This window comes from Nocardia vinacea NBRC 16497, assembly GCF_000308835.1.
GTDB lineage: Bacteria > Actinomycetota > Actinomycetes > Mycobacteriales > Mycobacteriaceae > Nocardia > Nocardia vinacea.
The window spans coordinates 1-45,744 of record NZ_BAGN01000112.1 but is presented as its reverse complement, the minus strand read 5'-3'; the positions used below and the strand labels follow the sequence as shown (position 1 = coordinate 45,744).

General features: G+C 65.8%; 44 protein-coding genes. 24 read left to right on the top strand and 20 right to left on the bottom strand.

The window, feature by feature from the left end; all coding sequences use genetic code 11:
* The first annotated feature begins 476 nt into the window (after positions 1-476).
* From ON44_RS15235 to ON44_RS15225, 3 genes are read left to right on the top strand one after another with little or no spacing between them, the layout of a single operon-like run.
* Positions 477-695 carry a ferredoxin gene (locus tag ON44_RS15235; RefSeq protein ID WP_040690458.1) on the top strand — a complete coding sequence of 73 codons (219 nt, stop codon included), beginning with the start codon at positions 477-479 and terminating at the stop codon, positions 693-695.
* A complete protein-coding gene (locus tag ON44_RS15230; RefSeq protein WP_040690457.1) occupies positions 692-2,083 on the top strand; it encodes an NAD(P)/FAD-dependent oxidoreductase in 1,392 nt (463 codons plus the stop codon). The genes ON44_RS15235 and ON44_RS15230 overlap by 4 nt, the downstream gene beginning before the upstream one ends.
* 14 nt (positions 2,084-2,097) lie before the next feature.
* Positions 2,098-3,369 carry a cytochrome P450 gene (locus tag ON44_RS15225; RefSeq protein ID WP_040690456.1) on the top strand — a complete coding sequence of 424 codons (1,272 nt, stop codon included), beginning with the start codon at positions 2,098-2,100 and terminating at the stop codon, positions 3,367-3,369.
* 83 nt (positions 3,370-3,452) lie between these two features.
* On the opposite strand, the gene ON44_RS46795 is transcribed toward ON44_RS15225, so the two are convergent.
* The 3 genes from ON44_RS46795 to ON44_RS53425 all read right to left on the bottom strand — a co-directional run bounded on the left by ON44_RS46795 (position 3,453) and on the right by ON44_RS53425 (position 4,744).
* Positions 3,453-4,157 (bottom strand): integrase core domain-containing protein, encoded by a 705-nt coding sequence (locus tag ON44_RS46795; protein ID WP_157187164.1) that lies wholly within the window; start codon positions 4,155-4,157, stop codon positions 3,453-3,455.
* A 243-nt stretch (positions 4,158-4,400) separates the two neighbouring features.
* Complete coding sequence (locus tag ON44_RS15210; protein WP_051182051.1) at positions 4,401-4,613, bottom strand: hypothetical protein; 213 nt, start codon at positions 4,611-4,613, stop codon at positions 4,401-4,403.
* Positions 4,610-4,744, bottom strand: a complete 135-nt coding sequence (locus ON44_RS53425; RefSeq protein WP_281005166.1) for a hypothetical protein — start codon at positions 4,742-4,744, stop codon at positions 4,610-4,612. Before ON44_RS53425 ends, ON44_RS15210 begins: the two co-directional genes overlap by 4 nt.
* Before the next feature lie 95 nt (positions 4,745-4,839).
* On the opposite strand from ON44_RS53425, the gene dinB reads away from it, so the two are divergent.
* Together dinB and ON44_RS15200 are read left to right on the top strand one after the other, a co-directional pair.
* On the top strand, positions 4,840-6,090 hold the full coding sequence (gene dinB, locus ON44_RS15205) for a DNA polymerase IV (RefSeq protein ID WP_040690454.1): 1,251 nt from the start codon (positions 4,840-4,842) through the stop codon (positions 6,088-6,090).
* A gap of 120 nt (positions 6,091-6,210) precedes the next feature.
* Positions 6,211-6,588, top strand: coding sequence for a PLD nuclease N-terminal domain-containing protein (locus tag ON44_RS15200; protein WP_040690451.1), 378 nt, complete (start codon positions 6,211-6,213; stop codon positions 6,586-6,588).
* Positions 6,589-6,624: 36 nt separating this feature from the next.
* Here the strand turns inward: ON44_RS15200 and ON44_RS15195 are convergent, their stop codons facing one another.
* The 6 genes from ON44_RS15195 to ON44_RS15170 form a co-directional block, all read right to left on the bottom strand.
* Positions 6,625-7,791, bottom strand: a complete 1,167-nt coding sequence (locus ON44_RS15195; RefSeq protein WP_040690478.1) for a thiolase family protein — start codon at positions 7,789-7,791, stop codon at positions 6,625-6,627.
* 110 nt (positions 7,792-7,901) lie between these two features.
* Positions 7,902-8,780 carry a phosphoribulokinase gene (locus tag ON44_RS15190; RefSeq protein WP_040690450.1) on the bottom strand — a complete coding sequence of 293 codons (879 nt, stop codon included), beginning with the start codon at positions 8,778-8,780 and terminating at the stop codon, positions 7,902-7,904.
* Positions 8,781-8,798: 18 nt separating this feature from the next.
* A complete protein-coding gene (locus tag ON44_RS15185) occupies positions 8,799-9,863 on the bottom strand; it encodes a class 1 fructose-bisphosphatase (protein WP_040690448.1) in 1,065 nt (354 codons plus the stop codon).
* A gap of 15 nt (positions 9,864-9,878) precedes the next feature.
* Entirely contained in the window at positions 9,879-10,976 is a 1,098-nt protein-coding gene (locus tag ON44_RS15180) for an AAA family ATPase (protein WP_083897892.1), read from the bottom strand.
* Positions 10,966-11,388 (bottom strand): ribulose bisphosphate carboxylase small subunit, encoded by a 423-nt coding sequence (locus tag ON44_RS15175; protein ID WP_040690447.1) that lies wholly within the window; start codon positions 11,386-11,388, stop codon positions 10,966-10,968. The genes ON44_RS15180 and ON44_RS15175 overlap by 11 nt, the downstream gene beginning before the upstream one ends.
* 17 nt (positions 11,389-11,405) lie before the next feature.
* The gene (locus ON44_RS15170; RefSeq protein ID WP_040690475.1) at positions 11,406-12,848 is read right to left on the bottom strand and encodes a form I ribulose bisphosphate carboxylase large subunit; all 1,443 of its coding nucleotides are present in this window, start codon (positions 12,846-12,848) and stop codon (positions 11,406-11,408) included.
* A 236-nt stretch (positions 12,849-13,084) separates the two neighbouring features.
* On the opposite strand from ON44_RS15170, the gene ON44_RS15165 reads away from it, so the two are divergent.
* Both ON44_RS15165 and ON44_RS15160 read left to right on the top strand, forming a co-directional pair.
* Positions 13,085-13,951, top strand: a complete 867-nt coding sequence (locus tag ON44_RS15165) for a LysR family transcriptional regulator (RefSeq protein ID WP_245567164.1) — start codon at positions 13,085-13,087, stop codon at positions 13,949-13,951.
* Between the two features lie 268 nt (positions 13,952-14,219).
* Entirely contained in the window at positions 14,220-15,077 is an 858-nt protein-coding gene (locus ON44_RS15160; protein WP_040690443.1) for a class I SAM-dependent methyltransferase, read from the top strand.
* Between the two features lie 109 nt (positions 15,078-15,186).
* On the opposite strand, the gene ON44_RS15155 is transcribed toward ON44_RS15160, so the two are convergent.
* Genes ON44_RS15155 through ON44_RS15145 form a run of 3 tightly spaced genes read right to left on the bottom strand, consistent with a single transcriptional unit; the run spans position 15,187 to position 18,629 of the window.
* On the bottom strand, positions 15,187-16,644 hold the full coding sequence (locus ON44_RS15155) for an FHA domain-containing protein (protein WP_040690441.1): 1,458 nt from the start codon (positions 16,642-16,644) through the stop codon (positions 15,187-15,189).
* Positions 16,641-17,084, bottom strand: coding sequence for a hypothetical protein (locus tag ON44_RS15150; RefSeq protein WP_040690438.1), 444 nt, complete (start codon positions 17,082-17,084; stop codon positions 16,641-16,643). The genes ON44_RS15155 and ON44_RS15150 overlap by 4 nt, the downstream gene beginning before the upstream one ends.
* A 3-nt stretch (positions 17,085-17,087) precedes the next feature.
* Positions 17,088-18,629, bottom strand: coding sequence for a hypothetical protein (locus tag ON44_RS15145; RefSeq protein WP_040690437.1), 1,542 nt, complete (start codon positions 18,627-18,629; stop codon positions 17,088-17,090).
* A 154-nt stretch (positions 18,630-18,783) separates the two neighbouring features.
* Here ON44_RS15145 and ON44_RS15140 point away from each other — a divergent pair, with 154 nt between their 5' ends.
* The 14 genes from ON44_RS15140 to nuoN all read left to right on the top strand — a co-directional run bounded on the left by ON44_RS15140 (position 18,784) and on the right by nuoN (position 35,295).
* A complete protein-coding gene (locus tag ON44_RS15140; protein ID WP_040690473.1) occupies positions 18,784-19,194 on the top strand; it encodes an Rv3143 family two-component system response regulator in 411 nt (136 codons plus the stop codon).
* A 416-nt stretch (positions 19,195-19,610) separates the two neighbouring features.
* Complete coding sequence (locus tag ON44_RS15135) at positions 19,611-19,979, top strand: NADH-quinone oxidoreductase subunit A (protein ID WP_373283164.1); 369 nt, start codon at positions 19,611-19,613, stop codon at positions 19,977-19,979.
* 77 nt (positions 19,980-20,056) lie between these two features.
* Positions 20,057-20,611: a NuoB/complex I 20 kDa subunit family protein gene (locus tag ON44_RS15130; RefSeq protein WP_040690435.1), complete on the top strand. Its 555-nt coding sequence runs from the start codon at positions 20,057-20,059 to the stop codon at positions 20,609-20,611.
* A complete protein-coding gene (locus tag ON44_RS15125) occupies positions 20,608-21,378 on the top strand; it encodes an NADH-quinone oxidoreductase subunit C (protein ID WP_051182050.1) in 771 nt (256 codons plus the stop codon). Before ON44_RS15130 ends, ON44_RS15125 begins: the two co-directional genes overlap by 4 nt.
* Positions 21,378-22,712: an NADH-quinone oxidoreductase subunit D gene (locus tag ON44_RS15120; RefSeq protein WP_040690434.1), complete on the top strand. Its 1,335-nt coding sequence runs from the start codon at positions 21,378-21,380 to the stop codon at positions 22,710-22,712. Before ON44_RS15125 ends, ON44_RS15120 begins: the two co-directional genes overlap by 1 nt.
* Complete coding sequence (gene nuoE / locus ON44_RS15115) at positions 22,709-23,416, top strand: NADH-quinone oxidoreductase subunit NuoE (protein ID WP_040690431.1); 708 nt, start codon at positions 22,709-22,711, stop codon at positions 23,414-23,416. Before ON44_RS15120 ends, nuoE begins: the two co-directional genes overlap by 4 nt.
* Positions 23,416-24,729 (top strand): NADH-quinone oxidoreductase subunit NuoF, encoded by a 1,314-nt coding sequence (gene nuoF / locus ON44_RS15110; protein WP_040690429.1) that lies wholly within the window; start codon positions 23,416-23,418, stop codon positions 24,727-24,729. The genes nuoE and nuoF overlap by 1 nt, the downstream gene beginning before the upstream one ends.
* A complete protein-coding gene (locus ON44_RS15105) occupies positions 24,726-27,194 on the top strand; it encodes an NADH-quinone oxidoreductase subunit G (protein ID WP_051182049.1) in 2,469 nt (822 codons plus the stop codon). The genes nuoF and ON44_RS15105 overlap by 4 nt, the downstream gene beginning before the upstream one ends.
* Positions 27,187-28,995 carry an NADH-quinone oxidoreductase subunit NuoH gene (gene nuoH / locus ON44_RS15100; protein ID WP_040690428.1) on the top strand — a complete coding sequence of 603 codons (1,809 nt, stop codon included), beginning with the start codon at positions 27,187-27,189 and terminating at the stop codon, positions 28,993-28,995. The genes ON44_RS15105 and nuoH overlap by 8 nt, the downstream gene beginning before the upstream one ends.
* On the top strand, positions 28,992-29,861 hold the full coding sequence (locus ON44_RS15095) for an NADH-quinone oxidoreductase subunit J (protein WP_051182048.1): 870 nt from the start codon (positions 28,992-28,994) through the stop codon (positions 29,859-29,861). Before nuoH ends, ON44_RS15095 begins: the two co-directional genes overlap by 4 nt.
* Positions 29,858-30,157: an NADH-quinone oxidoreductase subunit NuoK gene (gene nuoK / locus ON44_RS15090; RefSeq protein WP_040690426.1), complete on the top strand. Its 300-nt coding sequence runs from the start codon at positions 29,858-29,860 to the stop codon at positions 30,155-30,157. Before ON44_RS15095 ends, nuoK begins: the two co-directional genes overlap by 4 nt.
* A gap of 1 nt (position 30,158) precedes the next feature.
* Entirely contained in the window at positions 30,159-32,072 is a 1,914-nt protein-coding gene (gene nuoL / locus ON44_RS15085) for an NADH-quinone oxidoreductase subunit L (protein ID WP_040690425.1), read from the top strand.
* Entirely contained in the window at positions 32,069-33,688 is a 1,620-nt protein-coding gene (locus ON44_RS15080; protein ID WP_040690424.1) for an NADH-quinone oxidoreductase subunit M, read from the top strand. Before nuoL ends, ON44_RS15080 begins: the two co-directional genes overlap by 4 nt.
* Positions 33,685-35,295 carry an NADH-quinone oxidoreductase subunit NuoN gene (gene nuoN, locus ON44_RS15075; RefSeq protein ID WP_040690422.1) on the top strand — a complete coding sequence of 537 codons (1,611 nt, stop codon included), beginning with the start codon at positions 33,685-33,687 and terminating at the stop codon, positions 35,293-35,295. The genes ON44_RS15080 and nuoN overlap by 4 nt, the downstream gene beginning before the upstream one ends.
* A gap of 50 nt (positions 35,296-35,345) precedes the next feature.
* Here nuoN and ON44_RS15070 read toward each other — a convergent pair whose 3' ends face one another.
* The 3 genes from ON44_RS15070 to ON44_RS15060 all read right to left on the bottom strand — a co-directional run bounded on the left by ON44_RS15070 (position 35,346) and on the right by ON44_RS15060 (position 37,568).
* Positions 35,346-35,909 carry a GNAT family N-acetyltransferase gene (locus tag ON44_RS15070; RefSeq protein WP_040690420.1) on the bottom strand — a complete coding sequence of 188 codons (564 nt, stop codon included), beginning with the start codon at positions 35,907-35,909 and terminating at the stop codon, positions 35,346-35,348.
* Positions 35,910-35,925: 16 nt separating this feature from the next.
* Entirely contained in the window at positions 35,926-36,663 is a 738-nt protein-coding gene (locus tag ON44_RS15065) for an SDR family NAD(P)-dependent oxidoreductase (protein ID WP_040690418.1), read from the bottom strand.
* A gap of 74 nt (positions 36,664-36,737) precedes the next feature.
* Complete coding sequence (locus ON44_RS15060) at positions 36,738-37,568, bottom strand: alpha/beta fold hydrolase (RefSeq protein ID WP_040690466.1); 831 nt, start codon at positions 37,566-37,568, stop codon at positions 36,738-36,740.
* Positions 37,569-38,144: 576 nt separating this feature from the next.
* On the opposite strand from ON44_RS15060, the gene ON44_RS15055 reads away from it, so the two are divergent.
* Positions 38,145-38,735, top strand: a complete 591-nt coding sequence (locus ON44_RS15055; RefSeq protein ID WP_040690416.1) for a TetR/AcrR family transcriptional regulator — start codon at positions 38,145-38,147, stop codon at positions 38,733-38,735.
* Positions 38,732-39,571 carry an alpha/beta fold hydrolase gene (locus ON44_RS15050; protein WP_040690413.1) on the top strand — a complete coding sequence of 280 codons (840 nt, stop codon included), beginning with the start codon at positions 38,732-38,734 and terminating at the stop codon, positions 39,569-39,571. Before ON44_RS15055 ends, ON44_RS15050 begins: the two co-directional genes overlap by 4 nt.
* Positions 39,572-39,673: 102 nt before the next feature.
* Here the strand turns inward: ON44_RS15050 and ON44_RS15045 are convergent, their stop codons facing one another.
* From ON44_RS15045 to ON44_RS15030, 4 genes are all read right to left on the bottom strand, one after another.
* Complete coding sequence (locus ON44_RS15045) at positions 39,674-39,880, bottom strand: hypothetical protein (protein WP_157187163.1); 207 nt, start codon at positions 39,878-39,880, stop codon at positions 39,674-39,676.
* A gap of 101 nt (positions 39,881-39,981) precedes the next feature.
* Positions 39,982-40,761, bottom strand: coding sequence for a hypothetical protein (locus tag ON44_RS15040; RefSeq protein ID WP_157187162.1), 780 nt, complete (start codon positions 40,759-40,761; stop codon positions 39,982-39,984).
* 289 nt (positions 40,762-41,050) lie between these two features.
* On the bottom strand, positions 41,051-42,439 hold the full coding sequence (locus ON44_RS15035; RefSeq protein WP_245567161.1) for a three-helix bundle dimerization domain-containing protein: 1,389 nt from the start codon (positions 42,437-42,439) through the stop codon (positions 41,051-41,053).
* A 435-nt stretch (positions 42,440-42,874) separates the two neighbouring features.
* Positions 42,875-44,110, bottom strand: coding sequence for an MFS transporter (locus tag ON44_RS15030; protein WP_051182053.1), 1,236 nt, complete (start codon positions 44,108-44,110; stop codon positions 42,875-42,877).
* A gap of 85 nt (positions 44,111-44,195) precedes the next feature.
* On the opposite strand from ON44_RS15030, the gene ON44_RS15025 reads away from it, so the two are divergent.
* On the top strand, positions 44,196-44,675 hold the full coding sequence (locus tag ON44_RS15025) for a winged helix-turn-helix transcriptional regulator (RefSeq protein WP_040690410.1): 480 nt from the start codon (positions 44,196-44,198) through the stop codon (positions 44,673-44,675).
* A 184-nt stretch (positions 44,676-44,859) separates the two neighbouring features.
* Here ON44_RS15025 and ON44_RS15020 read toward each other — a convergent pair.
* On the bottom strand, positions 44,860-45,744 hold an 885-nt coding region (locus ON44_RS15020; RefSeq protein WP_040690408.1), incomplete at its 5' end, for a S8 family serine peptidase.

The following is a 45,744-nucleotide window of genomic DNA, read 5'->3' as shown; positions in this document are numbered from 1 at the left end:
TGGTCAACCGNGACCGCTCGGTAATAGCCGATTTCCGTGTGTCGCCACGGGCGGTATTCGTCCGAAAATCGGTGAATGTAAGTTGTCGGACACAAGCGGCTTCCCACGCGTTTCTCGACACCGCTTGGCACAGCCACTCAACGAGGTCCGCGCGGCCGGTCCCGGGTGTTCGAAAGCCGAAAGCTTGCCGACAACCGCCATCCGGTATCGATTTTCGATTCCGGGTGGGCGGTGGTGGCGGTGCCTTGCCGGGGTCAGACTGAAGATGGTGGCGGTGTCGACCGGCGAATGACTAGATCGTCGATATCGGGTGCTACGAATCCTTTTGTGAGGTGCCCGCTCGGCGCCGGCACTTCGGGGCGTGATCGTCTTCTAGGAGTTCACGTCAACCCTTGCGGGTGTAAGCGCTTTCCGGCCCGCAGCGGTTTCGCGGGGAGACCCACATCGGGACATGGTTCGGGTGAGGAGCTGAGGGTATGCGCATTGTGGTTGATCTGAATCGGTGTCAGGGGTATGCGCAGTGTGTTCCGCTGGCGCCGGATGTGCTCGAAATGCTGGGTGAGGAGGCGCTGGCGTATGACCCCAACCCTGATGACGCGCAGCGTCAGCGGGTGTTGCGGGCGGCGGCGGCGTGTCCGGTCCAGGCGATCGTGGTGGAGACCTATACCCCCGACGGGCCGGAGCCTGTGGCATGAGCACTGCGTCGCTGGCCGCGGACCTGGTCAGGATGTTTCGGGCCGAGGGTCGGATCGTGATCGTGGGGGCGTCGCTGGCTGGGCTTCGCGCCGCGGAGGCCTTGCGGGACAAGGGCTTCTGTGGGCCTCTGACCCTCATCGGTGACGAGTCGCACGAACCGTACGACCGTCCGCCGTTGTCCAAGCAGGTCCTCAAGGGCTGGGTTCGCGCCGATCACACCAAGCTTCCCCGTATGCGGGACATCGACGCGCAGTGGCGGCTGGGTGTGGCCGCGACCGGTTTGGACCGGGTGAACAAACAGGTTTTGCTGGCCACCGGAGACGCGGTGCCCTACGACCGGCTGCTCATCGCCACCGGCGTTCGGGCACGGCCACGGTTCGATCCGGCCGAGGGTGCCCTGCAGGGGGTGTTCACGCTGCGCACCTGTGATGACGCGGCTCGGCTGCATGCGGCGCTGCGGGCAGGCCCGAAGCGGGTCCTCGTCGTCGGCTCGGGGTTTGTCGGCTCCGAGATGGCTTCGGTGTGTTGCGAGCTGGGGTTGCCGGTGACCGTCGCCGAGCGGGGAGGCGGGCCGCTGGTGGGGCCGCTGGGCGGGGTGATCGGCGATATCGCCGCCCGGATGCAGCGCGGCGCCGGCGTTGATCTGCGTACCGGGGTGTCTGTGGAAGCCCTCGACGGCGACGCCGGCGGGCGGGTGCGCCGGGCCCGGCTCTCGGATGGGACCACGCTCGATGTCGATGTGGTGGTGGCGTCGTTGGGATCGATCCGCAACGTCGAGTGGTTGGCAGGTGCTGGGCTGGCCGCCGGTTTCTGGGGAGTCGGTTGCGATGCGGGCTGTCGCGCGTTCGACATCAACGGGGTGGTGACCGACAACATTTTCGTGGCCGGGGATATCGCGCGTCAGCCACACGTGCTGTACGAGTACCAGTTCATCTCGATGGAGCACTGGGACAACGCGGTGTGCGGGGCGCAGGTCGCCGCGAACAACATGATCAACCTCGAGACCGAGCGGCGACCGCACTTGCCGCTGCCCTCGTTCTGGTCGGCCCAATTCGGGGTGAACATCAAGGGGGTGGGGGTGTGCTCGTTCGGCGATGAGATCGTGTTTACCCAGGGGTCTCCCGCGGACTATCGCTTCGCCGCCGCCTACGGCCACCGCGGCCGCATCGTCGGTGCGGTGACGTTCAACCACGGCAAGTGGTTGCCGTACTACGCGGCGATGATCGAGCGCTCGGCGCCGTTCCCGCCACCGCCGCCGGGCTACGACCAAGCGCCCGACCCGGCACCGATGCCGGCCCGCTTCCCCGATCCACGAGTGCCGACCGCGATTCCCGACGTGGTGCTGACCGGTCACGACCCCACCTCACGAGGCGCCGAGTTCCACTGACCAAGGGAGCCAGCATGACTGCAGCGAGCGCCTGGGCGGAGGCGATGAAATACGAACACCGCGCCGACCCGTACCCGTTCTTCGACCAACTGCGCCAGACCCCGGTCGCGCGAGTTGCCGACAACCTGTACGTCGTGACCGGCTATCAGGAACTGCTGACGCTGGCACATGACCCCCGGGTCAGCTCCGATATCAGCCGCAGCCCGCTGGGCGCCACCCTGACGTCAGGTGTCGACTCCGAGCCCGGCGCCGAGGACATGCAGGCCTACGGTCGCCGGCCGAGCATCATCGTCTCCGATCCCCCCGAGCACGATCGGGCGCGCCGGCAGGTGATGCGCCACTTCATCTCACCGCATTCACCCGATGTCATCCCCGGCATGGAGCCCGACATCGTGCGGTTGTGCAACCGGCTGCTCGACGGCATCGAGGCCAGCGGCAAGACCCGGCTGGATGTGGTCGACGATTACGCCTATCCGGTGCCGGTGATGGTGATCTGCAAGGTCCTCGGGGTCCCGCTCGCAGACGAACCCATGTTCCATGCCTGGATCCGCGACATGTTGGCCGGCATAGATCTGGGCCCGGATGCGACCACCGAGCAGGGTAAGGCCCGCGCCGAGAAGTCCCGTTCCAGCCGTGACGCACTCATGCGCTATCTGGCCGGGTTGATCGAGCAGCTCCAGCGCGAGCCCGGGCAGGGCTTGTTGTCCAAACTGATCCATGACGGCGGCCCCGATGGTCCGATGCCTGCCGAGCAGGTGTTGTCCAATGCGGTGCTGCTGCTGGTCGCCGGTCATGACTCGACGGTCAACACCATCGCCAACTGTGTGATGACGCTGCTGCGCAACCCCGGGTCCTACGACCAGGTCCGCAGCCGACCGGAGCTGCTCCCGCGCGCGATCGAAGAGGTCCAGCGGCTGCAGGCGGCGGTGCAGTTCTTCCCCAGCCGCAGCGCTACCGCCGATATCGACATCGCCGGCACCGTTATCCCAAAAGGGGCCGCGGTGCATCTGGTCTACGCTGCCGCCAACCGCGACCCGAACCACTTTGCCAACCCGAACCGCTTCGACCTCCACCGCCCCGACAACGAACACTTCGGCTGGGGCAGCGGCATCCACACCTGCCTGGGCGGCCCGCTCGCACGACTGGAAGTCAACCTGGCGCTGGAAACCTTCCTACGCCGCGTCGCCACACCCAGCCTGGTCGTCGACCCGCCACCGTATCGGCGAAGCCAAATCTTCCGCGGCCCCCAACACCTGCTCATCGACTTCGACCACATCACCGACTGAACAGCACACAACATCGACGCAACTCCGTCCCGCCGCAGCGCCGCGACGGGTATACCACCCAACCATCGTCCGCACATAGCGGCTTATCGAGCGGTTTTCCGGTGGTCACGGTCACGGCTGGTGTAGGCCGCGCTGGGTGTTCGGTCTCCGAGTGTCTGGTGCGGCCTGATCGTGTTGTAGAGGATCCGGAACCGGTGAACCTCCATGTCCAAGGCGTCGCCATCAGCGATCGCGCCACGGAACAGGTGCTCGTACTTCATCGTGCCGAAGAACCGCTCGATCACACCGTTGGTCTGCGGAGACCGGACACGGGTACGAACGTGGCGCAGCAGCCGGTCCGGCCCGTCGAACGCGGTCTTGAACACCTCGCCCCGGAAGCACGGCCCGTTGTCCGACACCACCGCGATCGGCGCGGGCGCCAGACCGAGTACCTCACCAGCTGGTCCTGCGACCTCGACCAGCTCGCGTTCGGTACGCAGGTCGTCCAGTCCGAGCACCCGCTCGGCCTCGGCGACCGCCAGCCTCAGGCAGGCCACCGCGTCGGCACCACGAGCGGTCGGGGTCACAGTGACGGCCAGGCAGTACTTCGTCACGTAATCGATCACCGCGCAGATACGCCAGATGCCACCGCCGGCAGTTTCGAACTCGCTGAAGTCGGTCTGCCACACCCGATTGCGTTGTGTCGGCGGATCGCGGAACACCTTGCGCCGCAGCATCGCCCACGACTTACGGTCGGCCCGATACCCGCGCGGCAACAGCAGTCCACGCCGCCGCAGCGCTCGCTCCACGGTCGAGGTGGGATACCACGTAACCGTCGGCGCGCATCAACGCCGCGATCTTGCGATGCCCCCACGCCGGCCACTCCTCGGCGTACTTCGCTGCGATCGGTTCGAACCGCTCCACTTTGGGTGCAGGCCACGGACCTCGCGGCGGGTCCCCGTCGCGGAGCCGGGCCAGGCGCCGGCGATAGGTACGTTCGGGAATGCCGGCCAATCGAGCGAACCTCGAAACCGGCAGTCCTTCTGCCGCTCTCAGGACTTCGAGGTCAGCGAAGGGACCTGATCCACCAGCGCGGCGCCGTGCTGCCAGACCCGCAGCTGCACGGTGGCTTCCGCCAGCGCCAGCTTCAGCTGCTCGTTCTCCATCCGCAACCGCCGCTGCTCGGGCAGACCCTGCGCCCCGGCCGGGCCGCTGGGCACCGCGTCCAGCGCCTTGGTCCCCGCCTCGAGGAACGTTTGCTTCACTTGGCCATAGAAGCCGTACTCACGCCCCGCCGCCGGGCGGCTTCCGCGACGCTCATCTCACCGGCCAGCACCGACAACACCACCCGCACCTTGTCCTCGACCGGAATCTTCAACCACCGTGACCTGGCCACAGACCGGCTCCTTCCCAGCTTCGACGTGCTCGGAGCGTAAACCGAGCAACCCTGCCAGAAAGTTTGACGCGCTAGAGGGCGATCTATGCGAACATATGTTCGTGTCCAGGTCTGCCGCCCCGACTTCGCCGCGTTCCCGACGGCCGCGGATCGAGCCGCGGGCCGAGGCCTCGATCCTGCACGCCGATCTCGACTCGTTCTATGCCTCGGTGGAACAGCGCGATAATCCGCGGCTGCGGGGGCGGCCGGTGATCGTCGGTGGCGGCGTTGTGCTGGCAGCCAGCTACGAGGCGAAGGCGTTCGGGGTGCGTACGCCGATGAATGGTGGTGCGGCGCTGCGGCTTTGCCCGCATGCAATAGTGGTGCCGCCGCGCATGTCGGCCTATGCCGAGGCGAGCAAGGCCGTCTTCGAGGTCTTCCACAACACGACGCCGGTGGTCGAGGGCATTTCGATCGACGAGGCGTTTCTCGATGTGGGTGGGCTGCGACGGATCGCGGGCGAACCCGTCGAGATCGGGCGGCGGTTGCGTGATGTGGTGCGCGAGCAGGTCGGACTGCCGATTTCGGTCGGTATCGCGCGGACGAAATTCCTGGCGAAGGTGGCCAGCGCGGTTGCCAAACCCGACGGGTTGCGCCTGGTGCCTCCGGAACTCGAACTCGATTTCCTGCATCCGCTGCCGGTCGAACGACTATGGGGCGTCGGCGAAGTCACCTCCCGCACCCTGCACGAACACGGCATCACCCGCATCGGTCAACTCGCCGAACTCGGTGAATCACCGTTGCGCGCCATCCTCGGCCCCGCCGCGGCACGGCACCTGTACGCCCTGTCCTGGGCGCGCGACCCGCGGCGCGTCGAAACCGGCGTCCGCCGCCGCTCCATCGGCGCGCAACGCGCACTCGGTCGTCGGCACCGATCACCCGACGAGATCGAGGCCTACCTGCACGGCCTCACCGACCGCCTCGGCCGCCGACTGCGCGCGGCCGACCGGGTGACCCGAACGGTGGTGCTGCGCATGCGTTTCGACGATTTCACCCGCGCCACCCGCTCGCACACCCTGCCCGAGGCCACCGATCACACCGAAACCATCCTCTACGCCGCGCGCACCTTACTCAGCACCGCGATGCCAATGATCCAAGAGCGCGGCCTCACCCTCATCGGGCTGGCTCTCACCAACCTCGACAACGCCGACGCCGTCCAACTCACCCTGCCGTTGGAACCCCGCGCCACCAATACCCTCGATGCCACGCTCGACGACCTGCGCCGCCGCTTCGGCTCGGCTGCGGTCACCCGCGCCACCCTCATCGGTCGCGGCGAAGGCCTCTCGGTCCCGCTGCTGCCGGACTGATGCGCGCGAACACGCCGTGTATTCTCCATGCGGGCCGGTTCGGCGGGGGGTGACCATCGAACCTACGGAAACCACGGATGAGCAGGCCCTAGCTGTTGCCGTGCGCCCGAGGAGATTTCGATGCCATACGCAGTACTGGGCCTGATCACCATGGCCCTGTGGGTCTACTGCCTGGTCGACATCATCACCTGCCCCGATGCGGGCATCCGGAATCTGCCGAAGCTGGCGTGGCTCATCGTCGTCATCCTGGTGCCGACCGTGGGCGCACTGTTGTGGCTGTTCGCCGGCCGCCCACTGCACGAAGGCGGCCCGCGTTCCACCACCCGCTACGCCGAATACGACCGGCCCGGCCGCCGCGTCCCGCAGAATCCGGACGATGACGAAGCTTTCCTGCGCGGCCTGCGTGAACGCGCCGAGTCACAGCGCCGCGAGGCCCGCCGCCAAGAGGAAGAGCGCCGGCGCGACCTGGACCACCGCCGCGAACAAGGCGAACTGTAAGCGTCCTCGGTTCGCGCGAGCGGTCCAGCGACGCAGTCAAAGGCGTTCGATGATGGTGGCGTTGGCGAGGCCGCCTGCTTCACACATCGTCATCAGGCCGTAGCGTCCTTCGGACTGCTCGAGGTGGTTGACCAGGGTGGCGAGGATGCGGGTGCCGGAGGCGCCGAGGGGGTGACCGAGGGCGATGGCGCCGCCGCGGGGGTTGAGTTTGGCGGGGTCGGCGTCGAGGTCGTGCTGCCAGACCAGTGGTACGGGGGCGAAGGCTTCGTTCACTTCGTAGGCATCGATGTCATCGATGGTCAGCCCGACGCGCGCGAGGGCCTTGCGGGTCGCGGGGATGACGGCGGTGAGCATGAGCAGCGGGTCGTCGCCGGTTACCGCGAAGGAGTGGAAGCGGGCGCGCGGGCGCAGACCGAGGGCGTTCGCCTTTTCCTCGCTCATGATCAGGGCGGCCGATGCGCCGTCGGTGAGTGGGGACGAATTGCCGGGGGTGATGGACCATTCGATTTCCGGGAAGCGCGCCTCGAATTCATCGTCGGCGAAGGCTGGGCGCAGTCCGGCCAGACCTTCGGCGCTGGTGCTCGGGCGGATGGTCTCATCGGCGGTGAGCGTGCCCGCGGGGACGAGTTCGTTGTCGAACCCGCCGGCCGCGGCGGTTTCAGCGGCCAACCGGTGCGAGCGGGCGGCGAAGGCGTCGAGGGTCTCGCGGTCCAGCTTCCAGCGCTGGGTGATGATTTCAGCCGAAATGCCCTGTCCGATAATACCTTCCGGGAAGCGGTCGACCAGCGGACCGCGGTTGGCGTCCGCACCCTGGGCGTTGGAGAACATCGGGACCCGGCTCATCGACTCCACACCGCAGGCGATCGCGATGTCGTAGGCCCGGGCGATCACACCCTGCGCCGCGAAATGCGCGGCCTGCTGGCTGGACCCACATTGCCGATCGACAGTGGTCGCGGGCACGGACTCCGGGAACCCGGCGGCCAGCACGGCGGTGCGCGAAATATTGAGTGCCTGCTCACCACTCTGGGTGACACAACCACCGATCACATCATCGACGAGTGCCGGATCGAGGTCATTGCGTTCGATCAGGGTCCGCAGCACCTCGGCCAGCAGTGTCGCCGGATGTATATCCGAGAGCCCACCACCGGGTTTCCCCTTCCCGGAGGGTGTGCGAACAACGTCGACAATGACCGCGGATGTCATGACGGCTCCCTGCTGTTTCTGCGATCGTTCCATGCGAACGACGATTAACTTATGACACTGTACGCCGCCGCGACTCCCGATGGGCGTGCACCCGCTTACTGCTACACCGATCAGCGAGAACGCTTGGGGCGCTTATCCATCAACCGCAGGATCAGCGGGGTGAAGATGAGTTGCATGGCCAGATCCATTTTCCCGCCGGGGACGACAATGCAGTTGGGGCGGGACATGAAGGAGTCGTGCAGCATGGACAGCAGGTAGGGGAAGTCGATGACCTTGGGGTCGGCGAAGCGGATGACGACGAAACTTTCGTCCGCGGTGGGGATGGTGCGAGCGATGAAGGGGTTCGAGGTGTCCACGGTGGGGACGCGCTGGAAGTTGACGTAGGTGTGGGAGAACTGGGGGCAGATGTATTTCACGTAGTCGGGCATGCGGCGCAGGATCGTATCGATGACGGCCTCACTGGAATAGCCGCGTTCGGTCTTGTCCCGGATCACCTTCTGGATCCATTCGAGGTTGACGATCGGCACCACCCCGACCAGCAGATCCGCGTATTGCGCGACATTCACCGAATCGGTGACGGCGGCGCCGTGCAGACCTTCGTAGAACAGCAGATCGCTGCCCGGCGTCAGATCCTCCCACGGCGTAAAGGTGCCTGCGGGTTGCCCGTGTGGTTTGGCTTCCAACTCGTCGTGCAGGTATTTGCGCACCGAACCGACGCCGGTCTCACCGTAATCGCGGAACAGTGTCTCCAACTCCTTCAGCAGATTCGCCTCCTCACCGAAATGCGAGAAGGTGCGATTATCGCTCTGCTCCGCCTCGGCCATCGCGAGCTTCATCTCGTTGCGGTCGTAGCGATGGAACGAATCCCCCTCCACGATCACCGCATTGATACCTTCGCGGCGAAATATCTCCTGAAAGGTCCGCGTGACACTGGTCGTGCCCGCACCGGATGAGCCGGTAATAGCGACGACGGGATGTTTGACCGACATGACACCTCCTCGGTTGCTTCAGCGCCCGGCCGGACGGAACAGCGACCGCGACCCGAACAGTGAACTGTCGAAACTGGGCCCTTCCTCGGGCTCGCTGTGATAGCGCTCGATCCGCGCGACCTCATTGCGCGAACCGAAGATCAGCGGCACCTGCTGATGCACCTGCTCCGGCGCCACCTCCAGCACTCGATCACCGCCGGTGGTCGCCCAGCCCCCGGCCTGTTCGACGATGTAGGCAATCGGATTCGCGCCGTACAGCAACGACACCCGCCCCGGCCGCCGAGTGTCGTGTGGATAGAGGTAGACCCCGCCGCGGGTGAGGATGTGGAAGGTATCGGCGACCAATGACGCGACCCAGCGCATATTGAAATCCCGCCCCCGTGGCCCGTCCACACCGTCGAGACATTCGTGGACATACCGCCGCACCGGCCGTTCCCAGAACCGCTCATTGGCGGCATTGATCGCGAATCCCGAAGTATCCTCCGGGATTCGCATCCGCGGATGGGTCAAAACGAATGCGCCGATCTCCCGATCCAGGGTGAATCCGTCGACGCCGCTGCCCGTGGTGAGCACCAGCATGGTCGCCGGTCCGTAGAGCGTGAACCCCGCGCAGACCTGCCGCACCCCCGGCTGCAAGAAGTCCACCGTACTCGGCGCACCGTTGTCCGGTGCCCGCAGCACACTGAAAATCGTTCCGACAGGCAGATTTACATCGATATTCGAGGATCCGTCCAACGGATCGAAGGCCAGCAGATATTTGCCGCGCCGGTGCACGTCGGGCACCGGATGGATATCGGTCATCTGCTCCGATAACAGCGCCGACAGATGCCCCGTCCATTGGGTCTCGGCCACCATGATGTCATTGGCGATGGCGTCGAGTTTGCGGTGCACCGTCGGCGGCAGGTTATCGGGTTCGGAGGCGCCCAGTGAGCCGACAATGGCACCCCTGGTCACCTGGTTGGCGATGATTTTCGTCGCGGTCGCGACGACATTCACCAGAGCGGAGAATTCACCGGACGATCCAGGATGCCGGTGCTCCTCCTCGATCGTGTATCGGGTGAGGGTCTTCAGTCCTTCTGGCATGAGTTCTCGATCTCGTCACGCGGGCGCCCGTGCGGTCGGCCCATCCGGCTGCTGTCCTGCGGTGTTCGATTGGCGGCGCTCCCGGGGCACTGCGTGGTCACGCAAGCTACCGCCTCCGGGCCCGTCGCTCGCGCCGCGGAATACACTGCTGCCGTAGACATCTCGGTCGGTCAGCGTGATCAGGTCGGTCTTGGTGAGCGGTCGCCGCAGCTCGACCAGTCGTTTGGCCTGCCGTAACCGGCAGCGGTCAAGGGCATTGCGCACGCTGCGCGCATTGGAGAATCGGGGGCGGCTCATTCGCAGCGTGAGATATTCGCCGAAGGCGGCGTATCCGCTGTCGTCGAACCGGAAATTGTCCCGTGCCACCATGAGTTCGGCGATGCGCACCAACTCGTCGTGGGTGTAGTCGCTGAATTCCAGATGATGGGCCACCCGCGAGGACAATCCCGGATTCGCCGAGAAGAACTTGTCCATCCGATCCGGATAGCCCGCGAAGATCACCACCAGGCTGGTGCGTTCGCTCTCCATCTCCTGCAGCAGGATCTCGATGACTTCCTGTCCGTAGTCACGTTCGTTCTCCGGGCGGAACAGGTAGTAGGCCTCGTCGATGAACAGCACTCCCCCGGCCGCCTTGGCCAGGGCCTCCTTGGTTTTGGGTGCGGTGTGTCCGATGAACTGGCCGACCAGATCGTCGCGAGTTACCGTGTGCACCTTGGGTTTACGGATATAGCCGAGCGCGTGCAGCATCTCGGCCATCCGCAGGGCGACAGTAGTTTTGCCGGTGCCGGGGCCGCCGGTGAAACTCATATGCATGGTCGGCCGAGAGGCTTGCAGGCCGAAGCGCTGTCTGGCCCGATCGATCAGCAGCAGCGCCGCGATCTCACGCACCCGCCGCTTCACATTCGCCAGACCGATGAGTTCGGCATCGAGCCTTGTCAATACGTCCGCGACGTCATTGCCCGCGATATCGCTGGACAGATCCAGCACCGCATCCTCGGCGAGCAGCTCCTCCGGCGGCGCGTCCGCCGGCACCGCACGCACCGGCCTGCCGTCATCCGCACCGGGCCGGTGCAATCGGAAACCGCTTGCCGCGCTCGACCTTTCAGCCGCCATACCGGGTACCCGACCGTTCGTCGGTGGCATACGAGTGCAGACCGTAGGTCTGGCGGCGGTCCGGTCCCTCGGTGCGGGTCAGCAGGAATCCGGGCTCATCGACGGGACGCTGCACCAGAAAGCTCAGTGCGGTGGTCTGCCTGCCATAACGGGCGTCGTAGGCCAGAACCCGGATGTAGTGTCGCGGGAAGGTATTGCGGCATGCGTCGATCTCGGCGAGCACACCGTCGGGCTCGTCGAGATCGAACAGCGGCAGCCCCCACATCTCCCAATAGGCATTGCGGGGGTGCGGATCATCGGTGTATTCGATGGACACCGGCCAGTTGTTGAGCAAGGCGTAACGCACCTGGGCCGCGATCTCGGCGTCGGTGAGTTCGGGCAGATACGAGAAGGTTCCGTGGCGCAGATACATGTGCGGAGTCCTGTCGTTCAGTGGCTGGCCGTCGGCACGGCATCCGGCGCGTCGGTGGAGGTGTAGTCGAAGGTGACATCGCCCCAGGTCGAAAGCGCGACATCGAGCGGGCGGCAGATCTCGGCGGCCTTGCGCAGCACATCCGGACCCTCCTTCAGCAAATCGCGACCCTCGTTGCGGGCCTTCACGACTGCCTCCAGCGCCACCCGATTCGCCTCCGCTCCAGCGGCGATGCCGAGCGGATGTCCGATGGTGCCGCCGCCGAATTGCAAGACCACGTCATCGCCGAAAAGGTCGAGCAACTGGTGCATCTGACCAGCATGAATGCCGCCGGAGGCCACCGGCATGACTCCGCCGAGACTGGCCCAATACTGGTCGAAGAAGATGCCGTTGCCCGGATTGGTGGGAATGTGGTTCTCCCGCAACGTGTCGTAGAAGCCCCTGGTAGTCGCCGGATCACCCTCGAGCTTGCCGACCACGGTGCCCGCGTGCAGGTGATCGACGCCGATCAGCCGGCACCATTTGGCCAATACCCGGAAACTCACGCCGTGCGTCTTCTGACGCGTGTAGGTGGAGTGCCCGGCCCGATGCAGGTGCAGCAATACGCCGTTACGCCGCGCCCAGTGCGACATCGACTGCATGGCGGTGAATCCCACCGTCAGGTCCATCATGATCACGACGCTGCCCAGCTGCTTGGCGAACTCGGCGCGCTCGTACATATCCTCCATGGTCGCCGCGGTGACATTGAGGTAGTGGCCTTTGATCTCACCGGTTTCGGCGGTGGCACGGTTGACGCCCTCCATGGCGAACAGATACCGGTCTCGCCAACGCATGAACGGCTGGGAGTTGATGTTCTCGTCGTCCTTGGTGAAATCCAGGCCACCCTTGCATGCCTCGTAGATCACCCGACCGTAATTCCGCGCGGACAGACCGAGTTTCGGCTTCACCGTCGCACCGAGCAGCGGCCTGCCGTATTTGTTCAGGTACTCGCGCTCCATGACAGTGCCGTGCGGCGGGCCCTGGAAGGTCTTGACGTAGGCCACCGGAATCCGCATATCCTCCAGGCGCAGTGCCAGCAGCGGCTTGAAGCCGAAGACATTGCCGATGACCGAGGAGGTGAGGTTGGTGATCGAACCCTCCTCGAAGAGATCGAGATCGTAGGCGACATAGGCGAAATACTCGCCGGGGCGGCCGGGAACCTCATCGATGCGGTAGCACTTGGCCTGGTAGCGGTCGTGTGCGGTGAGACGGTCGGTCCATACGACAGTCCATGTGGCAGTGGATGATTCACCTGCGACGGCGGCCGCGGCTTCGATCGGATCCACGCCCTTTTGCGGGGTCACTCGGAAGACGGCGAGGACATCGGTATCTTTGGGTACATAATCCGGGGCGTAGTAACCCATCGAGGCGTAGGAGTGGACACCCGGATCCCAGCGGTTGGGTTCGGTTTCGTCGGTCATCATTGCTCCGCTCGGTTTTGCGGGTCATCCGCGCTCGGGAACTGTTGCGCGAGGCACCCGCGCCCGGATATCGAGCAGGACACCTCGGCTCGGGTGTTGTGCGGGATGCTGCGCCTGAGACGTGGGGTGGACGCCTACTGAGTTCAAGGATGACGGCGTTGTCGATGACAAACAATTTGATTGTTCCTCGGAATACTCAACGGATTCATTGAGTTTGATACCGTCGAATTGTGGGCATGGTGAGTGCGGCAAGGATGGAAACATTCCTGGCCGTGGCTCGGCAGGGCAGCATTCGCCGCGCCGCCACCCAGCTGCACATCACCGAGGCCGCCGTCTCCGCGGCGGTCGCGCACATCGAAAAGCAGCTCGGGGCAAAGCTCATCGCGAAGGCCGGGCGGGGTATCGCGCTCACCGAGGCCGGGCGCATCTACTCCGAATACTGCCGCACCATCCTCGGCCTGATGAAGGAGGCCAATGCCGCGGTACGCCGGGCCGAAACCGGCAAGCTGCGGATCGGTGTGGTCGCAACGGCGGGTGAGTACGTGCTGCTGGGGCCGCTGGCGTCATTCCGGAATCGCTATCCGGATATCGAACTGAGCCTGTCGGTGCATCCGCGCGACGTGCTGTTCCTCGAATTGCACCACCACGAAACGGATCTCGTCATCGCGGGCCGCCCACCGCGCGACACCGGGCTGGTCATCCGCGCCCGTCGCCCCAGTCAGCTCGTGGTCGTCGGCGCGCCCGACTGCCCCGATCCGCTGCACAGCACCTGGCTGCTACGCGGTCGCGGCTCCGGAACCCGCGACGCCACACTCAGCCTCATCGACCGCCTCGAAATCTCCCCGCCCACCCTCACCCTCGGCAGCCACGGTGCAGTACTCGCCGCCGCCCGTGAAGGCTTGGGCGTGACCCTCATTCACACCGACGCCCTGTCCCAAGACCTGGAATCAGGTCTGCTGCAAGTACTTCCGGTCGACGGCACCCCCATGGACCGTCCATGGCACGCCGTCACCACTCGCACCCCCACCCCCACAACCCGCCTCTTCCTCGCCCACATCCTCGATCCAGCCGAAGTGGGCACCCACGCTTTCCACCCCGGCTAGAACCCCGGGCGGTGGAGTCCGGGGGGCACGACACCCGGACTCCACCCGACTGGCGATCACAATGATCGCGCAGGTTATCGGCGATGAATTCGCCATTGGGTCGATTGTGGACCGAATACCCGCTCAGCAGCACGTTTCGCTGTTACGAGCCGGTGAATATCGTGTTCCGCGGCCCGACTCCCCGACCGGAATTCTATCGGATGGTACAGCCACGCCACCAAGGCACCCAGCCCCCGACAAGGGGCCACGTTGTGTCAGACTGGCGCGCATGGCTGGTGGGGAAGCGTTGATTTCGAATGTGTCCGATACCGCGCGTTGGGTCGCCGCCTACCGCGCGCTGGAGACCGCGCGCGAAGATGCGCTGTTCCACGATCCGCTCGCCGAACGCCTGGCCGGCGAGCGCGGATATGCCATGGTGGCGGCAGCTACGCGAATCATGCGCAACGGCTGGCCGGTCGTCACCCGAACCAGAATCATCGATGATCTCATCGCGACCGCGATTGCCGAGGGCTGCGACCGCGTGCTCAATCTCGCCGCCGGACTCGATACCCGCCCCTACCGCCTGGGCCTGCCGGTCGATTTCGTCTGGGTGGAGGCCGATCTGCCCGCGCTCACCGCGGAGAAGGAGGCCGCTCTTGCGGACGAGAAGCCGCACTGTGCGCTGATCCGCCGTGGTGTCGACCTGGCCGACCCGGCCGCGCTGGCGGAGTTCCTGGACTGGGCACTCGGCCCGCTCGGTCCCGAAAATTCCCCCGCCACAAAGGCTTTGGTGATCACCGAGGGTCTGCTGATGTACCTGGAGGAGGAGACGGTCCGCGCCATCGCCGCCGCCCTGTCCCGGTCGGAGATCCGCTGGTGGGTCATGGACGTCACGGTGGCAATGAATCGCATGCGGTCGAGTTCGATGTTCGAGAACGCACCCATCGAATTTGAACCCGGCAACGGCATCGCCTACTTCGAAGATCTCGGCTGGCACGCACGCGAAGTGGAACACCTCCTCGTGCACGCCCGCAAATTCCACCGCGCACCCTGGTACCTGCGCCCATTCACCTATCTCCCTCAGCCCGACCCGCGCAAACCGGGCCGCAACCCCTGGTCCGGAATCGTGCGCTTCGAGCGTGACTAATGCAGTCACCCGCCGCAGTCCGGACCCAAACCATCGCCGCCGCCGACAACTACTGGCGAAGCTGACTCGCGGCCGCACCGCGAAAGACACACGGGGGTTCCGCGCGGATTCAGAACTGGCTGTGTTGGGAGTCGAAGGTGAGGATGCGGCCGCCGAGCAGGATCTGGGCACCGGCGGCCAGGGTGGTGAGTTGGTTCGGCATGGCGCGGAGCCACTCCTGGTGGCCGGGCATGCGAATGTAGGTGCCGTTGGCCGAGCCCTGGTCGACCACGGCGACATCCCATTCGACCAACCGAACCTCCATATGCGCCCGCGACATCGCGCCCGAGCTGTCCGGCAACCGGATCGGCCGCGCACCGCGGCGCACCGCCTCGGCATGTTCGGGTTCCCGCCCGAGGACGATGTCGTTATCGAGCACGTACGACGTTCCGTCATCGAGCATCAGCAACCCGAGCGGTGGCCGCACTCCCTCGGTCAACACGCAGGTCAACTGATCCATCCGAATCCCACACACTGCGCAGAACGACACCCGCGGATCGTTCAGATGCTGCCGCGAACACATGAACCCCCGAACGACAGCTCTACCGCTCCCGGGCACCGACGCCACCCCATTTTCCGGCCGGTTCGGCGGTGCGACCGCCCCTGATACGCCGATATCGGCCTTCTGAAGCCCGACTCGCCGCCGCTCCCCGACACCCGACACGGCACCTCTCGGCGGCAGGTTTCCCACGCCCATCGCGGACGCGCGCTCCCACGGTGCCGCCTTCCCCGCCGATCCGCCCCCGATCGGCGGCTGCACTGCACCACGTTCCGGCTCCGGCTCAATCTCGCTTCCCGACCGATTCGCCACCGGATCGACGAGTTCAACTGCCTGCCTCGGGGACTCCCGCCGTTCAGCATCCTCGACCCGGATCCCCGGCACTGCTCCCACATCTTCGGTCGATGACGCGTCCTGCGGCGACCCCACTCCGGCTCCGCCGACGTCCGATCCCGCTCGCAGGGTGCCAGAAGGCCGCCACGCCGCCGCTGCACGAGCCGACGCGGGCGCCCCGAACCACAGCACTGCCCCGGCACCAGGCACCGTTCCCTCGCCGAGTCCGGCGATACCACGGCTCGGTAACGCCGACGCGGTCGTCCCGTCCTCGTCCACGAACAGCCCGATCCCGATAGCCGGTGCCGGGATCACCACGCGGTCGACCGTGAATCCGGCATCCCTGCCGTGCAGTACCTCTGCGCGACCCGAGGTCTCCAGCACCGCGGTGACACCGCCGTGCAGGAATAACGCCGCTCCGGACGTGCTCGGGGTAACTACCCCGAATTCCACTTGGTCCTCGTCGTCCAGGCTCATCAACCACGTGGTGGCAAGCCGTGCGAACATGCGTCCGGTGCGCGGTTGCTCCTGCGCGCCGGCCTCGCGCACCAGCTCGAGCAATGCCGTCATCGTCTGCGCCGCAGCCGATTCGGCATCGGCCGCAATATCCGAACGATGCGCGACGACCAGGACGACGCCGCCACTGTTCGCGATCAGATGCGTACCACCCGGCAGCACCTCGAGCTGCCGACTCACAGGAATCGCCCACCCTGGAACCGCCACCGATGGAACACCACCCGCATCGGCCCGTTCACGATGAGCCAGAACACGATCCACGTCACGATGAACTGGATGAGGAACGCAGTCAGCGACGGATGCAACGCGCGCGGCAGCACAATGGTCGTGTGGTGCACGAGGACCCACATCAGCGCCGCCTCGTTGATCACCGTCCAGAACCCGAACAGCGTGGGCCAGTCCTTCTCCCACCGGAATTGCTGCAGAAAATGGTAGAGCAGTTCCCACAGTACGCCGACGAACACGGTCGCCAGCAGCACCGACAACGTCACCCGATAGGCATTGCCGAGTGACAGCGATCCGGTCGGCAGGACCGGCGTAATGATCACCGCGACCAGCAATCCGATCACGCCGAGCGCGAGCATGCGGGTCTGAATCCGCCCGTTCAAAGTAAGTAGCATCGATCAGATCTTCTTGTTCATCGCCCACAACCACCATTGCCCCGTCGACCGCAGCGGCCCCATCCGCTGGCAGAAACCCAGCGCCGCAAGATCGTCCGCGATCTCCTGCGCCGCGATCTGCAACCCCAGGAAGGTGTCCACTCCCGGAAACGGTCCACCCAGCGTCGCACTACCTGATGCATAGATGCGTCCGCTGCCACTTCGCGTGCCGATCAACTCGAAGGTGGTCGCCACATCCATGCGCCCCACCGGATTGCGACCGGCACCGGCATGATCCAGCAGATCCGCCAGCAACCGATGTTCGCGTACGTCGGCCTCCAACCCGGTGCAGTCGATTATGTAATCGGCCGAAATGTCGAAGGGCTGGGTAGGCGGCGGAAGCGGCAGCGCCGCCGTGGGATCCGGCACGATCGTGGTGATCACCCCGCCCTGCCCCCGCACGGGCCGCAGATCGCGCGCACTGCCCGCCATCACCTGATACCACCCCTCCTTACGCCCGCGCCGCAGCTGCTCCTGCCAATTCGAGCGCACCGGAGTGTTGGTCCCGCCCATCTCCTGATAGGCCTGCGCGCGCTGTTCCCCTTGCAGCGTGCGCATCTTCGCTTTGAGCTGCCCGCCCCATACCGACTTCGGATAGTTGAATCCTTGATATGACCAGCCGTCGCCGCCCTTGCGTCGACTGAAAATATTCGGTCCGTGCGCGGCGGCGACATAGTGCCGAAACAGATGCAGGATCTGGGTATTCAGCCGCAGTTTGTCCCGGTCATCGATGAGCCGTTGCAGCACCCGACTGGCCACGATCCCGCTGCCGCGGATCATCACCTTGCCCGGTCTGCGCTGCAGTGCCTGATACACGTGCTCATGCGGTTCATACGCATTGACCACGCGCGTCGGATCCCGGTACTTCTCCCGATATTCCTGCAGATCCGGCAACAACTTCAGCCCCGGATAGCCCACACCCACATGGACATACGTGCTGCGAAACGCGATCCGCTTGGTCGGGGCAGCACCCACGGGCGGAGTCAGGACGCTGAAATACCCACCGCCGTAGCGTTTGCGCACCATGCGCACATGCCCTTTGTGCAACGAACCCGCATATCCGATCCGATGGAACTCCCGTTCCATCGCGACGAACGCCTGCCCCGCCCTTGGCGTGTAGTAATTGCTGAAGATCGGCTCGGTGAACACATTCCACAGCGGTCGGATCGTTCTCTCCGCCAGCGCCTCGCGCACCGCATAGGACGGAAAGCCCCAGATATTGTCCGGCATCGAGGCCGAGTCGCTGCGCAATCGCTCCCCGCGCGGGATCTGCGATACCCGCGTCAGATACTCATAGGACGACCACGGCACCTCCTGTGGCCCGAGCACCGCCATCGCTGCCGCCGGTACGCCGTAGATCCGCAGGGTGTCGTAGGTGACGAAGGATCCGATCCCGCTGCCGATGGTGACGAACGGAACGTCCACCACCGGAATACCCGCCCGGCCCACCATCTCGTCTGTCCACACGTCGGTTTCGACGAGTTCGCGCGTGATATCTCCCCGCATTTTCGGGATGCTACCGGCCGAAACTTAGCAACCGCTTTCGATTACCTTGCCCGCGCACGCATTCCACACCGCCGACCGGCGCCAGCGCGACGCGCGCGGAGCAATCTGCGCCAACCTGCCACGCCGCACCCCCGCCCCGACGTACCATCCCTGCGTGGCCGACGCGATTCGTTCCACCCCACTGCGGGTCCTGGTCTACAGCAACGACGCCGATACCCGGCGCCAAGTGATGCTGGCACTGGGCAGACACCCGCACCCTGAGCTGCCCGCCTTCGAATACCTCGAGGTGGCGACCGCGCCCGTGGTCATCGAGCAGATGGATGCGGGCGGTATCGATCTGGCCATCCTGGACGGCGAGTCCGCCCCGGCGGGCGGGCTCGGTATTGCCAAACAGCTCAAGGACGAGATCGCCCAGTGCCCACCGGTTCTGGTGCTCACCGGTCGCCCCGACGATGCCTGGCTCGCGAACTGGTCGCGCGCCGAGGCCGCCGTGGCCCATCCGATCGATCCGATCCGGCTCACCGAGGCCGTCGTCACGGTGCTGCGAAACCGCACCGCTGCCTGACCTCGATCTTTCTCATCGTCACATGTGCCCGCGTCCCGAGGACGCAGGCACTCCGATGTCACGTGACGGCGCTATCGCTTAGCGATCCGACGGGTCGGATTACCCCCGATTCAGTCATAAATAGCAGTCCCGTTTTCGATCAAAGACCCCAATCGAATAAATGGTCGACCCGTCGCGACGGTTGTAGGCTGTGCCGTAGCTCACATGAGCGCGGGCCTCGATATGACAGACCCGCGCGGTGCGAGCAGGCCATGAGGCGAGTCTGACCGAGGCGGACAACGACGTCAGCCCGCCTCGGAAGCTGCCGTCATGATTCCGACGCCGACCATCACATCCCCGGGCCGCCGTCGGGGGACATGACGCCCAACCGCCAGCTACAGCTCGCAAGGAGGGGAAGTGCAGTCGTGAATATCGAGATGCCCACTCTGGTCCTCGGCGCGGTCGCCGCCGCGTTCGCGGTGTTCTCCGTGATCCTCTCGGCCCTCGTCGGCCCCAAGCGCTACAACCGGGCCAAACAGGAGGCCTACGAGTGCGGCATCGAACCGACACCGCACGCCGTCGCGGGTGGGCCGGGAAGCGTTACCGGACAACGTTTTCCGGTGAAGTACTACCTCACCGCCATGTTGTTCATCATCTTCGATATCGAGATCGTGTTCCTCTACCCGTGGGCTGTCCACTTCGATGCGCTCGGTCTCTTCGGTCTCGCCGCGATGGCGCTGTTCATCTTCAACGTCTCGGTGGCCTACGCCTACGAATGGCGCCGCGGCGGTCTCAGCTGGGACTGATCGCCCATACGCACTGGCCCGCAAGGCATTACGTCATGTCGGGCCGTACGCACAGTGGAAGTGAGAGTTAGTCGAACATGGGTCTCGAGGAAAAACTGCCCAGCGGCTTTCTGCTGAGCACGGTCGAAGATTTCGCCGGATATCTGCGCAAGGGCTCGCTGTGGCCTGCCACCTTCGGGCTGGCCTGCTGCGCCATCGAGATGATGGCTACCGGCGCAGGACGTTTCGATATCGCCCGCTTCGGCATGGAGGCGTTCCGCGCCTCACCGCGGCAGGCCGATCTGATGATCGTCGCAGGCCGGGTCAGCCAGAAGATGGCACCGGTGCTGCGTCAGGTATACGACCAGATGACCGAACCGAAATGGGTGCTGGCGATGGGCGTTTGCGCGTCCTCGGGCGGCATGTTCAACAACTACGCCATCGTGCAGGGCGTGGACCATGTGGTGCCGGTCGATATCTACCTGCCCGGCTGCCCGCCGCGGCCGGAGATGCTGTTGAACGCGATCCTGACACTGCACGCGAAGATCCAGCAGATGCCACTGGGCGTCAACCGCGAGGAGGCCATCCGTGCCGCCGAAGCGGCGGCGCTGGCGTCCACGCCGACCATCCGGATGGAGGGTCTGCTGCGATGACCTTCGACTCCCCCGAAAATACCGAAATCAGGACGCCGCAGGAGTTCGTCGACGCCGCGGCCACCGCAGGCCCGGAAGGCACACCACCGGAAGCGGATTCGCCGTCGGCCGAGGTGATCGGCGTGCGCCACGGCATGTTCGGTGTCACCGGCTCCGGCGACACCTCCGGTTACGGCCGCCTGGTCCGTCCGGTGACACTGCCCGGCAGCACCCCGGCGCCCTACGGCGGCTACTTCGACGAGGTCGTCACCGAATTGCACACCGCACTCGGCGCGGTCGGCGTCGGCTGGGAGACCGTCATCGAGAAGGTGATCGTCTTCCGCGGCGAACTCACCCTGCACGTGCGGCGCGAACATCTGGTGACGGTCGCCAAGGCGTTACGCGACTACGCCGCACTGCGTTTCGAGCTCTGCCTCGGCGTGAACGGCGTGCACTACCCGGACGACGCGGGCCGCGAATTGCACGCGGTCTATCACCTCATGTCCATCACCCATAACCGGCGCCTGCGCGTCGAGGTCTCCACACCGGACGCCGACCCGCATATCCCGTCGCTGTTCAGCGTGTATCCGACCACCGACTGGCATGAGCGGGAAACCTACGACTTCTTCGGCATCCTCTTCGACGGCCACCCCTCGCTGACGCGCATCACCATGCCCGACGACTGGCGTGGCCACCCCCAGCGCAAGGACTACCCGCTCGGCGGGATCCCGGTCGAGTACAAGGGCGCGCGCATTCCGCCGCCCGACGAGCGGAGGGCGTACAAGTAATGAACGACATCGACACCCGGCCCGGCGTCCACAACGACACCGGGCCCGAACCCGCTGTGGTCACAGTGGCGGGCCAGGACTGGGACGCGGTCACCGAAACCCTCGACAGCGCGGGTGAAGAACGCATCGTCGTCAATATGGGTCCGCAGCATCCGTCCACGCACGGCGTACTGCGGCTGATCCTGGAAATCGAGGGCGAGACGGTCACCGAGGCCCGCTGCGGCATCGGCTACCTGCACACCGGCATCGAGAAGAATCTCGAATTCCGGAACTGGGCGCAGGGCACCACCTTCGTCACCCGGATGGACTATCTGTCCCCGTTCTTCAACGAGACGGCGTACTGCCTCGGCGTCGAGCGGCTGCTCGATATCGAGGACCAGATTCCTGAACGCGCCACCATCGTTCGCGTCATGCTCATGGAGCTCAATCGGATCTCCTCCCATCTGGTCGCGCTGGCGACCGGTGGTATGGAGTTGGGTGCGCTCACCCCGATGCTGTTCGGTTTCCGGGAACGCGAGCTGATTCTGGATGTCTTCGAGACCATCACCGGCCTGCGCATGAATCACGCGTACATCCGGCCCGGCGGTCTCGCCCAGGACCTGCCCGACGACGGCGTCACCAAGGTCCGTGAGCTGCTGAAACTTTTGCCCAAGCGGCTGCGCGATATGGATCATCTGCTCACCCAGAATCCGATCTGGAAGGCACGCACCCAGAACATCGGCTACCTGGATCTCGCCGGCTGCATGGCACTCGGCATCACCGGTCCGGTGCTGCGTTCGACCGGTCTGCCGCACGATCTGCGCAAGGCGGCGCCGTACTGCGGTTACGAGAACTACGAATTCGAGGTACCCACCACCACCGGCTGTGACTGCTACGGCCGCTACTGGATTCGGGTCGCGGAGATGAAGGAGTCGCTCAAGATCGTCGAGCAGTGCCTGGACAAATTGCGGCCGGGTCCGGTGATGGTGGACGACAAGAAGCTCGCCTGGCCCGCGGATCTGCAGCTGGGGCCGGACGGACTCGGCAACTCCCCCAGGCACATCGGCCGCATCATGGGCACATCCATGGAGGGGCTCATCCACCACTTCAAACTCGTCACCGAGGGCATTCGGGTCCCGGCGGGGCAGGTGTACGTGGCGGTGGAGTCGCCGCGTGGCGAACTCGGTGTGCATATGGTCAGCGACGGCGGCACCCGCCCGTATCGGGTGCACTATCGCGACCCCTCGTTTACGAATCTGCAAGCGGTGGCGGCGATGTGCGAGGGCGGGATGGTCGCCGATGTCATCGCCTCCGTCGCCAGCATCGACCCGGTGATGGGCGGAGTTGACCGATGACCGAGATCCTGTTGAAGCTGTCCACCCGGCCGCAGCCTTTCTTGCCGTTCGTGCGCGAGCGATTGGAGGTCGATGCCAAGGAGATCATCGCCCGCTATCCGGAGCCGCGCTCGGCGCTGCTGCCGCTGCTGCATCTGGTGCAGGCCGAGGAGGGCTGCGTCACCGGCACCGGCATCGAATTCTGTGCCGAACAGCTGGGCTTGACCGGCGCGGAGGTCACAGCGGTAGCGACCTTCTATTCGATGTACCGGCGCACCCCCACCGGCGACTATCACGTCGGTGTCTGCACCAACACGCTCTGCGCGGTGATGGGTGGCGATGCCATTCTCGAATCCCTGCAGCGCCGGCTCGGCATCGGGCACGGCGAGACCTCGGCGGACGGTTCGATCACCCTCGAGCACATCGAATGCAACGCGGCCTGCGATTTCGCGCCGGTGGTGATGGTCAATTGGGAGTTCTTCGATAACCAGACCCCGGAATCGGCTGCCGCACTGGTGGATTCGCTGCGCCGAGGCGAGCAGGTGACACCGACGCGCGGTGCGCCGCTGTGCACGTTCAAGCAGACCGCGCGCATCCTCGCGGGCTTCCCGGACGAGCGCCCCGGAGCGCTCGACGGTGCGGCGGGCGAGGCGACGCTGGCCGGTCTGCGGGTTGCGCAGGAACAGAATATGCAAGCGCCGGAACCGAATTCGGAGGGCGTGTGATGACACTGACTCCCGTACTCACCCGGTATTGGGACGACCCGCAGTCGTGGACCATCGAGCACTACCGTGGCCACGACGGCTATCAGGCCATCCGCAAGGCCTTGCGGATGGAACCCGATCAGGTCATCCAGACCATCAAGGACGCCGGTCTGCGTGGTCGCGGCGGCGCGGGCTTCCCGACCGGGATGAAATGGAGCTTCATCCCGCAGGGCACGGGCCCGGACGGCGTCACCAAACCGCACTATCTCGTGGTCAATGCCGACGAGTCGGAACCCGGTACCTGCAAGGACATTCCGCTCATGCTGGCCACCCCGCACACCCTCATCGAGGGCGTCATCATCGCGGCGTATGCGATTCGGGCGGCACACGCGTTCATCTATGTGCGCGGTGAGGTCGTACCGGTGCTGCGGCGGCTGCAGGCCGCGGTCGCGCAGGCGTACGCGGCCGGATTCCTCGGGAAGAACATTCTCGGCTCCGGCTACGACCTGGAACTCATCGTGCACGCCGGCGCCGGTGCCTACATCTGCGGTGAGGAAACCGCACTGCTGGATTCGCTGGAGGGGCGGCGCGGCCAGCCGCGACTGCGGCCACCGTTCCCGGCCGTCGCGGGTCTGTATGCCTGCCCGACGGTGGTCAACAATGTGGAATCCATCGCGAGCGTGCCGCCCATCATCCTCAACGGCACGGCCTGGTTCCGGTCCATGGGCAGTGAGAAGTCCCCGGGCTTCACGCTGTACTCGCTGTCGGGGCACATCGCTCGGCCGGGGCAATACGAAGCGCCGCTGGGCATTACGCTGCGCGAACTGCTCGGCTATGCCGGTGGTGTGCGCGCCGGACACCAGGTGAAGTTCTGGACGCCGGGCGGTTCGTCGACGCCGCTGTTCACCGACCAACACCTCGACGTGCCGCTGGACTACGAGGGTGTGGCCGGTGCGGGATCCATGCTGGGCACCAAGGCATTACAGATCTTCGACGACACCACCTGTGTGGTGCGCGCGGTGCTGCGCTGGACCGAGTTCTACGCCCACGAATCCTGCGGTAAATGCACGCCCTGCCGCGAGGGCACCTACTGGCTCGTCCAGCTGCTGAAGCGGATCGAGGCCGGGCGGGGCACCGAATCGGATCTGGAGAAGCTCCTCGATATCAGCGACACCATCAACGGCAAATCGTTCTGCGCACTCGGCGACGGCGCGGCCAGCCCGATCATCTCCTCGCTGAAGTACTTCCGCGAGGAATACGTCGACCATCTGCGGCTCGACGGCTGCCCGTTCGATCCCGCGCGAGCCACCGCCTGGGCCGAAGGAGTCCGATGACCGCCACCGTGAATACCAATACCAGCGGGCTCGTACCAGCTGACCTGGTCACCGTCACCATCGATGACACCGAGGTCAGTGTCCCCGCGGGCACCCTGCTGATCCGGGCCGCCGAACTCATCGGCATCCAGATCCCGCGCTTCTGCGACCACCCGCTGCTGGACCCGGTCGGTGCCTGCCGTCAGTGTCTGGTGGAGGTGGAGGGGCAGCGCAAGCCGGTCGCGTCCTGCACCATGGCCGTCGCCGACGGCATGATCGTGCGCACCCAGCTGACCTCACCTGCCACCGCCAAGGCGCAGGAGGGAGTGATGGAGCTGCTGCTCATCAACCACCCCCTCGACTGTCCGGTCTGCGATAAGGGCGGTGAATGCCCACTGCAGAACCAGGCGATGTCGAGTGGTCGGCCCGAAACCCGCTTCGACGGCGTGAAACGCACCTACCCCAAGCCGATTCCGCTGTCCACGGCCGTGCTGCTGGACCGGGAACGCTGCGTGCTGTGTGCCCGTTGCACTCGTTTCTCGCAGCAGGTCGCCGGGGATCCGTTCATCGAACTCATGGATCGCGGTGCGCTCGAACAGGTCGGCACCGCACAGGCCGAACCGTTCGACTCCTACTTCTCCGGCAATACCGTGCAGATCTGCCCGGTGGGTGCGCTCACCGGCACCAGCTACCGGTTCCGGGCCCGTCCGTTCGATCTGGTCTCCAGCCCGAGCATCTGCGAGCACTGCGCATCGGGCTGTGCACAGCGCACCGACCATCGGCGCGGAAAAGTGTTGCGCCGCTTAGCGGGTGACGATCCGCAGGTCAATGAGGAGTGGAACTGCGATAAGGGCCGGTGGGCGTTCACCTATGCCACCGAACGCGATCGGCTCACGACACCGCTGGTGCGCGGCTGGGACGGCAATCTCGCACCCGCGTCCTGGTCCGAGGCCTTGGCCGCCGCGGCGGAGGGTTTGGCGTCGGCCTTCGGCAGCGCGGGCGTGCTGGTCGGTGGTCGCGTCACCGAGGAAGACGCCTACGCCTACGCCAAATTCGCCCGAGTCGCCCTGGGCACCAATGACATCGACTTCCGCGCCCGAGTGCATTCGGCCGAAGAGGCGGACTTCCTCGCCGCCCGTATCGCCGGACAGGGTGTCACCGTCGACTACGACGCCCTGGAGAACGCACCGGTCGTACTGCTGGCCGGACTCGAGCCGGAAGAGGAGTCGCCGATCATCTACCTGCGGCTGCGCAAGGCGGCACGCAAGCGCGGTCTGCCGATTTTCTCACTCGCCGCTTACTCCTCGCGCGGACTGGATCGGATGTCGGGCACGCTGCTGCAAGCCGTACCCGGGGCCGAGCCGCATCTGCTCGATGCCATGCGCACCGGCGAGACGGACGCTGCCGCTTTGGCGACAGCCGCACAGCTGTTGCGTCAGCCCGGTGCAGTGGTGCTGGTCGGTGAGCGGATGGCCGGAATCCCCGGCGCACTGTCCGCCGCCGTCCGGCTTGCCGAAGACACCGGTGCCGCCTTGGCCTGGGTGCCGCGCCGCGCCGGTGAACGCGGTGCGGTCGAGGCGGGTGCGCTGCCCGGCCTGCTGCCCGGTGGTCGACCGGTCGTTGATCCCCGTGCGCGCCAAGAGGTTCGCACGATCTGGAATGTCGCGGAATTGCCGGTCACCGCCGGTCGCGATACCGCCGCCATTCTGGAGGCCGCGCCGACCTTGGGCGCACTGGTCATCGGCGGCGTCGATATCGCCGACTTCCCCGACCCCAAGGCGGCGGTCGAGGCCATCGACGCCGCTCGCTTCGTGGTCAGCCTGGAATTGCGGCACAGCGCGGTCACCGAACGCGCCGATGTCGTCTTCCCGGTGGCCTCGGCAATGCAGAAATCCGGCACCTTCCGCACCTGGGAGGGCAGGCCTCGGCAATTCGATGCGGCACTCGGCGATTCGATGGTGCGCCGCGAACCCGCACCACTGTCGGATCAGCGAGTGCTGCAGGCCATCGCGACCGAGATGACGGTGGCGCTCGGACTACCCGATACCGAATCCGCGCGCGCCGAACTCGCCGAACTCGGCGCCTGGGACGGTCCGCCGGTGCCCGCGCCGGCGCATCGGCCGCATCCGGTGACCCAACCCAATCCCGGCACGGCCATCCTGTCCGGCTGGCGGATGCTGCTGGATCAGGGGCGCATGCAGGACGGCGAGCCGAATCTGGCGGGTGTCGCGCGGCCGCCGGTGGTGCGGCTGTCGCCAACCACCGCTGCCGAAATCGGTGCCGCCGATGACGATCCGATCGTCGTGGCCACCGATCACGGCACCATCACGCTGCCACTGCTGATCACAGATCTGCCCGATCGGGTGGTGTGGCTGCCGCTGAACTCGCCGGGCTGCTCGGTCAACGAACAGCTCGCCACCCAGCCGGGCGGTGTGGTGCAGCTGCACCGCGCCGATGAGAGGATGAAGGAACACCGCCATGAGTGATCTCTCTCTTTTCGGCCACGACCCGCTGTGGCTCGTCATCGGGAAATCCCTGGCGATCTTCGCCTTCCTGCTGCTCACGCCGATGATGGCGGTGTATCTGGAGCGCAAGATCGTGGCCTGGATGCAGATGCGCATCGGCCCGAACCGGGTCGGTCCCAAGGGCACGCTGCAGGCCGTCGCCGACGGTGTGAAGATGGCGCTGAAGGAAGATATCGTCCCGGCCATCGTCGACAAGCCGATTTTCATTCTGGCGCCGGTCATTTCGGTGGTGCCCGCGTTCATGGCGTTCGCGGTCATCCCGATCGGGCCGGAAGTTTCGATCCTCGGCCACCGGACCGCACTGCAGCTCACCGATATGCCGGTTGCGGTGCTCTATATCCTGGCCATCACCTCGATCGGTGTGTACGGCATTGTGCTGGCGGGTTGGTCGTCGGGTTCGACATATCCGCTGCTGGGCGGATTGCGTTCGACCGCGCAGGTGATCTCCTACGAGATCGCGATGGCGCTGTGCTTCGCGACGGTGTTCCTGCTCGGCGGCACCATGGCCACCTCCGGGATCGTGAAGGCGCAGGAGGGCACCTGGTACGTCTTCCTGCTGCTGCCGTCGTTCTTGATCTACTGCGTGTCGATGGTCGGTGAGACCAACCGTGCGCCGTTCGACCTGCCCGAGGCCGAAGGCGAGCTGGTCGGCGGCTTCCACACCGAATACTCCTCGCTCAAATTCGCCATGTTCATGATGGCCGAATACATCAATATGGCAACAGTTTCCGCGCTCGCCACCACGCTGTTCCTCGGCGGCTGGCACGCTCCGTTCCCGATCAACCTGTGGGACGGCGCGAATTCCGGTTGGTGGCCGGCGCTGTGGTTCATCGCCAAGATGTGGACTTTCCTGTTCGTGTTCATCTGGTTGCGCGGCACGCTGCCCCGCCTGCGCTACGACCAGTTCATGAATCTCGGCTGGAAGCTGCTGATCCCGACCTCACTGCTGTGGGTGATGCTGGTCGGCAGCGCCCGGGTGCTGCAGAACGAGGGCTACGAGATCCAGACGCCGCTGCTGGTGGTCAGCGGAATCATCATTTCCGGACTGATGGTGCTGATGTTCCTGCGGGCCGGGCGCAAACAGAGCGCGCCGCCGACGGTCGAGGAACCCGCTTCAGCTGAATCGGGCAGCGCGGTATTCCTCGGCTTCCCGACGCCACCGCTGCCGGATCCATCGACGCGGCGTCCGGAACCCAAGGCGGGACTGCTGGAACCGTTGATGGGCTTCGCGGTCACCTTCCTGACCATGTTCAAGAAGCCCAATACCGAGTCCTATCCAGAACAGAAGGTGCCGACCGCGCCCCGCTATCACGGTCGCCACCAGCTCAATCGGCATCCGGATGGTCTGGAGAAGTGCATCGGCTGCGAGTTGTGCGCGTGGGCCTGCCCTGCGGATGCGATCTACGTCGAGGGCGCGGATAACACCGAGACCGAACGCTTTTCGCCCGGCGAACGCTACGGGCAGGTCTACCAGATCAACTATCTGCGCTGCATCGGCTGCGGATTGTGCATCGAGGCATGCCCGACCAGGGCACTGACCATGACCAACGAGTACGAGATGGCCGATGACAATCGCGCCGATCTGATCTACGAGAAGGACCGGCTGCTGGCTCCGCTGCAGCCCGGTATGACCGCACCGCCGCACACGATGTACGCCGGTGCGACAGAAGGCGACTACTACCGCGGCAATGTCCCCGGCGGTGAAAGCGGTTCGGATACCAGGGAGCCCGCCGCCGCGGGCGCGGAAGGAGGCGTGCGGTGACCGAATTCATCTTGGCCGCCGAGCCACTGACCCACACCTCCACCGGCGAGACCGTCCAATTCTGGATCCTCGGCCCGCTCGCGGTGATCGGCGCACTCGGCATGGTTTTCGCGGGCAAGGCCGTGCATTCGGCGATCTGCCTGGCCGCCACCATGATCGTGCTCGCGACCTTCTATATGGCACAGGACGCGCTGTTCCTCGGCGTCGTGCAGATCGTCGTCTACACCGGCGCGGTCATGATGCTGTTCCTGTTCGTGCTCATGCTGGTCGGCGTCGACTCCCCCGAATCGCTCGGGGAAACACTACGCGGGCAGCGGCTCTCGGCCGCCGCGGTCGGACTCGGCTTCGGGCTGCTGCTGATCAGCGGCATCGCCAACGGCATCCGCAACTCCGGAACCACCTATCCGGCAAAGGGATTCGCATATCAGGACGTGATCGGACAACTCGCCGAGCTGATCTTCGTCCGGTATGTGTGGGCCTTCGAACTCACCGGCGCACTGCTCATCACCGCCACCATCGGCGCGATGATCCTGGCGCACCGGGAGAATTTCGGGCCGCGCCTGGATCAGCGGGAGCTCTCACGCCGCCGCTTCCGCGGCGCCTACGACCCGGCCCGGCCCTCCGATCGCGCCACCCCGCTGCCGACACCGGGTGTATACGCCAGGCACAACGCGGTCGATATTCCGGCGCGGCTGCCGGACGGATCCTTCGAGGAGCTGTCGGTCAGCACCATCCTGCGGCATCGCCGCACCAGGGCGCTCACCGAGGCGGCGGTCATCTCGGTCGGCACGACCCCGACCTTCGCCTCGGAGGTCGAGGAGCCCGAAACCCCCGCCCGCGAGGCAGACGAGGAAGGCAAGCGGTGAATCCTGAGAACTACCTGTTCCTGTCCGCCCTGCTGTTCACCATCGGCGCGGCCGGTGTGCTGCTGCGGCGCAACGCCATTGTGGTGTTCATGTGCATCGAGCTGATGCTCAATGCGGTGAATCTCGCCTTCGTCACCTTCGCCAGGCTGCATTCGAATCTGGACGGTCAGGTGTTCGCGTTCTTCACCATGGTGGTGGCCGCGGCCGAAGTCGTCGTCGGACTCGCCATCATCATGACCATCTTCCGCGTCCGCCGTTCGACCTCGGTCGACGACGCCAACCTGCTGAAGTTCTGACGTGGATACCGCAACGCTCTGGGTGCTGCCCGCGCTGCCGCTGGCCGGCGCCGTCGTGCTGCTGCTGATCGGGCGCTACAGCGATAAGTGGGGGCATCTGCTCGGCTGTGCCACCGCGCTGGCCTCGTTCGGCTTCGCCGTCGTCGCGTTCTTCCACATGCTCGACCGTGATGATGCCGCCCGCGCGATCCACAAGGGTTTTTTCAGCTGGGTGCCGGTCGACGGGTTGCAGGTGGACTTCAGCCTCCAATTGGACCAGCTGTCGGTGTGTTTCGCGCTGCTGATCACCGGCGTCGGATCGCTGATCCACATCTATTCCGTCGGCTATATGAACCACGATCCGGGACGGCGGCGGTTCTTCGCCTACCTGAATCTGTTCCTGGCGGCGATGCTGCTGCTGGTGCTGGCGGACAACTACCTGGTGCTGTATCTCGGCTGGGAGGGCGTCGGTCTGGCCTCCTATCTGCTGATCGGTTTCTGGTACCACAAGCCGACCGCGGCAACCGCGGCCAAGAAGGCGTTCGTGGTCAACCGGGTCGGTGATATGGGGCTGGCCATCGCCATGTTCACCATGTTCGCGACCTTCGGCTCGATCGACTTCGGATCGGTGTTCGCGACCGCGCCGCAGGCGGGTGAGGGCACGCTGACAGCGATCGGGTTGTTGCTGCTGCTGGCCGCATGCGGTAAGTCCGCGCAGGTACCGCTGCAGTCCTGGCTCGGTGACGCGATGGAGGGTCCGACACCGGTCTCCGCGCTCATCCACGCGGCCACCATGGTGACGGCGGGTGTGTATCTGATCGCGCGCTCCGGGCCGATCTTCGATCTCGCGCCCAATGCACGACTCGGTGTGGTGCTGGTGGGTGCGGTGACGCTGCTGTTCGGTGCGATCGTCGGTTGCGCGAAGGACGACATCAAGAAGGCGCTCGCGGCGTCCACCATGAGCCAGATCGGTTATATGGTGCTGGCCGCAGGCCTCGGCCCGGCCGGATACGCGATCGCCATCATGCATCTGCTCACCCATGGCTTCTTCAAGGCCGGGCTGTTCCTCGGGGCCGGGTCGGTCATGCATGCGATGGATGACGAGACCGATATGCGCCGCTACGGCGGACTGCGCAAACTGCTGCCGGTCACCTACGTCACCTTCGGGCTCGGCTATCTGGCGATCATCGGCGTGCCGCCGTTCGCCGGATTCTTCTCCAAAGATCGGATCATCGAGGCAGCGTTCAACCAAGGCGGCGCAAGCGGTTTGGCACTGGGTGCGGTGACGCTGTTCGGTGCCGGGCTGACCGCGTTCTACATGACGCGCGTGATGATGATGACGTTCTTCGGCGAGCGTCGCTGGCCCGAACACTTACGCGGCTCCGCCGCGGGGGCGGACACCCATCCGCACGAGGCACCCGCGGTGATGACGGGCCCGATGATTCTGCTCGCGATCGGTTCGGTGGCGGCAGGTGGGCTGTTCGTCTTCGGGTCGTCGCTGCAGAACTGGCTCGAACCTGTGGTCGGCGCGCATCACGGCGAGGAGGTCGTGCCCGCGGGCGTGGTGACCGTCCTGGCGCTGCTCGTGGTCGCCGTCGGAATCGGCTTCGCCTACAACCAGTTCGCGCAGCGTGAGATTCCCGAAACCGCCCCGGAAGCGGTGTCGGCGTTGACGATCGCGGCGCGCAAGGATCTCTACGGCGACGCGGTCAACGAGGGTGTATTCATGCGTCCCGGTGCGTATCTGACTCGGTCGCTGGTATTCCTCGACAATCGCGGCATCGACGGCATCGTCAACGGGACTGCCGCGCTGATCGGCGGGCTGTCCGGGCGAATCCGGAAGGTGCAGTCCGGCTTCGTCCGGTCGTATGCCCTGTCCATGTTCACCGGCGCGGCACTGGTGGCCGCCGCCCTGCTGGCAGTGAGGCTCTGGTGAGTGACTTTCCCTGGTTGACCACGCTGTGGTTATTGCCGGTTGTCGGTGCGGTGGTGGTGCTGCTGTTGCCCGCGTCGCAGCGCACCCTGGCGCGCGGGCTGGCATTCGGTGTCGCATTGGCGGTGCTGGTGTTCGGCATCGTATTGGCCGTGCGGTTCGAACCCGGTGGGGCGCAATATCAGTTCGTCGAATCGCACGAGTGGATTCCGGCCTTCGGCGCGGGTTACACGCTCGGGTTGGACGGGATCGCGCTGGTGCTGGTGCTGCTCACCGCGGCGCTGGTACCGCTGCTGATCCTGGCCGGGTGGAACGATGAGCGCGAGGTCGGCAGCGGGCGTCGGGTGTCGCACACCTATGTCGCGTTGACGTTGCTCGTCGAGGCGATGGTGCTGATTTCCTTTGTCTCGCTCGACATTCTGCTGTTCTACGTGTTCTTCGAGGCGATGCTCGTTCCGATGTACTTCCTCATCGGCGGATTCGGGCCGCGCAGTGCCGATCTGGCGCATCGTCAGCAGCGCTCGCGGGCGGCGGTGAAATTCCTGCTGTACAACCTGTTCGGCGGTCTGATCATGTTGGCCGCGGTGATCGGGTTGTATGTGGTCACCGCGCGGCAGGGCCTCGGATCCGGAACGTCGGGCACCTTCGATTTCCGCACGGTGGTGGCGGCGGCCAATGCCGGGCAGCTCGGTGCCGGTCCGGCGGTGCTGAATGCGCTGTTCCTCGGGTTCATGTTCGCCTTCGCGGTGAAGGCGCCGCTGTGGCCGTTGCACACCTGGCTGCCGGATGCGGCGGTGGCGGCGACGCCGTCGAGTGCGGTGTTGATGATGGCGGTGGTCGACAAGGTCGGCACCTTCGGCATGTTGCGCTACTGCCTGCTGCTGTTCCCGGATGCCTCGGGAACCTATGCACCCCTGGTGATCACGCTCGCGGTGATCGGCATCATCTACGGCGCGCTGCTGGCCATCGGACAGACCGATGTGATGCGGCTGATCGCCTACACCTCGATCTCGCACTTCGGATTCATCATTCTGGGCATCTTCGCGATGACCAGTCAGGGGCAGACCGGGGCCACGCTCTACATGGTCAATCACGGCATCTCGACCGCGGCACTGTTCCTGATCGCGGGATTCCTGGTGTCGCGCAGGGGCACTCGGGCCATCGCCGCCTATGGCGGGGTGCAGAAGGTGGCGCCGGTGCTGGCGGGCACCTTCTTCATCGCCGGTCTCGCCACCCTGTCGCTGCCGGGCCTGGCTCCGTTCATCAGCGAATTCCTGGTGCTGCTTGGCACATTCAGCCGGTACGGATTCGCGGCGGTGATCGCGACCGGTGCGCTGGTGTTGGCCGCGCTGTATGTGCTGTGGATGTACCAGCGGATGATGACCGGTCCGGTCAAGGAGGGCAACGAGCGGCTCTATGATCTGGTGCCGCGCGAGTTGGCGGTGGTGGTGCCGTTGATCGCGGCGCTGCTGTTCCTCGGCATCTATCCGAAACCGGTGCTGGACTTCATCAATCCCGCGGTGGGTCAGACGCTCACCACCATCGGCGTCCATGATCCCGCGCCGAAGACGCCCGCGATCCCCGCAGCGGGGGCCGATCACGGAGGTGCCCACAAATGAGCAGTCTGCTCGCGGCAAGTATGCCCGCGCCGAGCATCGAATACGCCAAGTTGTCGCCGATGCTGATCGTGTTCGGCGTGGCGGTGGTCGGGGTGCTCGTCGAGGCGTTCGCGCCGCGCCGCCACCGGTACGCCATCCAGGTGCCACTCGGGCTGGCCGGGTTGGTGGCGGCACTGGTTGCGGTGCTGCGGTTGTTCGGGACCGAGGCGACCGTGGTGGTCGGTGCGGTGGCGATCGACGGTGTGACGCTGTTCCTGCAGGGCACGATTCTCGTCGTGTCGATTCTGGCGCTGCTGCTCATGGCCGAACGCGGTGCCGAGCCGCGGCCGCAGGTGCGTTCCGGTCCCGGGACGTGGAGTGTTGCCGCGGCCGTTGTCGGCGGTGGCGTGGACGCGTTCACCCCGCAGGCCTCCGCGGTGCCCGGTAGTGCGGGTGAAATCGCCGCGGTCCGTGCGGGTGTCGCGACCACCGAGGTGTTCCCGCTGACCATGCTGGCGATCGGTGGGCTGATGCTGTTCCCGGCCTCGAACGATCTGCTGACCATGTTCGTGGCGTTGGAGGTGTTGTCGCTGCCGTTGTATCTGCTGTGTGGGCTGGCGCGCCGCAAGCGGTTGCTCTCGCAGGAAGCAGCGCTGAAATACTTTCTGCTCGGGGCGTTTTCGTCCGCGTTCTTCCTCTATGGCGTCGCGCTGCTGTACGGGCAGGCGGGGACGGTCAAGCTCGGTGGTATCGCCGATGCGATAACCCAGCATCCGCAGAACACCACCCTGGCGTTGCTCGGCGTGGCGATGCTGGCGGTGGGCCTGTTGTTCAAGATCGGCGCGGTGCCGTTCCAGTCATGGGTGCCCGATGTGTATCAGGGCGCGCCCAGTTCGGTTACCGGGTTCATGGCCGCGGCGACGAAGATCGCCGCTGTCGGTGCGCTGTTGCGGGTGCTGCAGATCGCCGTGCCCGGTCTGCGTGACGACTGGCGTCCGGTGCTCGCCGCCATTGCCATCGCGACCATGGTGATCGGCGCGGTCATGGCGATCACCCAGACCGACGTCAAACGCATGCTCGCCTACTCCTCGGTCGCGCATGCCGGATTCATCCTCACCGGTCTCACTGCGGCGAATGCGGCTGGTACCTCGGCGATCCTGTTCTATCTGCTGGCGTACGGGCTGGGCACGCTCGGTGCGTTCGCGGTCGTCAGCCTGGTCCGCGACGCCGCCGGTGACGAGGCGACCGCCATGTCCCAATGGGCCGGCCTCGGCCGCCGCTCCCCCTGGCTGGCAACGGTTTTCGCCCTGTTCCTGCTCTCGTTCGCGGGCCTGCCCCTCACCGGTGGCTTCGTCGCCAAGTTCGCGGTCTTCCAGGCCGCCGCCTCCGGCGGCACCACCTACCTGGTGATCGTCGGTGTCATCTCCAGCGCCATAGCCGCCTTCTTCTACATCCGCGTCATCGTCCTGATGTTCTTCACCGACCCACCCACCGCCGCCCCCAACGTCGCGGCACCATTCCTCACCACCACAGTCGTCGCATTCACCGCGGGCGCCACCGTCCTGCTCGGCATCATCCCGCAGATGCTGCTCGACTTGTCCGACCGCGCATCGACTTTCGTCCGCTGAGTCCCGCACGACATCGCCGCACCCCTCTCGGGGTGCGGCGATGTCGTGTTTCAGGATGTGCCCGAGTCGCGTGTGGCGGCGTAGATGAGCATGTCGCGTCGGGTGCCGCCGATCTCCTCGTAGCTGTGCAGCAGGCCTTCACGGAAGTATCCGCCGGATTCCGCGACGCGGATCGAGCCGGTATTCCATGGCTCGATATAGAGCTCGACGCGGTGCAGAGTGGGGATGGTCCAGGCGAAAGCTGTCAGGGCTTGTAGTGCGGCCCCAGCGAATCCGCGGCGGCGATGTGCCGGAGAGACCGAATATCCCACTGCCGCTCGGCCTTTCGCCAGGCCCTGCAGCCAAAGACCGATCCCGCCGACAGCGTTGCCGGTTTCGGCGTCGGCTATGGCGAATGAAAGACCGATTCCTGCGGCGTGCCTGCCGCGTTGACGGTGCACCCAGTCCAGTGCCTCGGTAGCGGTCGGGAAAGCGGGCAAGCTCCCGATCAACGGGATGTACGGGTCCGCGCCCATCTCGATCGCGAGGTGGGTGTCGGCTTCGGTGTACTCCCGCAGGATGATCGGGCCGCAGGTCGGTGGCGTGTCGGGCCAAGGTGGTAGCTGCTGTGTCATGTGTCCCCCTAGCTGTTCAGTGCAAGTATGAGGCTCCGTTGACGTTCAGCACTGCGCCGGAACTCCATGTCGCTTCCGGCGAGGCGAGATAGCGGACGGCGGAGGCGATTTCCTCGGGTTGGGCGACGCGGTCGAAGGGGCTCTGAGCGCGGACCTCGTCGGTGACGCGGGACGCGACGCGTTCGGTTGCGACGAATCCCGGTGCCACCGAGGCGACGGCGATTCCGTAGGGGGCCAAATACACCGCGAGCGATTGGCCGAGGGCGTGGACGGCTGCCTTCGTGGCACCGTAGGCGGGATAGTCGGGTTCACCGCGGAATGCGCCGCGGGAGCCGAGATTGATGATGCGGCCGGGGACCTCGTTGTCGATCATGTGACGGGCCGCGCAGTAGGAGACATTGGCGGTGCCGAAAAGGTTGACGTCCATGGTCTTGCGCCACACCTGCTGCCAGTCCGCGTACGAGGTTTTCGCGAGGGGATGCGGAAGGTTCACCGCCGCATTGTTGACCAGCACGTGCACGGTGCCGAGCCCCTCGACCGCCGCCGCGACGATCGCTTCGGCCGCTTCTGGCGAACCGATATCCCCGTCGACGAGGACATGCCCGTCACCCGGCAACCGCCGCAACGTCTCCTCGGCATCGGCCCGCCCGGAGGAGTAATGCACCGCCACCCGGTCGCCGCCTTCGGCGAATGCCACCGCAATCGCCCGCCCGATCCCCCGCGAAGCACCCGTCACCAACACACCACGACTCATCCCGCTACCCTGCCACGAGCATCCCGCTGCTCGCACGGTTGGGCCGAGTGCATGAAGAGGACGGACTTGTGGAGCTAAGCAGCACCTCCGAGTACCTCACGCAGCCGGACTGCGAAACCGGTGGGGTCCTCGACGAATCCGGTGTGTCCGCCGGGGAATACGGTCGGAGTCACCCCGATGGCTTCGCCGAGTGCCCGCGACGTGCGGTCGCAGTGCTGGGCGGTCGATTCGGAACCGATGCCGATTACGATGCGGGCCGGAGTCGATTGCAGCACAGCGATATTCGGCTCCCACGTGGTGGTGCCGCGCAGCTCGTGATCGAACCAGTAGCGCTCGCTGGCCAGTTGGCGCGGGTCGCGTTCACCGCCGAACACCTGCTGTAGCACCGGTTCGGGCATCATGATGTTCGCGTTGGCCATGAACTTGCGCCATGCGCCGAGCACATCCCCGCTGCGGTAGGTGGCGATCACGTCTTCGGTTCCGGCGCGCACCTGGACGCGATCGTCGAGGAGTTCACCCAGCGGCGGTTCGTGGGCGATCACGGTGGTGACCAGGTCCGGCTGGGATTGGGCCAGTGCCAATGCACTCACAGCGCCGCCGCTGGAGCCGAACACCACCGCGGGGCCGATGCCGAGATGGGTGATGAGGCAGGCCAGGTCGTCGGCGCGCAGCTGTGGTGTCGAGTCCTGCTCCGGGTCGTCGAGCACGCTGCCCTGATGGCCGCGCGGGTCGGTGGTGAGCACGGTGCGGTCGGTGGCGAGTAGTTCCGCCAGCGGCGCGAAGGCCGCTGCATCCATCGGTGCGCCGACCAATACGACCAGTGGTCCGGTACCGCGCACCTCGTAGTGCAGTCGCGCCTCGGGCACGTCCAGGCTGTGCGTGGTGGCGGTCGAAGTCGGGGTCATCAAGATCTCCTCGAACAAGTAGTCATGGATCTGCCGAGAATGTTGACCGGACTGGCCGCACGAATTAATCGGTCCGCCACCAACTTTTATTGCCCTCCGGAATCTCGCGTCGAGCTGGACGACATACCAAAAGGAGTGCCGCTACCAATCGCACGGGGATCAGCAAGATGTCACGCGGGGCGATCTCACCGTTGTGCGCGTGCCCCTGAGCATGGAGCGAAAGCCCGGCGAGTTCCGAGTGTCCATGCACAAGGACGCAACCATCGCGGGGCTGTTCTTCCTGGAGGCCGGGGCTCCCCTCCCCTAGACGCGCTGAACTGCTTGCGGTGAACCGCACCTCGAGCACATCGTGACCGCAACAACGGAAGGGTGCGCGTCTCGACCGGGCGGTGGGTAGGCCGAGCCGAGGTCAACAAGCACGAGGCCGAGCGCGGCGGTCCATCTTTCGAAAACCATTGGGAATCCCCACAACCCGCGCTAGTTGAATACGCGACTTCACCGATCCGGACCCCCACTTGTGAAACCTAGGGTTATTAGGTTATAAACTAGGTAACCTAGCTCAGGAGAGGAGGTGCGATGTCGCCACGCGCCGGGTTGACCGCCGAGCGGATCACGCTGGCGGCAGCGGAACTCGCCGATGAGGCCGGTTTCGACAACGTCACCGTCGCCGCGCTGGCCAGGAAGTTCGGCGTCAAGGACGCGAGCTTGTACTCACACATCAAGAACCTCGAAGACCTGCGCAACCGGGTGGCGATGCTGGCAAGCGACGAGAAGACCGACCGTATTGCCGCGGCGGTGGCCGGGCGCGCCGGTCGGGATGCGCTCGCGGCTTTTGCCGACGAGTGGCGCCGTTACGCCCTGGAACATCCCGGCCGCTATGCCGCCACCCAGATGCCGATGGACCCCGCCGTCGCCGCCGAATGGACCGGTGGCTGGCGGGCGATCGACCTGACCTACGGGATGCTGCGTGCCTACGGCCTCGACGAACCCGATATCACCGACGCGGTTCGCCTGTTGCGCAGCACTTTTCACGGTTATGCCAACCTGGAGGCGAGCGGCGGTTTCGGCCACGCCCGCTCGACCGCCGCCTCCTGGGGCCGCATTATCGACGCCCTGCACATCACTCTCACCCATTGGCCGACCGACGAGAAAGCGAAATCGCAGTGAGATCCGAAACCCTCGCAGTGCCCGGCGCCACCCTGTATTTCGAGGTGCGCGGTAACGGCCCGGTGCTGCTCCTGCTGCCGGGCAGTGGCGGCGACGCCGGGATTTTCGACCCGATCGCCGATGCTCTCGCCGAGCACTTCACCGTCGTCGCCGCCGACCCACGCGGGTACTCACGCAGCGTCCTGGATGTTCCCGAACCCGTGGACCAGCGGATGGACGTGCTCAGCGACGACGCGTACCGTCTGCTCGAACACCTCACGCCCGCAGGCGAATTCGCCTATGTCGCCGGCGTCAGCGGTGGCGCGGTCGTCGCGCTCGACCTACTCGCCCGCCATCCGGAACGGCTGCGCCTGGTCGTCGCCCACGAACCGCCGTGCTTCGCGGTCCTGCCGGATGCGGACGCACACCGGGCGATGGTCGAGGAGGTGGTCGAACTCGCCCGTGACCAGGGACCCGCCGTCGCAGGCGGGCGCTTCATGCGGGCTGTCGGCGTCGCCTCGAAGCCGCTGCCCGATGCGGCCGAGGTCCCGGCCCGCACCGCCGAAATGCTCGGCCGTCTCATGGGTAACGCGTCGCTGATGTTCGCTCATGAACTGCGCGCGGTCACCGATTACCGTCCCGATACGGCCGCGCTCGCCGCTGTCGTGGACCGCCTCGTGCTGGCCGCGGGTCGGGAAACCCGTGGCCAACTGCCCTATCGGACCGCGGAAACCCTCGCGACCGAGTTGGACCGACCGCTGGTCGAGTTCCCGGGTGGGCACAGTGGCGTGCGGGAAGCTCCGGCCGAATTCGCTCGTGCTCTCTTGGAGGCGCTGACGGTCACTGCCGATCGCTGACCCACGCGTCCGCGGGACGCAGATGTTTCGAACGATGCTGAACGTGTACTACTCCTAGCGCACGGCGGAAACGAAAGTGCACGCTCAGCATCGTCGAGCCAGTCAAACCCGCTGCACCGGAACGTATTCCGACCGCCGCAATCTGGAACCGACAGATACGTCGAAGCTGCCCGTGTAGCCCTCGCGCATTGCCACCACATCGAGCACCTCCGCGACCTCGGCAATTCCACCGGAACCCGGCAGGAACGCCCATATCGACCACGCGAGATACAGCACCGTCCCGCCGATGACCGCGACCCGCGGCCGCAACCACCGAAGGTAACGGCCGCACCGCGAGCGGTCGTCCTCCCACCGACCGATTCGCACTCCGATCGGATCCGTCTCGAACAGCTACCTCCGGCGTATTGACATCACACCAGGTCGGCGACCTCCAAATAGAGCTGCCGCTCGACGGCGATGTCGACGAGGAAGCCTTCCCGGCCGCCCGCGGTATCGGTCGCATGGAACGCCGCCACCGCGATCTCGCCGACCCGCAATCGCTGGCCGGCGAAGTCTCGCTGCCCCAGGATGATCGGCTGCGCCTGGTCGAACACCAACTCGGTGACATCGACGGACAGCGGGGCGCCGAGCAGGTCGGTGACGGTGCCGGGGATGAGCCGGGCCGAGACGATTTGATCGAAGCTCGGCCGCCGCCTGATCCGGTGCGCAACATACATTTTGCCCTCCCGGCCGAAGCACAGATGGGTCAGCAGTTCCGCACTGCGCAGCGGATGCGGATCGAGGTGGGTGAAGGACACGATGTTGCGCACGGTAGCCACGACGTCACGTGCGATCACGATGCCCCCGCGCTCCAGATGGCCGCGAATCAGGTTGCCCCGAAACGTGGTTCGCGGATGATCCGCGCGCGGATCCAGGTCGGTGAGCGCGAGGTCCGCTGGTTCGAAGGCATGGCCGCCGCGGAATCCGGTGCGTCGATCGGCGCCGAGCGCCCGACTGCCGCGCTCGTCCAACCCGATATCGAGCAGCACCTGAAAGTCGAACGGTGAGAAGAACATCGGCCGATGCGAGAAATAACAGTCGGTGCCGGTCCCGAAGACCACCATCCCGTGTGTCCCGACCGTCGGCGCCGACCGATATGGACCCGCATATCTGGCCGTATATCTCGCCGTCCTGGTGAACATCCCGCTCATGAGGACGCTCCTTTCTTCTTCCCCTCCCCTAGCCTGGCCCGAGTACATCCCCGTGCCACGAGTGTCCGGCTACTCGAATCCCCGACCCCCGCTACTCGGCCTCCCCGATCCGATATGCCCGCTTTTGTTCCACGATCCTCCGATCGCGCCGCCTCGGCAATCGGTCATGACCTGGACATATGGGTCGCCGGTAGATGCCCTGGCGAAAAGGTAGCGCAATACCAGCTCAGCACCGAGGCACTCGGCGGCCGTGGGTCTGCCGATAGGCCCCGGTGCTGCGGCTGCGAGGTCAGTTGTACGACTTGGTGACGCTGTCGATCAGGTGTTCGAGGGTGTCGATCGTGGGTGTGTCGATCACGTCGATCACGTCGCCGGGCACCGGGATGTAGTTATCGGCGGCGACCTTGGCGAATTGGCCGGGGTCGCTGGTGCGGAAACCGTGTTCGGCGGCGAGGCGCTGCAGGTCCGGGTCGGTGGTCAGCAGGCGGCCGATGCGATCGCCGGGCGCGGTGAGGGGCACCAGGGTGTGCTGGGAGACCACCGTCGGGGACGGGTAGGTCAGCACCATGCCGGGTTTGATCTGACCGCGGACGGTCGCCTCGACGAATTGGGCTTCGTAGATCCAGACCATGGGTGTCGGGCCCATACCCGTCGCAAGGTACTCGCGGAACGGGCCGTCGGTGGAGTTCTCGGTGTAGCCCTGGCGCACGAACAGCCGCGACACCGTGGGCAGCACGGCCTGCTCGGCGGCCGGGCCCTGCACGATGGTGTTGTCATTGGCGACGTGGCTGGCGATGGCCAGGTACATGGCGGCGGAGTTGGAGGTCCGCGGGTCCGTCGTGGAGACCAGGATGTTCTTGTGCACCGGGTAGACGGTGTTGTCGCGGAGTTTGTCCCATTCGACATCGTTGCGCACGAGTTCGAGGTACCGGGCCATATCGAAGGTCGGGACCGGCCCCGGACGCACTACACCCGCCGCGGTCAGCAGATCGGCGATGGGCTGGAAGGTCGCGATCGCCATGGGCGAGGAGAACGGCGTGTACTTCGTGCTGATATTGCGCGCACGCTGAATCCGTTCCGCCGCAGGCGCACTCGACGGAAACGCGAAGTCGTACTTCCCGAGATCGATGGAGGTGGCGATCTGCCGCGATCCGGCCGGATCGACCTTCACTTCGACACCCTTGCGGGCCAAGGCTTCCACGACGCGCGGGTCTTCGAAGAACGCCATCTTCTCCGAGCCGACGACACCGTGCACCGTGGTCAGGGCCGCCGTCGCGCTGGCCGGAGCGGGCTGGTCGGGCTGTCGCACCGCGAACGCGACCACCAATGCGAGGACGACGACCACAACCGCCGCCGCGAGCGCCATGAGCCGCTTGTCGGCGACCAGGTTGCCGCCGGACGCCACGATTCGGCCCATCCCCCGCGCCGGATCCGGCTGCTGACGCGGGTTCGGTTGCGTGGCAACGCTTTCGGACTCGGCCCCTGTTGTCGATGCCGCTAGCTCCCGGCGCGCGATCCGCTCGATCAGAATCGGGACGAATTCCCGGACCGGATGGCCTTCGAACCGCTGCCGCGCCGTGCCCACCACGCTGTCGACCTGATCGGCCGGGTAGTCGTCGACCAGGCGGTCGGTCAACCGCTGAATTGCCTGCTCTTCGCGGACAGTAACGACACCCACCACAGTCTCCTCGGCGTCACATCGATCTCCGGTCGCGACAGCACCCCGCCCCTGTCCGCGCCGCCGAACCCTACCGAAATTTTTCGGTCGGCATTACACCGGTGAAACCCCCCATTGCTGGCGGGTGAGTCCCATTTCGACTGTGCCCGTACACATGCCGCAGACCACTACACACCACCGCAGCCCAGGTCAGGGTTGGGAATTGCAGCCCCGATGCCATCTCATCGGCGCTCCGCACCACCCCGGACCGCTCCCGGACTCACGCCGAAAGTTCAATGGGCCATTCACCTTTCGCCACCCAACGTTGTCCATACGTTTCCTCAACTCGCGCGTCGCCGGGATGGCTGGAAGTCGTTCACGAACAGGCAGGCGGATGTCGCGGTCGGTGATGGCGTTGTCGACGGTGATGGCGTCGACCCCGGTACAGGCCGCTGGTCAGCAGGATAAGGGCGCCGTTTCTCGACACTTCGGTCGAGGATCGGGCGAACTCGCAGCACTGCGCTGAGTGCTGCCGGTGACCTGGGCCAGTGCCCACACAACCAGTGCGGACAGGGAACATGCTGCGCCGACCCAGCAGGAAGCCGACCATCCCCAAGTGCTGTATGCCCAGGTGGTCGTGATCGCGCCGAGAGCGGATCCGAGGGAATAGAAGGCCATGTAGGCGCCTATGACGCTGCTGGCGCGGTGCGGGTGCGCTGCGGTCAGCAGGTGTTGGCTACTGACATGTACTGCCTGGACGGCGAAGTCGAGCAGAATGATTCCGGCGATCAGCAGCCACAGGGTCGCGTCGGTCCGGGCGATGAGCGGCCAGGAGGCGGTGAGCAACGCCAGTGCGGAACCGGTGATCGCCTGTGCGTGACCGGAGTCGGCCCAACGTCCCGCGCGGGCGGCGCCGAGCGCTCCGGCCAGGCCCGCCAATCCGAATAGGCCGATCTGCGTGGTGCCGAAGTCCCAGGGCTCGGTGCCGAGTGGGAGCGCGAGGCCGCTCCAGAGGGTTCCGAAGGACGCGAAAACGAAGAAGGCGATCAGGCCTCGGCTCAGGAACAGGCGATCGGTGCGCGCGAGCCGCCCCATCGATGCCAGCACCTGCGCATAGCGTGCGCCGGGAGCTCTACGGTCCGGGGCGAGCGTCGCGCGAACGGCGAGGGCCAGCGCCACGCAGAGTACGGCGAGTAGCGCGTACACGGCACGCCAGCCGACCGTGTCGCCCAGGACACCCGCGAGGACGCGGACTCCGAGGATGCCGATCACCACACCGGAGGTGGCAGCGCCGATGTTGCGGCCCCGCTCGCTCGGCGCGGAGACGGCGGCGACATAGGCGACAGTCACCTGAACCACAACCGCGAACAGACCTGCGACCGCCAGCCCCGTCACCGCGATGGCACCGTTCGGGGCGGCGGCCGCGACCGCGGCCCCCGCGGCGATGAGTACCAGATGCACGGTGATGAGTCGACGACGATTCAATACGTCTCCGAGGGGGACCAGCAGGACCAGCCCAGCGAAGTAGCCGATCTGCCCGGCGGCGACCAGCCCGCCCAGCGACTCGCGCGCCAAGCCCAGGCCGGTGCCCGCAGCCTCCAGTACCGGCTGGATCGCATAGATCGTCGATACGGCCACCGCGCACACCAGCGCCAGGACGAATCGCTGCGGCCTTGTGACTGTTGTAGCCACCACACCTCCCGAATCAGTAGCAAAATGCAACCATTTGAGAGTAGGTAATAATGGTTTCGAATCGCAACCGATTGGGAGGAGGCCCATGACCCCGAAGCTCGGTTCCGGCCGCGAGTGGACCGATCCCACGTGCCCTGTCGCGCGAACTGTCGACCTCGTGGGCGACCGGTGGAGCCTGCTGATCGTGCGCGACGCAATGGACGGGGCGGCGACGTTCACCGAATTCCAACAGCGGCTCGGGATCGCCCGCAACATCCTCAGCGATCGCCTGCGCAGGCTCGTCGACCATTGCATCCTCACCACGAGCACGGCCCCAGGCAGCAAGCGGCACACCTACGAACTCACCGAAACCGGACAGGATCTCTTCACCATCGTTGTGGCGTTGCGCCAATGGGGAGAACGGCACACGTTCACCGACAACGAACACCATTCGACACTCGTCGACCGTCACGGCAGCCCCGTCGCCCAACTGCGCACCGAAAACCGCGAGGGCAAGACCGTCACCGCGGCGACCACCAGAGTTCGCAAGGTGGGCGAACACGACGCCTCGGTGGCAGAAGCGTGAACGGCGCGACGCACACCTTCGGGGCGGAGACCCGGTGTGTCGCGCGGTGCGTTCGTTTGCGCGAGGCATCGAAGGTGTGCGGGAACCCAGTCGGTCGGCTGGTGACAGGTATCAGCCGACACATTCTGCGCCGCAACCATTTTCGCCACACACGTGGGTAGCCGACAAAGCTGAGCGGCCGTGGTTATGGGGCGATCATGGCCTGGATGTCGGGCAGGTTGCCGATCCGCTGGGTCGTGGGTCGGCCCGGGGCGTCGACTTGGGATGAACCGGTCGCGCGGAGTCGGGCCCGTACCTCCGACGGTGTCTTGCGGTCGGCGGCTGCGGCGGCCAAGCCTTGGTAGCTGGCGATGGAGCCGACGACGATCGGCGATGCGCTCGAGGTTCCGCTGAAAGTGTCTGTGTACCAGTAGTCTTCGTCGGCGCCGCCCTGCAGGTCGCCGTATCCGGTGGTGGTGACTTCGAGCCCCCAGCCCTGGGCGTCGACGCGAGATCCGTAGTTGGAGAAGGCGAGTCGCGAGCGTGCGGGTCCGTGGTCGCGGCCGTGGAATCCGGGTGGCGGGGCGCCCGCGCCGACCAGGATGGCGCCGGAGTCGGCGGCGCCGCCGCGGAACGGGTTGCGCCATGAGGTCGGGAAGTCGGTGGGTCGGGTGTCGTACAGGGCGCTGTCGAGGTCTTCGGATCCGTTGCCCGCCGCGCCCACCACGATGACGCCGCGTCCGATCGCGTATCGGATGGCCGCCCAGTCGTCGGGCCACCATTCGATCGCGATGTATCCGGCCTGGTCCTCTCGGTTCTGGAAGTTGTGGCGGGGTCCGGGCCGGTGCAACTCGAGCAGGATGATGTCGCCCGCGCTCAGTGCGTCGGCCGCGGTCCGGATAGCGGCCGCGGAGCCCGCGTCGAATACCGAGACCGCGCGGATGGCGGCATCGGCGGCAATGCCGGTGATACCGAAGGTGTTCACATCACCGCTGATCTCCCCGGCCACCGCGGTGCCGTGATTGCGCCAGCCCGCATCCGCCGACGGGGCACCGCCGATCACACCGCCTTGGTTCGCCAGCAGGTCTTC

Excerpts from the sequence above, each read along its gene's own strand:
- ON44_RS15135 (WP_373283164.1), top strand. The coding sequence starts at position 19,611 with ATGCCCACTCTGGTCCTCGGCGCGGTCGCCGCCGCGTTCGCGGTGTTC.
- ON44_RS15175 (WP_040690447.1), bottom strand. The coding sequence starts at position 11,388 with ATGTATCTGCGCCACGGAACCTTCTCGTATCTGCCCGAACTCACCGAC.
- ON44_RS15150 (WP_040690438.1), bottom strand. The coding sequence starts at position 17,084 with ATGCTACTTACTTTGAACGGGCGGATTCAGACCCGCATGCTCGCGCTC.
- ON44_RS15070 (WP_040690420.1), bottom strand. The coding sequence starts at position 35,909 with ATGACACAGCAGCTACCACCTTGGCCCGACACGCCACCGACCTGCGGC.
- ON44_RS15200 (WP_040690451.1), top strand. The coding sequence starts at position 6,211 with ATGCCATACGCAGTACTGGGCCTGATCACCATGGCCCTGTGGGTCTAC.
- ON44_RS15235 (WP_040690458.1), top strand. The coding sequence starts at position 477 with ATGCGCATTGTGGTTGATCTGAATCGGTGTCAGGGGTATGCGCAGTGT.
- ON44_RS15040 (WP_157187162.1), bottom strand. The coding sequence starts at position 40,761 with ATGAGCGGGATGTTCACCAGGACGGCGAGATATACGGCCAGATATGCG.
- nuoF (WP_040690429.1), top strand. The coding sequence starts at position 23,416 with ATGACACTGACTCCCGTACTCACCCGGTATTGGGACGACCCGCAGTCG.
- ON44_RS15195 (WP_040690478.1), bottom strand. The coding sequence starts at position 7,791 with ATGACATCCGCGGTCATTGTCGACGTTGTTCGCACACCCTCCGGGAAG.
- ON44_RS15190 (WP_040690450.1), bottom strand. The coding sequence starts at position 8,780 with ATGTCGGTCAAACATCCCGTCGTCGCTATTACCGGCTCATCCGGTGCG.
- ON44_RS15170 (WP_040690475.1), bottom strand. The coding sequence starts at position 12,848 with ATGACCGACGAAACCGAACCCAACCGCTGGGATCCGGGTGTCCACTCC.
- ON44_RS15065 (WP_040690418.1), bottom strand. The coding sequence starts at position 36,663 with ATGAGTCGTGGTGTGTTGGTGACGGGTGCTTCGCGGGGGATCGGGCGG.
- nuoN (WP_040690422.1), top strand. The coding sequence starts at position 33,685 with ATGAGCAGTCTGCTCGCGGCAAGTATGCCCGCGCCGAGCATCGAATAC.
- nuoE (WP_040690431.1), top strand. The coding sequence starts at position 22,709 with ATGACCGAGATCCTGTTGAAGCTGTCCACCCGGCCGCAGCCTTTCTTG.
- ON44_RS15060 (WP_040690466.1), bottom strand. The coding sequence starts at position 37,568 with ATGACCCCGACTTCGACCGCCACCACGCACAGCCTGGACGTGCCCGAG.
- ON44_RS15025 (WP_040690410.1), top strand. The coding sequence starts at position 44,196 with ATGACCCCGAAGCTCGGTTCCGGCCGCGAGTGGACCGATCCCACGTGC.
- ON44_RS15180 (WP_083897892.1), bottom strand. The coding sequence starts at position 10,976 with ATGGCGGCTGAAAGGTCGAGCGCGGCAAGCGGTTTCCGATTGCACCGG.
- ON44_RS15225 (WP_040690456.1), top strand. The coding sequence starts at position 2,098 with ATGACTGCAGCGAGCGCCTGGGCGGAGGCGATGAAATACGAACACCGC.
- ON44_RS15185 (WP_040690448.1), bottom strand. The coding sequence starts at position 9,863 with ATGCCAGAAGGACTGAAGACCCTCACCCGATACACGATCGAGGAGGAG.
- ON44_RS15165 (WP_245567164.1), top strand. The coding sequence starts at position 13,085 with ATGGTGAGTGCGGCAAGGATGGAAACATTCCTGGCCGTGGCTCGGCAG.
- nuoH (WP_040690428.1), top strand. The coding sequence starts at position 27,187 with ATGAGTGATCTCTCTCTTTTCGGCCACGACCCGCTGTGGCTCGTCATC.
- dinB (WP_040690454.1), top strand. The coding sequence starts at position 4,840 with ATGTTCGTGTCCAGGTCTGCCGCCCCGACTTCGCCGCGTTCCCGACGG.
- ON44_RS15105 (WP_051182049.1), top strand. The coding sequence starts at position 24,726 with ATGACCGCCACCGTGAATACCAATACCAGCGGGCTCGTACCAGCTGAC.
- ON44_RS15145 (WP_040690437.1), bottom strand. The coding sequence starts at position 18,629 with ATGCGGGGAGATATCACGCGCGAACTCGTCGAAACCGACGTGTGGACA.
- ON44_RS15125 (WP_051182050.1), top strand. The coding sequence starts at position 20,608 with ATGACCTTCGACTCCCCCGAAAATACCGAAATCAGGACGCCGCAGGAG.
- ON44_RS15230 (WP_040690457.1), top strand. The coding sequence starts at position 692 with ATGAGCACTGCGTCGCTGGCCGCGGACCTGGTCAGGATGTTTCGGGCC.
- ON44_RS15055 (WP_040690416.1), top strand. The coding sequence starts at position 38,145 with ATGTCGCCACGCGCCGGGTTGACCGCCGAGCGGATCACGCTGGCGGCA.
- ON44_RS15120 (WP_040690434.1), top strand. The coding sequence starts at position 21,378 with ATGAACGACATCGACACCCGGCCCGGCGTCCACAACGACACCGGGCCC.
- ON44_RS15130 (WP_040690435.1), top strand. The coding sequence starts at position 20,057 with ATGGGTCTCGAGGAAAAACTGCCCAGCGGCTTTCTGCTGAGCACGGTC.
- ON44_RS15160 (WP_040690443.1), top strand. The coding sequence starts at position 14,220 with ATGGCTGGTGGGGAAGCGTTGATTTCGAATGTGTCCGATACCGCGCGT.